Origin of the sequence: Lysinibacillus antri (assembly GCF_003977595.1) — a bacterium.
Lineage (GTDB): Bacteria > Bacillota > Bacilli > Bacillales_A > Planococcaceae > Ureibacillus > Ureibacillus antri.
On sequence record NZ_RYYR01000029.1, the window covers coordinates 1 to 50,765 of the forward strand.

Genomic DNA, 50,765 nt, shown 5'->3' on the forward strand with positions numbered 1-50,765 from the left:
TTCAATCGTATGCTTACTTCGCCCCATAAAAAATACCCCCCAACAGATAAACAGATTTTGTTTTTTCATCTGTCTACCTATTGGGGAGCATATCAAATTTGATTGCCTCGACTTTCATGCTTTTTGAGTGACAAGTACCGTAATAATATACCATACAGTTTAAAAGTTGGGTTTGAAATTAGTTATATTGAAATGGATTGCGTGAAGTTCTGCGATTTGCACGTGTTTTTTTCAAGTAGAGGGTTTTAATTTTTTTATGTAAGAGATCATCCTTTGCTGGTGTGCTTGTGATAAAATAGCTAATTTCTTTTGGTTCAATTGATCGCCCATTGATTAGGTAGTTTTGATTCAAATATTCTGCCGTTTTTTCAATATTGCCAAACAACGAATACGTAAAAACAACAACTTGTGCAAAATCTTGAGGTTGGTAGTTTTCAATGAGGTTTACGTACTCTTGAAGTTTTTGCAAATCTCGTTTTGCTTGCTCGAGTGTACGAAAAGTTTTCATAATAATTACCTCCCTTTAGTTTTCTGAATATTAAGTTAATATTTCTATTATTATTTTAAATTATCTAATGTATTTGTCTAGTATGGACTCTAGGTTTTTAGATATATCAATTAGGAAGCTAGCTCAACTCTATAAAAAAGAAAAGAAACCCTGTTAAATTAGAGTTTCTTCCCTTATTAAGCTTTAACAGTAAAATTCCAAAATGCTGATTGTAATTCTTTTATTTTACTTCTATATCAATTAAAAGATAAAAAGAATTCAACCTGCTTTCAGATAAGGAGATTGATGTTGTAAATCTCCTTAAAAAAGGATGGACTAATCAAACCATCGCTACATCATTGCAAATCTCCGTAAACATAGTAAAAAAAACTTACAAAATATTTATGAAAAATATAGCGTACAAAATAGAACACAATTAGTTTAGAAGCTTTGACAATGAATAAAGTTCAATTTCTCAACCGAGTATTGAGAAATTGAACTTTATTATTTTGGATTTCTTTATCGTTGTAAATCCGCATTTTTCTGACAGTACCTCTAATAGTATGGAGGCTTGAGACAGAAAATTAATTAGCGCATGTGAAGATCGGTGAAAACTAAAAAAAGCTTATTACAGCTACAGCAGAAGCGACTGCTATATTTGAAGAAGCAAGAAGAAACCTTGGTGGAAGTTTTAGGGCTAAGCCTATTTTGTTTATGAAATTATTATAGATATTTAATGATATACATGAGAATTTTGAGATTCCGCTCTCGTTAGAAAAGTCTGAATATTGACATTTGATGTGAATGTTTGACATTATTGAGAAAACAGGTCCATTTATTTCTGAGGGGGGCGATGTTATGTTAACTGGTGAAAAGTTAGTACAATCCATAATTAATATATTTGGAGACTTATTACAAGTAGAAGTAGCTTATTTTACCTCAAAAGGTGAAATTTTTATAGCTACAGATGAATATAGAAAACAAAAAGGGGTGCAAGTACATTTACCATTTTTCCAAAAGTATTACTCTGAGCCAATTCAATACGTGCAAAGACCTGGGAAAATGAAAACATGTTCTGGCTGTAGGTTTCAAAACAATTGTCCATCCAAAGTAGAAATACTTATGAACTTAGTCAAAGATGATCGACATTTTGGATATATAACGTTTGTAAGTTTTACAGATGAGGGAGAAAAAAATTTATCTTCTGAACAAAAAAAATATCAATATTGGTTAGCTCGTTTAGGTGAAATTATAATTAATGTACTAAATAACGAGGGAACTTATTTATTACTTGAAACTAAGAATGGAATTGACACTAAATATGTGCTGGGCGATGCGCCGTATTTTCAATTTATTAAAACCAAATTAAATAGTATTGCAAATAGTCCATCTTCAATTGTCATAACGGGAGAAACGGGGACTGGAAAAAGTCTATTAGCTAAGTATATTCACTCAAACAGTATTACTCATAAAGGTAAATTTGTGGAGTTAAACTGTGCTAGTATTCCAGAAACTTTATTTGAAAGTGAATTATTTGGTTATGAGGAAGGTGCATTTACTGGTGCTAGTAAAAAGGGAAAACAAGGGTATTTTGAGGTTGCTGATAAAGGTACCTTATTTCTTGATGAAATTACAGAATTACCATTGCACCTTCAAGCAAAGCTATTAACTGTTTTACAAGATGGCCTTATTTATAGAGTGGGAGCAATTGAACCTAGAAAGGTAAATGTAAGAGTTATTGCTGCAACCAATAAACCATTAGAAGAGATGGTGAAAAAAGGGGAGTTTCGTGCCGATTTATACTATCGATTAAATGTCATTCCTTTAACTTTACCACCATTAAAAGAAAGAAAAGAGGAGATGGAGTACTTAATTTCCACATTACTAGAAAAGATTCAACAGAAAACAGGAAAATTTATTAAGGATTTTTCAGATGAATTTTTAGAAGAATTGAAATCCTATAATTGGCCTGGTAACATCAGAGAATTAGAAAATGTTCTAGAATACAGTATGGTAATGGAAAATTCCCTGCAATTAACAAAAGAAAGTCTACCAGTTTATATCATCGAAAATAATAGAATGCAAAATTCACGCGTAAATCCAAAGTTGTTGAAAAATATGGAAATGGAAATAATACATCAAAAACTTTTAGAGTACGGAAATGATGCTGCAGGTAAGGAACGTGTTGCAGAAGAGCTAGGTATTAGTACAAGGACGCTTTATAGAAAACTAAAAAGTAATTAAAGGAAAGCTACCAATTTTTTAGGAGTTGTCCTAAAAGGGGTATTTTAGTCAAAAACGAATTGCTAGTAAAAGGCAGAAATGTTGTTAAATCAACGTTTCTGCCTTTTTAATTTCATTCCCATTTCAATAGCCTCCATCCGTCCCCCACAATAAAAAAATCATAATACCTCATATAAATTTTTCAGCTATCGTTACAATGGCGGTAATAATTGAAATTTTGTCATTGGCAATCATTTTTTTGTCAAAAGGTGAATCTGAAATGACAGATGTGACAAAAACTAATGATTTATTATCTATGAACCTCGTAAAATCAACTTTTAAAACTTGGCATGATTTTTGCTTTGTATATATTGAGAAACAAAAAGGGGGTAGATTTATTTGCTAGATTACTTTCAATTAGGTGGGAAAATCGCTGTTGTTACAGGAGGTGCTTCAGGAATTGGTCTTGCAACCGCTAAATTATTGAGTGAATTGGGGACTAAAACCATCATTCTCGATATTGATCAGCAAAAGGGAAAGGAAACAGAACAAGCACTTCAAGAAGTTGGTTTAGATATTGAGTTTGTAAAATGTGATGTGACGAATGCACAAGACTGCCAAAGTGTGGCCGAGTTAATAGCAGGGAAATATGGAAAAGTAGATGTGCTCTTTAATAATGCAGGCATTATTCGTAGAAAAACAGTGGTGGACTTAGATGAAGCTGATTGGGATGCCGTAATTAATGTCTCATTAAAAGGTGTGTATCTATTATCTAAATATTTAATTCCACTTATGAGAAACAGTGGTGGTGGCAGTATTATCAATACTGGTTCAGGATGGGGAATAAAAGGTGGAGACAAAGCTGCCTCTTACTGTGCTGCAAAGGCAGGAGTCGTAAATTTAACAAAGGCTATGGCAATTGACCATGGACCAGAAAATATTCGTGTAAATTGTATTTGCCCTGGAGATACAGATACACCGTTACTTCGAAGTGAGGCAAAACAATTGAATATAGAGGAATCAAGTTTTTTACGTAGTTCGGCGGTTGATAGACCACTGGCAAGGTTGGGAACACCTGAAGATATTGCTAAGGGGGTACTATTCCTTGCAAGTGATTTATCTGCTTGGGTTACAGGAACGACATTAACCGTTGATGGCGGCGGCTTAGCTTAAAAAATTATATAGGAGGTATTTTATATGAGCAAAAAAGTTCATCCATATATTCCAAATATGGTGTCTGAAGTAAAACAAGAGATGTTAGATGAAATTGGTGTGCATTCAATTAAGGAACTGTATTCTTGTATTCCAGAAGAATTACAGTTTGACGGTACAATGAATATCCCAAAAGCTCTGAATGAATTAGAGTTACGTCGACATATTGAAGGACTATTAAATAAAAATTCAAGTACGAATGAATACCTTAACTTTTTAGGTGCTGGTTGTTGGCAACATTTCGTACCAGCAGTATGTGATGAAGTGAATCAACGTGCAGAATTTTTAACAGCTTATGCTGGAGAACCTTACGAAGATCATGGACGTTTCCAAGCTTTATTTGAATACCAGAGTTTAATGGCAGAACTTGTGGATATGGAAGTAGTTAATGTCCCAACATTTGATTGGGCTCAGGCCGCTGCTACATCGATTCGTATGGCCAGTCGCATTACCAAACGTTCTAAGGTCTTACTTGCTAATACAGTTTCACCTGAGCGAAAAAAGATTATTACTAACTATGGTACGCCTCAGTTAACATTTGAAGATGTGAATTTTAACCTTGATACAGGGTTAATGGATTTAGCAGATTTAGAAGAAAAATTATCGAGTGATGTTGCAGCAATTTATTTTGAAAATCCATCATACCTAGGCTTTATTGAATCACAAGGCCAAGAGATTTCTAATCTTGCTAAAAAATACGGTGCAATAATGATAGTAGGAGTAGATCCAATTTCTCTTGGAGTACTTGCACCACCAAGTCAATATGGAGCTGATATTGTGTGTGGAGACCTTCAACCACTAGGCATGCACATGAATTACAGCGGAGGGCAAGCGGGATTTATTGCGACACATAATGATCCAAAATTCGTTAATGAATACCCATCCCGATTATTTGGTATTATTCCGACTGTAAAAGAAGGTGAGTATGGTTTTGGTGACATTGCGTATGATCGTACATCTTTCGCAGATCGAGAAAACGGTAAAGAATCTGTAGGTACGCAAACTGCTCTATGGGGCATTACAGCAGGTGTTTATTTATCATTAATGGGACCAAACGGTATTTACGATTTAGGTCAAGCAATTATGCAAAATAGCCAGTACGCAGTAATGCAACTTAATAAAATTAAAAATATTCGAGGTTCAAGAATTACATCGCCATTTTTCAAAGAATTTATTATCGACTTTAATGATACAGGATTAACAGTGGAAGAAATCAATTCACAATTATTAGAGCACAAAATCTTTGGAGGCAAGGATCTATCAAAAGAGTTTCCTCAATATGGTCAATCAGCACTTTATTGTGTAACTGAAGTGCATACGAAAGAAGACATCGACAAATTAGTAAGTGTTTTATCAAAAATTGTTACGAAGTAATGAGATAGAAAGGAGATTTAAACGTGAAAAAAATTCAAAGACAGACTGTAAATATAGATTTTCATCAAGCCAAATGGAATGAGCCTATTATTTTTGAGCTGCATCAACCAGGAGAAGTTGGCGTAGAAGTACCGCAAGCTTCCGAAGAAGTTGTAAGTACAGTAGGAGATGGTGTGTCAACTTTACCCCAACATATGAAGCGAGCAAGTAAACCGAACTTACCAGAAATCGGCCAAGCACGTGTTTTACGGCATTATGTACGCCTGTCTCAAGAAACATTGGGTTCTGATTTCAATGTTGAAATTGGGCAAGGGACTTGTACGATGAAGTACATTCCAAAAATTAATGAGTTATTAATTCGCAATCCGAAAATCATGGAATTACATCCACTACAAGATGTGAGTACCGTACAGGGGATGTTAGAAATCATTCATAATATGGACTTAGCGATGCGTGAGATTTCAGGTATGGATGCATTCTCTTTCCAACCAAGTGGTGGTACACAAGCATTGTTTGCGATGGCATCAATTGTACGTAAGTATTTTGAAGTTAAGGGTGAGGCAGATCAACGTAATGAAATTATTACAACAATTTTCTCACATCCATCTCAAGCAGCAACCGCAGTTGTAAAGGGATATAAAATTATTACTCTACATCCAGATGAAAATGGATTCCCTGATATTGAAAAGTTAAAAGAAGTTGTATCTGAAAGAACTGCTGGTTTTGTCGTAGCTAACCCAGAGGATACAGGAATCTACAATTCTAAAATTAAAGAGTTTACAAAAGTTGTACATGATGCAGGTGGTATTTGCTACTACGATCAAGCGAATGCCAACGGGTTATTAGGAATTACACGTGCAAAAGAAGCAGGCTTTGATATGTGTTTCTTTAATTTACACAAGACGTTCGCAGCGCCACACATGTGTGGTGGACCAGCAACTGGTGCATTAGGAGTAACAGAGGAATTAAAACCATATTTACCAGGACCGATTGTTGAAAAAAATGGTGATCAATATGTATTAAATGATCAATTAGAGCACTCAATTGGGAAAGTACGTTCTTTCCATGGAGTAGCTCAAACGGTTTTACGCTCTTATGCATGGATTCGAGCATTAGGACCAGAGGGGCTTAAAGCAGTGGCAGAAACCGCTGTGTTAAACAATAACTACTTATATAGTAAAGTATCGAAAATTCGTGGCGCAAGCGTACCTTATGTACAAGGACAGCGTCTGGAGCAGGTTCGTTATAGTTGGGAGCAGCTTGAAAGAGAAACAGGTGTCACAACGGAGGATGTACAACGTCGTATGACAGACTTTGGTCTGCATTATTGGACAAGTCATCACCCATATATTGTGCCACAACCATTTACACTGGAACCAACAGAATCCTATTCTAAAGCAGATTTAGATGAATATATCTATGCACTTGAACAGATTTCCAAGGAAGCGTATGAAACGCCAGAAGTTGTTAAAAATGCACCACAAAATAGCACAATCCATCAATTAATTGAGGCAGACTATTTAGATGATCCTACAAAGTGGTGTATTTCATGGAGAGTATATCAAGAAAAAGTAAAAGGTAAGGAAGAAATAACAAGTTATAACTGTTAGGGGATGTTTAAATGGGAACAAGACATAGCAGTTTAGAAAAGAAGAGAGTTGTCATTACAGGGGGGGCTAGTGGTATAGGATTAGCCACAGCACAGCGTTTCGTAGAAGAGGGATCAGTCGTAGCTATTTTAGATATTAATGAAGAAAGTATTGAAAAATCGATAACAGAAAACCCTGGCATTGCAAAAGGGTATGTAGTAGATGTTAGTAATCCTGAAAATGTAAATGAAGTCTTTCAAACTATTAAAGAAGAATTAGGTGGAGTGGACGTTTTTATAGCGAATGCAGGTATTAGCGTTCGCTCTAAATTCCTTGATATCACCCATGAACAATGGAATAAAGTATTAAATATTAATCTAAATGGTGTGTTCTATACTTCCCAAGCAGCCGCAAAAATTATGGATGAGCAGGGGAAAGGTGTGATCCTCATGACCGCTTCGACAAACGGCGTGACAGGACATCCATTCTATGCGGATTACAATGCTTCAAAGGCGGGGGTTAATCTTTTAGCTAGAACGATGGCATTAGAATTGGCTCCAAATATTCGAGTAAATACGATCTGTCCAGGATATGTATTAACACCAATGCAATTGGCTGAGTATACGCCTGAAATGTTAGAGGTTGTCAATGAAGGGATTCCTTTAAAACGTCATGCTGATCCAAAAGAAATAGGGGCATTATATGCGTTCCTTGCTTCAGATGATTCAGCTTATATTACAGGGCAAACTATTGCCATTGATGGCGGAGAATTAGCTTAACCAAATAAAGTCGTAAAAAAACAAGGGAGGTATCTTATGAAGAGAAGTCTATTTTATTTTTTAATGGTATTAGTAGTTTCGTTGATGGTAGCATGTTCAGGAAATGAATCAAATGAAAAGACTGAAACAGCAGCAAGTGGAGCAGAAGAAGGTAATAGCGTAACATCCGAAATGAAATTAGTGAACGATGGAAAACTAACATTTGCAATGAGTGGTTTATTAAAACCATTAAACTATAAAGAAAATGAAAAACTAGTTGGTTTCGATGTAGAAATCGGAACTGAAATCGCGAATAGAATTGGCCTTGAACCAAACCCAGTAACCAATCCATGGGAAACGATAATTCAAGGGTTACGAGGAAATAAATACGATGCCATTATTGGGAGTATGACAGCTACTGAGGAGAGAGCGAAACAAGTTGACTTCTCAGATCCATATTATATCTCTGGTGCTACAGTATTTATCTCGAGCAAAAATGAAGACATCAAAACATTGGATGATTTAAAGGGAAAAACAATCGGTGTGATGCAAGCTAGTACTTACGTAGAGGATGCAAAAAAATATACAGATAAAATTAAGGAATTCCCAAGTGAAATCTATGCATTACAAGACCTTCCTCCAGGTCGTTTAGACGCCGTTATTACAGATAAAATTGTAGGTATTTCGGCCATGAAAGAATCTGGATTAGAAATTCAAACAGTGGGAGATGAACTTAAAAGAGAAGAGATCGCAGTAGCGATTAATAAGGATAACCTAGCGTTATTAGAAGCAATTAACAAAGCAATTGCAGATATGGTTGCTGACGGAACGTATAAAGAAATCAGTACAAAATGGTTTGGTGAAGATTTATTAAAATAAACAAATTCAAGAAATGAAAAATGCCTAGTATGTTAGAAGCATACTAGGCAAAAAATAAAAGTTTGCTATTAAACTATTTTTTAGAATAAGAGGCTATCTTTAATAATCTGAAAATTCGATAAATTCTGTCTTTGTTGCAAAAAGTCAATATTATTATATCACTTTTTCAATTAAAACAGATTTTAGATGCGTTAAAATAAATGTTCTCCTTCTACACCCACATACTTAAAGAGGTTAGGTGATTTATATGGAGTTTTTAGCAAATACAGCATCGATATTCCAAAAACACGGGATGGAGTTTTTAAAAGCAACTGTTTTGACAATTGAGTTAACCATTGTTTCCCTATTAATTGCTTGTATTATTGGGCTAGTTTTTGCTTTTTTTAAAGTTTCTAATATAAAGATATTAGAGAAAATTGCTAACGCTTACATTTTTATTGTTCGTGGTATGCCACTTATAGTACAACTTATGTTCTTGTACTATGGTATTTCTAGTATTTTTATTCTATCAGATTTTGCAGCTGGAGCTATTGCACTTGGAATCCATTCAGGGGCCTATATTGCAGAAATTTTCCGAGGATCCATTCAATCTATTGATAAGGGACAAATGGAGGCCGGAAGATCTTTGGGAATGACGTATTTTAAAACAATGAGGCGAATTATTTTGCCGCAGAGTTTTAAGAGGGCTATTCCAGCATTGGCCAATCAATTCATTATTGGATTAAAAGATTCTTCTTTAGTAGCCTATATTGCAGTATCAGAATTATTTAACCATGCTTTATCAGCTCAAGCCTACAATTACATGCCTTTAGAAACATACTTCGTCGTGGGAATGTACTATCTAATTTTAGTTCTAATATTCACGCTGTTATTCAATAAACTTGAAAATCGAATGGATGTTGGAAAGGGGAAAAAACATGATAAAGTTGAAGTCGCTTTCTAAATCATTTGGTAAATTAAAGGTTTTAAAAGATATAAGCTTAGAGATAAAAAAATCTGAAGTAGTTGTTTTAATAGGAGCTAGTGGTTCAGGAAAAAGTACTTTATTACGTTGTATGAATTTTTTAGAAATATTAGATGAAGGTACTATAAGTATCAATGATGAGATTATTGATATTCAAAAAACTAACTTAAATCATGTTAGAGAAAATATGGGCATGGTATTTCAGCATTTCAATTTATTTCCTCATTTAAGTGTTTTACAAAATGTTATCGAAGCACCAATTCAGGTAAAGAAGCAAAGTAAAGAAGAAGCCACTAAAAAAGCAATGGAGTTATTAACTCGAGTTGGATTAGTCGATAAAGCAAACTATTATCCTGAGCAATTATCTGGGGGCCAAAAGCAACGGGTTGCGATTGCAAGAGCACTTGCGATGAATCCAAGTGTGATGCTGTTTGATGAACCGACATCGGCACTGGATCCTGAATTAGTTGGGGAAGTATTAGAAACAATGAAAAACCTAGCAAGAGAAGGCATGACAATGGTAATTGTAACGCATGAAATGGGCTTTGCGAGAGAAGTTGCCGATAGAGTCATTATGCTAGCCGACGGAAAAATCATTGAGGAGGGACCTCCTGCAGAAATTTTTAAAACTCCAAAGGAAGAAAGAACAGTTAGATTTTTACAACAGGTTTTATGAATTATTATGTTAAGTCAGGAGATGGTATTAGATGTTAAAAACATATGATGAGGTATTAAAGGTTACGAATGATCTTGTAAATATTGAGAGTATTGTTAATACTGAAGGCGAGATTGATATATCAACATCACTTGCTAAAACAATTTCTACCCTCCCATACTTTCAAAAAAATCCTGATTATGTGTTTACTTCACAAACAATAGATGATGAGATTGAAAGATATAACGTATTTGCGTTTGTCAGAGGTACAAAAGCAAATAGCAATAAAACGGTTGTATTAATGGGACATATGGATACGGTAGGAATAGATGATTATAACAACTTAAAGGAAAAGGCATGTTTTCCGAATGAGCTTCAGGAAGCATTAAAAAATGAGAAGGTTCCTCCATTAGTTAAAAAGCATTTGGAATCGAATGAATGGTTATTTGGCAGAGGCACATTAGATATGAAAAGCGGTGTTGCAAGCAATTATTATTTATTAAAGTATTTTTCAGAACATCCTGAAGAATTGAATGGAAATCTTGTATTCTTTGCTGAATGTGATGAGGAAGATAGCTCACATGGGGTATTATCAGGTTTAAATGATTTGAAAAGATTGAAAAAGGAATATGGATTTGAATATGAAGCATTAATTAATTCCGATTTTGTTGCTCCTCGGTATGAAGGGGATGAAAATAGATATATTTATAAAGGTACTGTCGGGAAGTTACTTCCATCCTTTTATATAACTGGCGCTGAAAGTCATGTAGGATCGAGTTTTGAGGGACTTGACCCTAACTATATTGCTGCAGAGTTAACTAGACAAATTGCATATAATCCGGAGCTATGCGATAAAGCTTTAGGTGAGACACCTATGCCACCTGTTACTTTGAAGCAAACAGATTTTAAAGAGACGTATACAGTTCAGACAGCACTTGCTTCATATGTTTACTATAATTTCTTTGTTCATTCATGGTCGCCTAAAGAAGTTCTTGAGAAGCTAAAAATACAGGCTGAAATTGCATTTAATAATGTGGTAACAAATCTAAATAATCATTATAAGAGGTATTGCGAAATCAGCGAACAGGAATATACAACATTACCGTGGAAACCGAGAGTGTTGTTTTATGAGGAATTAGAACAGTCTATTATTTCACAATCTGGTGAAAGCTACAAGGAGCATATGAAGAAATTTAAAGAAGACTTATTAGAAAATAAGGAAATAGATGTACGTATGTTTTCGGCGAGAGTGGTAGAAGAAACCTGGAAATGGGCAAAGGATAAGAGCCCTGCAATCATTATTTTTTATTCTTCGCTCTATTCACCACGTGTAGAGGTGACTGGGAAAAATGGAAAAGAAAAAAATCTATTAGCAGCTTTAGATTATGCTATTGAAAAAGTTCAACCTCATTATAATAAGCCAATCGTACAGAGAAATTATTTCCCTTACATTTGTGATATGAGCTGCGTAGCAATAAATGACGATGAAGTAAGCATCAGGTCAGTGATTACCAATAACCCTAGTTGGGGAACAAAACATTATGTAGACTATGATGCCATTAGGGAACTAAATATCCCGGCAATTAATATTGGTCCGTATGGCTATGACGCACATAACCGATATGAGAGAACTGAATTAAAATATACAATGGAAATAATGCCTAATTTAACAAAACTAGTAATAGATAAGTTACTTGAGAATTAGTTAATATCCGCAGTTTCCCCTCGTTACTGCATTAAGAAGAGGCTTTACTCTATTTTGTAGTAAAGCCTTCATTCGTTAAAATAACATATTTAAAACTTATAGCTCTACCTGTTTAGTAGCAGGTTTTATTGCATTCTGTAAATTTGGGCCGTTGCTTTTTAGGGCCTGATTTTATTCAAAATACATAACCAACCCCACGCTCTTTCTTTTGCCTAAAAGAAACTAATAGGGGTATCACCAACATTTCGTACCTTTTACTAGTATATTACAATTTACTAAATGAGTACGGAAAAAAGGTATTCTAACCATGGATTTGACAAAAAATTAGACATCTATGTTTTAAAATCAACTGCGACAACAAACTTGTTCGTTTGCTGCCGCAATCGCTTTTAACATAGATGTGCAGCTCTAAAATCCCAAGCGTGGCGGATCCCGGACGCCACCACGCCTGCGATTTAAGAGCTGTATTTTTTGTAAAATCGCGCTCTGTTATTAAGTTTGGTGCTGTATAAAGTGAAATCCACTCAATATGGGATATAGATAACATTTGAAAATGTTGTCTGTATCCCAATTATACTTTTAAGAGCTATACACCTCTTTTATTTCCCCAAACGAGTGCGTGTAGCTGCGGCAGTACTTTGACGTCCTTTAATTCTTCATCTATCATCACTCTGTCAATTAGCGCTTGATACTTCTTCAATAAATGGCTGATTAACCGTACATTGTCCATCGAAGTAATGTCATCATTTCCGACTTGGAGATAAAAAGGAATATTCGGATATCGAGTATGAACTTGCTTTGCATAAGCATAGTCCTCTTCATTAAATATAACGATTTTGAGGGATATATGCTGATTGCTGTTTCGATTCCTAAGTTTTCCTAATATATCAGAGAGCATAGAAAAATCTGTTGTCATCCCAGAACTAGGAGGCTTTGGTGAAATCGTTAGCTCATCGATGTCATACAGCCAATCTTGCCATTTGCTTCCTTGTGTCTCCACACCAATTTTTATGTTATTGTCTTTTAAAATCGCAATAAGCATATCTAAATTTCGGAGAAGGGCAGGATTCCCTCCTGAGATTGTGACGAATGAAAAGCCATTACCCCCAAGGCGTTTCAACTCAGACCAAATCTCTTCTGCTGTCATTTGTACAATGAGCTGCTTACCACTACCATCCCAGGTAAACGATGAGTCACACCAGGAACAAGAATAATCACAGCCAGCAGTGCGTACAAACATTGTCTTCTGGCCTACTACCATTCCTTCACCTTGAATCGTTGGACCAAAAATTTCTATAACGGGCACCTTACTCAATTTCCATCCATTCCCTTCTCGCTTCGGCATAGCTTGTAGGAGTTTCATAAAGCCTGACAAATTCTATACGTGCTCCGTTATATCGTTGTTCATCAAGCAAGGTTTCAGCCAACCTTTCATAAATCCAGACAACGATATTCTCTGCCGTCGTATTCATCGGCGGAAGAGTTTCATTTAAATAGCGATGATCTAAATAAACTTCTATTTTTTGCTTCCATATTTCCTTTATGTCGCCAAAATCAAGCATTATGCCCCGTTCATCTGTATAACCGCTCAATCCCAAAACAACACGATATGTATGACCATGGAGGTTTTTACATTTCCCCTCATAGTTATGTAAATGATGGGCAGCGTCAAAGGCGAACTCTTTGCTTACGAGAACACGTTTTGCATGATAGTTTAATTGACTTTTTTGAATATCTTCATCTATTTTTTGTAGCCTATCAACAATTCTAAAATCAAACATGCCTTAAGACTCCTTCCTAGAACGTAAATACTCGTCAAGACCGTTTCTCCGTAGCTTACATGCCGGACATTCACCGCAACCATCTGCAATTATACCGTTATAGCAAGTCAATGTTCTTTCACGAACAAATTCAAATGCTCCGAGCTGATCCGCAAGTTCCCATGTTTGTGCTTTGTTCAGCCACATCAGTGGTGTATCAATCACAAAAGTATCGTCCATCGATAAATTTAATGTTACGTTCAAGGATTTAATAAAAATATCTCGGCAATCAGGATATCCACTAAAATCCGTTTCACATACTCCCGTCACGATATGTTTCGCTCCTACTTGGCTCGCTAATATGCCAGCAAATGAAAGGAAGAGTAAATTACGGCCAGGTACAAAAGTAGAAGGAAGCTCTCCTTCTTGTCCGTCTTCTACCTTTATTTCCTCTCGTGTTAATGCATTTGGAGTAAGCTGATTCAAAAGCGACATATCAAGTACATGATGCCTGATACCTAGCTCCTTCGCTATCTCTATTGCACATTCAATTTCACTACGGTGCCTTTGACCATAATCAAAAGTTACTGCTTCAATCTCTTCAAAACGTTCTTTTGCCCAAAACAGACAAGTGGTGCTGTCCTGACCTCCACTAAATACAACGATTGCTTTTTTCTCTCTCATCTGCAAAAACCCCCTTATAATATTAAAGCCTTTAAACCTTCTTCAAACTTGCGAACAGACATAAAAAACCTCCCTTGTAAAATGTTTCCCACATTTCTCAAGAGAGGCGATACCAATCATTCTATTAAAACATATGAATAAAACAGAAAAAGCCACATCCTATATGGACATGGCGTATTGTCATGTTTCCATAGTTTTTTATAGAGGGTATTAGCTATGAACCTCTCCCGTTTTCTTCCGGGTATTCCTTCATAATGGTATAGTAAATAACTGAAACTTTCAAATATAATTTTATTCTTGCGCCATTCGAACAATGCTTCTCTGCAAAAATCACCTTTTGGCAACTCTACCTGTGATCATGCTTCATGTCTATCTCATAAAAGTTCTGTATGGTAAACAGTTAATTCAGCTATTTGTTCTTGACATCTATAAATGATCTAGAAATTTAATGACCTATATTATTCCATTAATGGTGAACTTAGTATATAATAGGTAGAGTTCGCGCTATATTACTAGGAGGAATATATGGTGGTAGAATATTCAATGGATTTAGAAATAGAATCTAAATTTCATCAATTACAAACAATGATGATTGATGTAGGTATGGTAAAGGGTTTAGCTCATCCAGAAACGGTTAAATATAGCCAAGAATTAGATATGCTTATAAACCACATTCAAAAAATTAGCCCGATAATTAATAATGTTACTAACAGATAACATTTACATAAAAACAGTGCATTAAAAAACAGAACCTTCTCTGTTTCTTAATGCACTTTTATTATCCCTGCAACACCTGACCACAAGCAGAGCACCGTTTCACCGCACTAGCATTACCTTTCCCACAAATACTAATAATTGCCCCAGCAAGCGCCTTCGCTATATCCTCAAAACGATTATCAAACAACATATTATCCGACGCATTTGAAATAAACCCAACTTCCAACAACACAGCAGGGGAGTAGGTTTCTCTCAAGACGTGGAAGTTTGCAGTCTTTACGCCACGATCCCTAAAACCAATCCCAACCAAAGCCTTTTGAATAGCCGTGGCAAGTGGCATGGACTTACTGTTGTTAATGGTAAATACGAATGTTTCAACACCATTTGCACTTGGGTTGGCCGCTGCGTTTCGGTGGAATGAAATGAAATAATCGTACTTTTTCTTTCGCTCCATGTTGCTCCGCTCCGTTAGTGTTAGAGCTTTATCAGTGGTTCGTGTTTCATCAACCTGAATGCCGGCAGCTCTCACAATCGAAGCCACAGATTTACCAAGCTTTAGCACATCATTAGACTCTTTTCTTTGACCATTTATAGCACCTGGATCATTACCGCCATGACCATAATCAAACATTAGTAACATCAATCATCCCCCCGTTTTGAATAATTATGCTTTCTCGTAAAAATAGAAATTTGTTAGGAAGTGACCTCTTCCTTCAAAAAGGACATCTTTAGATTACTTACATCAATCACTGCAGACTGCGTATAATGTCTTGTCATACTTACTGATTTATGACCCAGCAAGTATTGAATCTTTTCAATAGGAATCTCTTTTTCCATCAAAAGCGTCGCAAATGTATGGCGTAATACGTGACAACTAAATGGGATGCCCGTCTTCTCAGAGAACCTTGTCGCATACGTCTGTAGGGTGCGCTTACTCACTCGAAAAGCTGGCAAACTCGAAACATCTAAAGTAGATAGATAATTAAACAGCACTTCAGTAGCCTTCCTATCAACAACTGGAATGCATCGATTGCTTCCCCATTTAGCATTCTTAATATCAATAAACAATTGATCGCCCTCTACCTTAAAATCCTCGGCTAATAGGTTGGTAACTTCGCTCACACGTGCACCAGATCCCAGCATTAAATAAAAGGCAGCTCGTGCATTTGGGCGCAGGGAATCGATATAAGCGTAAAAATGAACCAATTGTCTATCTGTAAGCCGCTCTTGTTTGTAGTGGGGTACTTTAATACGAAGTAGATTCGTAATTGGATTGGTCTTTACCACCTCGTAAAGCACCAGGTAATCAAAATAGCCCTTCAAACAAGAGATAATGGCATTCACTGTGCGTTCGGATTTATTTTGCATTAGCAGACACTCTTTAAAATCCAACAGATCCATTGGTTTTAAATTTTTGAGATCATAGTTTTCGTTGTATGCCCAGGACAAAAATGCAGTTAGGTGGTATCTGTACGTTTCGACTGTATTTGTAGCCTTTCTTTCTAATCGCAAATGCCTTAAATATTCCTCGAATAAAGCCATATCTCATTCCCCCTAAAATCGAAAAATTTGGCGAAAACATCGACTTGCACTTATTTGAGAATATGTCGTATAGTAATTTCTACAAATGGCTTTTTAAAAACTTTCCGTCAGTCGGAAAGTTTATTGTTTAGACTATTGATGCTATCTGTAAGGGATTCGATTCTTTTTTCCATGCGTATCAAAAGGTAGATGGATATTAAGAACGAAAAACCGTAATCAAAATAGCTGAAAAGTTCTTCCATATTCAATTACGACCTCGTCAATTTAAATTCCGTTAGCACACTGGTCGTACTAACATCAATGTTTAAAATATCTCCAAGGTTTTGACCGCATGATTTACAAAGATCGAGGTCTCCCATAAGAAAAGTACCTGTTTTAGCATCATTAATAGATAGTTTAAAATAGATATCCTTTACGCGATTGCAACACTCACATTTTTTGTATACGGTATGAGCGAGCGTTGTCATTTGTAAAGCATTACCCATAATACAACCTCCTCATCTGATATAAAATAAGCCAGGCTAATGAAATTGCCCTTCATCGCCTGGCCTCACCCTTACTCAACTACAATGCCGAAATCACTTGAAACTGTTTCTACTGTTTTAGCCCCTTTAAGCTTTGCTGGCATATCACCATCTGGACCATTAATCTTTGTTAGTAAACGTAAGTCATTCACTAACTCCATGAATGTTTGAACTTCCTCAGCTGTTAGATCCTCGCGTGGGTCTGCTAGGCTAATTGAAACACTTTTGCCTTCATAGTTCGTAAATTCCATTTGTAAAACCGTTTTTGTATCCATCATGTCACCTCCTTAAATTCGCTAAAGCAGCGTTAATTATTGAATAACCCCTTCATACACCACACGTTCGAAGCCTGTTAAATTGTACTTAATCAAGTTGCTGATCCCGTCAATCACTTGATTTGCCTCATCTGCGGTAATATCATTTCTTACCCCAGATAGCGTTACGCGTTTTTTCTTTGGCTTTCCATTTTCCATACCCACTTCAAACTCAAAGATAAAATTCGTTTTACTCGTTAAATAAGAAGCCATACTCCCACCTCCTTCCAATATTTGAGAACATTATATAAAGGTTGATATTTTATGTCATTATCTAACTAGAAAGTTTCATAAATTAATATATTTTGCGGATTTTTATTATTTTGAAAGTAAAGAGAACTAGTTGAAAGGCGCCATTTGACAAAAAATGCAGCTCTTACATCGCAGGCGTGGTGGCGTCCGGGATCCGCCACGCTTGGGATGTTAGAGCTGCACATCTATGTTAAAAGCGATTGCGGCAGCAAACGAACAAGTTTGTTGTCGCAGTGGATTTTAAAACATAGATGTCTAATTTTTTGTCAAATCCGAGGTGAAGAGGTTAGTTAGAAGGTGAATGAGATTTCTAATGCATAGGAAGGATAATTTGGGTTCAAAAAAAAGACCTATCATAAGATAGATCTGGTTGTATAACAGTCGCGCCTGTTTGCGGAATAACCTCTTCTATGAACAGTATCGTCGTACTGTGCAGTAAATGACCTTGTTTTCTCAAAATAAGCACAGGTGTTGAAAAAAAGATTACTTAAAATGTAATTGTCTCTTAGGCCTGTCCCAGGAAGTAAGGGTAGGCCGTCTTATTAGTTAAACGTGACATTTACCGTATAATCAATACTCTTAAAAAATTCCTTTAACACTTTTTCTGCATTTTTCTCTGCAGTATCTAGTAAACCACTAGAGATGGCTCCTTGACGAATTTTCTCTTGTGCCTCAGCGACCAACTCAAACCCCTCATTCATTTTAATATCAGTACGGAGAATACCATTCTTGTCCACTGCTTGTATTTTATCCATCTGTACTGATGGTTCCTGAATAATCTCTGCATGAGGAAGGGTAATATCTATCTCTTTCTTTTCTTCATTGATATCCATGTCCTTAGAAGTAATCCCTTTCAAATCAACACCTGCAATAACTGTCGCAGGTACAACTAATAGAACTTCTCGCTTTGTTCCTGGTAAATTAATATTCAAGAAATTCTTAGTATCCTCTTGGTGTAGAACCTCTTTCACATAAGCTTCAGCTGTTGCCAATGTGGCTAGCTGTTGAACACGTTCAACAAACGTGACAGACTCTTGTTTGGAGGTACTGCCCCAAAATAGCGGTGTTACTCTTAAAGCGATGACTAAAGCTAAAGAAATAACGACAGCCATGATTAAAATATTCTTCAATCTACCAATTTTTAAGAAAGACTTAAATATTCCTTTCGGTGGAGATAAATGTCTTGAGTTATGATCTACCGCAATAGTTGCAGCACTTTGCTGTTGTGCTTCCTCTAATTCTATTAATCGTTTTTCTAACTGTGCAATTTTTCCGTCCTTTTCTTCTATAATTTCTCTATTTGTATCCATTTTTCTTCACCTTTCATTTTTAGTAAAGTAATCTTCCAGAACTTTAAGAGAAATTGATTAATACACTAGTTAATTTAATATCTATTTCTCTGTATAACAGCTTGTCAACTTTTCAGAATTTTATTACTGTAAATATTCAATATTCGACAAATTTCTATGAAAATCCTCCCGAAAAACATATTAAAAATAGCACCTATCAATGACTGTCGTTTGTAAGTGCAAACTAGGAAGAAAAGTCAAAATAATTTCTCTTCAACAATCTAGGTAATTCCAATAGTGCCTTATAACTTATTGAACTACCAATCTTTTTTGTATCCATTAAAAACAACTGTTCCTCTATCTCTATAATAATTTGATCAGTCTGGTACCCCATTTCACAATTCTCACAAATTATCGCAGGTGTTTAATAAACAGCTTTGTTACGCAGTAAGAGTCTACTACGTAATATAAGAGTTCATCCACGATATGGTCTTTAATGGTATAAGGAATAATCTCATGAAACAATAAAAATAAGTTAGGCAACGAATTGTTCATTATCTAGCTTTCTTTTACTCAATTATTGGCTAGGAGATTAAATTTTGAGAGTGATTTAATTTAAGTTATGGCTGTTAGTAGGCAGTCTTTTTTAGGGCTTTTAAGTGTCATAACTATAAAATGACTTTTTATTTTAAAAAGGGGAAGGGGGACGATTTTCAGCTGCCTGTCTTCAAGGTTTTTTTCTGACAGAAGTGATTTGTATTTTCCGATGCAAGCCAGTTGAAAATAGGATTTTTGTTGTGGCATGTTCCCCATATTAGAAGGAGATTTTCCTTTATTGAGAAGCGGTCAACGAGAGGGGACGGGTTGCAATAATAAGGTGTTATAGCAGTTATATCACTGAACCGAAATCTATAACACGTTATGGTTCCGGGTAGTTCGTCGAGATGGCTTGGGCTTAAAGAAAATAGGATGTCGATCTACCCGGAAATGGCAACGCGTCCCCTCGGTGTCAGAAGGGGTTCGGGAGGGGCAACCACGGCTGTTGGAAACTTTGTATAGAAAGCGAATTGTTAGAAGATGAACGTGCTACAGAAGCGGCCAACGAGAGGGGACGGGTTGCAATAATAAGGTGTTATAGCAGTTATAACACTGAGCCTGCATCTATAACACGTTATGGTTCCGGGTAGTTCGTCGAGTGGACTTGGGCATAAAAAAGCTAGGGTGTCGATCTACCCGAAAATTGTAACGCGTCCCCTCGGTGTCAGAAGGGTTTTGGGAGTGGCAACCACGGCTGTTAGGTCCTTTGTATAGAAAGGTAATTGTTAGAAGGTGGAATTTCTACAGAAGCGTCCCCTCGATTTGATAAGAATTTGGATTTTACGCCAAAATAAAAACCCGGAAATTACTCCGGGTTTGATTACACTTACTATTCATCCTCCATGACACACTGCCTCGCTTTTCGCATTTAATCTTAAGATCTACCTAAGAAAATTTTGCTTAGCTTACTCAGTTCGATGGTCCTTCTGAGCTAACAAAACATCCCACTCATCGGGTTAACCCTCCTAGTCACTTGGATTGGAAGTGAAATCTTAAATAGTATAGGACCATTTTGTTTTTTAATACGTATTATTTTTTGTAAAATCAGAGTTGCCAATATTAACTTGAGGATAAGATCGTACACAATTACGTCCATCATGCTTAGCTTGATATAATGCCTTATCAGCGGAGGCGATTAAGTTCATGGATGGGGTACATTTTGTTGGCATCATTGTTGTAGTACCCAAACTAATAGTGATCCATTGGCTAATTTTCGAACTAGAATGAGGGATTTCTAAGTTTTCGATTGCGATGCGAATATTTTCTGCAACCTTTCTCGCTCCCTCTTCTTCTGTTTCTGGTAGAATGATACCGAATTCTTCTCCGCCATATCGGTAGACACCATCTGATGGTCTTTGTAATACATTTTTAATGGTTTGGGCTACTAGTTTTAAGCATTCATCGCCACCTTGATGACCGTATGTATCGTTAAAGGCTTTAAAACAATCAATATCCAGCATAATCAGAGACAATGAAGTGGAGTTTTGAATCGCCCGTTGCCATTCCATTTCTAGGTTTTCATCAAACGAACGGCGATTTTTCACACCTGTTAGTCCATCAGTTGAAGAAAGATGCCTCAATAATTCATTGGCTTCATACAGTTTTTGTTCAGCCAATTTCCGTTCAGAGATATCTTCAATGATTATTTGGAAAGCAGGCTTATCCATATATTCAATAGGAGTTGCGATAACTTCTACATCAATAATAGACCCTTCGGAGCGAATATATTTTTCTTCTAATAAATTAACAGCCTCATTTGACTCCAACTTTTGAATACGGTCCTTAACAACTTCATGATAATCTGGATGAATATGTTCAATGATGTGATGACCAATGAGATCTTCTGGAGAAGAAAACTTAAGGAGCCGAACACTGGCTGGGTTTGCATAAACAATTTTCCCTTCTTGGTGAACGATAATCGCATTAGGTGAAGATTCCACTAATTCACGATAACGCTTCTCGCTTTTCTGTACGGAATGCATTTGCAACTGAATCATTTCAGCCATTTCATTAAAAGTTTCTCCGAGTTCCTGAAGTTCAATCGGATATTTAGCGTACGAAGATGGTTTTATACGATAATCATATTTGGCTTTTCCCATTCGATGTGCACCTTTTAGAACGGCATTAATTGGCTCCACAATCTGTTTGGAAAGTAAAAATGTAGCTCCTAAGCCGACCATAAGTACAATAAGTAGAATTACGGTTAATAACATCCTTAATCGATAGAAAGGATTAAAAATATCATCCTCTGAAATTTCGCCAATGATTAGCCATTTATAATCATTAACCCAGCGATAATCACCGAAAACTGTGGATCCGCTGTAATCTTGATAGCTTTGACTTACTTTTTTATTTTGCATAGCTAGGCTGAGAATATCCGTATCAATTTTTTCAATAGAACTCGATTCCATATCTTGCTTAATTGACTGAGGAAATCTCAGGTCGGTTAATAACTGCCCATCCCGATTTACGAGGTAAGTTTGTCCCGTTTCACTAAAACGAAATTTCTTCATTACTTCATTAATCGTATCCATTCGAACTGCTCCAAAAACTAAACCCTGAAATTGTTGATTGTTATCTAAGACAGGGGAAGAAAAAATGATAATGGCTTGATTGGATTGCCTTCCGATCAAAACATCACTGACATAAGGTTTCCCTTTTTTTGCCTCTTTGAAATATTGGCGATCAGATAAATCAATGCCTATAGGTCCTGAAGTATCAATTTCACTTATACCAGACTTATTAACAAAAACAACACCATTAAATTCATCATGATTATGATCAAAGCTCTCGAATGCTTCCTTCATTTTTTCTTTATCCATTTCTTTCACTGCAGGAAGTTGAGAAGCTGTCTGTATGTATGTGGCCTTTTCATTAAACCAATTTTCAATAAATAATTGCTGCAGGTTAATCATTTGTTCAATATTATTTTGCGCCTCATTTTCCCGAAATTCTTTTACATAAATGGTAAATGGTATATAACAAAAAAACATGAATAATAAAATTACACATATTAACCAAAATCGTATTATTCTTTTTAAACTGTAAAGGTGGAGAAAGTTATAGAACTTTTGTAACACTTATTTCACTACTTTCCAAAAATTAAGGAATAATGAAGATTTTAACATTACTTTAGTAATAGGTAAATGCTAATTAATTTGAAAATTATGAGGAAAATCATTGTAATGAGTTTTCTGTTCTTTATTCCAATTTTTTCTTAAAAATAATACTTAAAAATAATTTATTGAAAGGATATTTTTTTCCGTACTCATTTCTTTATGGAAATTAGAATTTTTTTACGCTAGTGTTACACTTGATTTTTACATCATAAATTCCACAAATAACAAGCTGATTCGTAAGATATTGGTTAGTAATATATTGTTGAAGCTGCGTTGTACGTACGAATATTAAGTTTTAACCTTTATGCTGTAAAAGGGAGTTTTAGATCGAAGGTGGAATGGCGAGCGTCACTTGTGTGCATGACGATATACAGGAAATCTTTTGCGAACACCCACTTTGAGGAGTGGTGGTTTAAAACTTTCTATAATAACTACGACAAGGCGGCTTCGCGTTTCATAGTGAACTTCCAAAGCACTCTCTTTTCGGGGGTGCTTTTTTTATTGCCTAGTCTAATGAAGTACGTAACGAATAATGCTTATTTTTTAAAAATAAAATTGTGTATTGATAATGGAACCAATAGAATGAAAGTTCTTATAAAACTAGCTACTTACATGAAAATTTGGATCTTAATAGAGAAGGGTTAAGGAAGCTATAGCATGAGGGATGATTGATATAACAAATATAGTAAGTTATGGATATCGTAATGGGGATATTTGTTATATGGTATAATGTAACAAAATTGTAGGGATATTGGCGGTGATTAAATGTACTTAAATATAACAGATTATTATGATTTAAAACAAAAACCTAAGGCGGAAATTGTGTCTAGTAAAACTGAAATAACGACTGATACGTTCTTTGATGAATTGAAGAACTATAATATACATTTGAATTTGCCACAACAAGAAGCTGTGTTAACTGTTAATGGACCAGTTTTAATTGTGGCAGGTGCAGGAAGTGGGAAAACCACGACCTTAACTAGTCGAATTAGTTATATGATAACGAAAAAGCAAATTGATCCAAGGCGTATTTTATTAGTTACGTTTACTAAAAAAGCGAGCACGGAAATGAAAGAACGGCTAAATAATTTACCAAATGGCCGGCTATGTTCCTCTATAAATGTAGGTACGTATCATGCCATATGCTTACAAATTTTAAGAGAAGAAGGCAGGAAATTTGAGGTTCTTTCATCTGATTATCGACGTCACATAATGTTTAAGACCATCTTAAAAAAGTTAAAAGCTAGTGATGATTACACTCCAGAGGGCGTTATGCATGTCATATCAAGTTGGAAAAATCAGTTGATTAGACCGGTCGATGTTAAAGAAATTATGAAAAATCCTGATTTAAGCACAAGTGAAAAAGAAATGTACGAGCTGCTTTATCAGGCTTATAGACTTTATGAAGAACAGAAAGAAAAAGCGAATTTATATGATTTCGATGATTTCTTATTAGAGACATATTATCTATTTAAATATGATGAAGCGGCGTTAAAAAGATACCAAAATCGCTATGAATATGTTCTTTGTGATGAATTTCAAGATGTTTCATTCATTCAATATGAGATTACACGTATGTTAGCGGCTCCTCACAATAATCTATGTGTAGTGGGAGATGATGGGCAGACTATTTATTCGTGGCGCACAGCATCGAGTAAATACATGATTGAATTTAATCAACAATATCAAAATTGTAAACGAATCATCTTGGACATTAATTATCGTTCAACTGCTGACATTGTGGGATTCGGTAACAATATCATTAGACATAATACTAAGCAAATCAAAAAACAATTAAAATCTACTAAACAAGAAAGAAAAGACATTCAATTTAAGATTGCTAAAACACCTGAAGAAGAAGCGGAATTAGTTGTAAAAGAAATCTCTAGGTTAATGGTACAGGGGAAGCGTTATAAGGATATAGCTATACTTTACCGCACGCATACATATTCACGATCAATTTTTGAGGAGCTTGTATTAGCGGACATACCATTCATTCATCATGTGAAAAGTACGGAGAGTTTTTATGACTCACCAAACGTAAAGTTATTTTTAGCAGCAATGCGATTGGCGCTGAATCCTTTCGATTTTGATGCTATCGTCGAAGTAGGACCTTTATTGTATGTTAGTAAAAAAGAAATTCAGGAGACATTACCGATTGCAATAGCGATGCAAACGACTTCTGATCAAAGTTTATTCGAAATTGTCATGAGTTTAATTGCTAATAGAAAAGGTGAATTTCAAAAAGGACAAATATTGATGAAAGTTAGCGAGATTCTATCTTTTAAAACTATGGCACCAAAGGATATTATCCATAGAATCCGAAAAGGGACGATCAATTACGAAAAGCAGCTAGAAGTAGATGCTGCAAAAACAATGACAATACATAAGGATATGATTTTAGAGACACTAGATGAATTTTTAGTATCAGCTTCCCGTTTTAAGACAATTAAAGAATTACTAGATTTTATTGAAAAATTAAAAGCCAAACAAGAAGAGATGGAAAGACTTCGACTGGATCCTAACTTGGATGCATTAGATTTAATGTCAATTCACACTTCTAAAGGCCTTGAGTATGAAGTAGTTTTTGCAATAGGTTGGTTTGAGGATATGATCCCACATATTACAGCAATTGAAGGGTCTAAAAATTCATTGGCCGATTCGAATTTAAAAGGTGAAGAGGCACTATTTGAGGAAAGACGCATTGCCTATGTTTGTGCGACTCGAGCCAAGAAGTTACTGTATTTATCTGTACCCAAACTCTATCACAGCAAAGAAAAGAGTCCGTCGAGGTTTATATTAGAAGGGTTAAAGGGTGAAGAAATAAAGGAAATAGAAAAAGTAGAAACGGAAAAGGCTGAGATATCAAATCAAATCTTCAAGGGTCTTCAAAAGGTAATGAAGGCTTATTTTAAAACGAATTAGGATGCATTCTAATTTTTTAGAATGGAGCATTGCAGGTAAATAAGTTATTTAAACTAGGAAACTAGCATTACGATTGGGAGATATTGTATGAATTTCTTTAAAAAGCTTTTCGCTAAATTTAAGGGTGAAAAAAATGATTCTAATAAAGAAGAGTTAGAAACGAAAAAACAAACGGAACAGAATGTTAAAGCAGAGGCTGAGCAGAGAGCTAGTAGAGTACCCGAACGAAGAGTACGAGAAGAGGCTGAACAAAAACTGAGGGAAATACTTGAACAAAGAGAAAGAAAACAAAGAGCAAAAGAACGAGCCGAACAGCAGGCTAAGGAAGAAGCCGAACGAAAAGCGAGAGAGCAAGCAGAGCAGCAAGTAAGAGAAGAAGCCGAACGAAAAGCCAGAGAACGAGCCGAACAGCAAGCCAAAGAAGCAGCTGAACGAAAAGCGAGAGAGCAAGCAGAGCAGCAAGTAAGAGAAGAAGCCGAACGAAAAGCCAGAGAACGAGCCGAACAGCAGACAAGGGAAGCAGCTGAACGAAGAGCCAGAGAACGAGCAGAGCAACAAGCAAGAGAAGAAGCCGAGCGAAAAGCCAGAGAGCAAGCAGAGCAGCAAGTAAGAGAAGAAGCCGAACGAAAAGTCAGAGAGCAAGAAAGAGAAGAGATTGGACGAAAATTAAAAGAGTTAGAAGAACAAAAAGTAAGGGAATTAGATAACCAGAAAGTAAGTTCATTAATCTCTAATAATGTGAAGCAATCTTATTTAGGACAAATAGTTCAGTACGGACAACACCGCCAGCGTAGAAGCTTTGCGCGTATTAAAGAGGTGCTGGAGCTTCCGAATTTAATTGAAATTCAAACAACCTCTTACGAGTGGTTTCTTGAAGAAGGATTATACGAGATGTTCCGCGATATTTCCCCCATTGAAGATTTTATAGGGAATCTTGCACTAGAATTTATGGATTATACATTGGGTAATCCGAAGTATGATGTAGATGAATGTAAAGAGCGTGGCGTGACATATGCAGCACCATTACGTGTAAAAGTACGTCTTCACAACAAAGAAACAGACGAAGTAAAAGAACAAGATGTCTTCATGGGTGATTTCCCACTAATGACTGAAACTGGCACGTTCGTTATTAATGGTGCCGAGCGCGTTATCGTTTCCCAATTAGTTCGTTCACCTGGTGTATACTATCATGATAAAACTTATAAAAGTGGTAAAAAAGGTTTTGGTGCAACAGTTATTCCGAACCGTGGCGCTTGGTTAGAGTATGAAACAGATATAGAGGATACTGTTTATGTGCGAATTGATCGTACGCGTAAACTTCCGGTTACAGTATTATTACGTGCATTAGGTTTTGGTACAGATGCTGAGATTATCGATATTTTAGGTGATAACGAATATTTACGTAATACACTTGAAAAAGATAATACGGATTGCACTGAAAAGGCACTTTTAGAAATCTATGAGCGTCTTCGTCCGGGTGAACCACCAACTGTAGAAAGTGCAAAAAGTCTATTATATTCACGTTTCTTCGATGCTAAACGCCATGATTTAGCGAATGTAGGACGTTATAAAATGAATAAAAAACTACATATTAAAAATCGTCTGTTCAATCGTACGATTGCAGAAACTCTTGTTGACCCATATACAGGAGAAATTTTAGTTGAAAAAGGTATGGTATTAGATCGTCGTACACTTGATAGAATTATTCCGTATTTAGAAAATGGTATCGGCTTCCGCACATTATCACAAGTTGGTGGCGTGTTAGAAGAAGACGTAACAATTCAATCGATTAAAATCTATGCTCCAAATGATGAAGCGCAAAAAGAAATTAATATTATTTCAAATGCTTATATCGATGAAGAGATAAAAAATATTACACCTGCTGATGTGATTGCTTCAATATCTTATTTCTTTAACTTATTATATGGCGTTGGAAATACAGACGATATCGATCATTTAGGTAACCGTCGTTTACGTTCTGTAGGTGAATTGTTACAAAATCAATTCCGTATTGGATTATCTCATATGGAACGTGTTGTACGTGAACGTATGTCAATCAATGACACTGCGTCTATTGTACCGCAGCAATTAATTAATATTCGTCCAGTTATTGCATCAATTAAAGAGTTCTTTGGTAGCTCGCAATTATCGCAATTCATGGACCAAACAAACCCATTAGCAGAATTAACGCACAAACGTCGTCTTTCTGCATTAGGTCCTGGTGGTTTAACTCGTGAACGTGCTGGTATGGAAGTACGTGACGTTCACTATTCTCACTATGGTCGTATGTGTCCAATTGAGACTCCAGAGGGTCCAAACATTGGATTAATTAACTCATTGTCTTCTTATGCAAAAATAAATAAATTCGGTTTCATTGAAACACCATACCGTAAAGTGGACCCTGAAACGGGTCAAGTAACAGGACAAATTGATTACTTAACTGCAGATGAGGAAGATAACTACATCGTGGCTCAAGCAAACTCGCCATTAAACCCTGATGGTACATTTGCAAATGAAGAAGTTTTAGGTCGTTTCTGTGGAGATAACACAATGTTCAAAAAAGACCGTGTTGACTATATGGACGTATCACCAAAACAAGTCGTATCAGCTGCCACTGCTTGTATACCATTTTTGGAATATGATAATGCAAATAGAGCTTTGATGGGTGCCAATATGCAACGTCAGGCGGTTCCTTTATTAAATCCAGAAGCACCGTTTGTGGGTACTGGTATGGAACATACAAATGCACTCAACTCAGGTGCTGCACTTGTAGCAAAATACTACGGTATTGTGGAACATGTTGAAGGCCGTTCAATTCATGTTCGTCGCATTGAAGAAATTGATGGTAAAGAAGTGAAGGGTGAACTAACGAAATACAAACTTCGAAAATTCATTCGTTCAAACCACGGTACTTCTATTAACCAACGTCCAATCGTAAAAGTCGGCGACCGTGTTAAACCAAAAGACATTTTAGCTGATGGTCCTTCTATGGAGAAAGGTGAACTTGCGTTAGGTCGTAACATGTTAGTTGCCTTTATGGCATGGGAAGGGTTTAACTTTGAGGATGCTGTAATCATGAACGAACGTCTTGTTAAAGATGATGTTTATACTTCATTGCATATTGAAGAATATGAATCAGAATCTCGTGATACAAAACTAGGTCCTGAAGAAATTACGCGTGATATCCCTAACGTTGGGGAAGATGTAATTCGCAACTTAGATGATCGCGGTATTATTCGTGTAGGAGCAGAAGTTAGAGCGGGTGACATTATAGTAGGTAAAGTCACCCCTAAAGCGATTCCTGAGTTAACTGCTGAAGAACGGCTATTACATGCAATCTTCGGAGAGAAAGCTCGAGAAGTTCGGGATACATCTTTACGTGTTCCTAATGGAGCTGATGGCCTCGTTCTTGATGTAAAAGTATTTAACCGTGAAGATGGAGATGAATTACCACCAGGTGTTAACCAATTAATTCGCGTTTATATTGTTCAAAAACGTAAAATTCGTGTTGGGGACAAAATGACCGGACGACATGGTAACAAAGGGGTAATCTCACTCATTTTACCAGAAGAGGATATGCCTTTTATGCCAGATGGCACTCCTATTGATATTATTTTAAATCCGCTAGGGATACCTTCACGTATGAACCTTGGTCAAATATTTGAACTTCATTTAGGAATGGCTGCACGTTATTTAGGGGTTCATATGGCTACACCTGTATTTGACGGTGCAAATGATGAAGATGTTTGGGGAACAATGGAAGAGGCGGGTATGGATCGTGAAGGAAAAATGATTCTTTATGATGGTCGTTCTGGGGAACCATTTGATAACCGAGTATCTGTAGGTATCATGTACATGATCAAAATAGCACACATGGTTGACGATAAACTTCACGCTCGTTCAACAGGTCCTTACTCACTTGTTACGCAACAACCACTTGGAGGAAAAGCTCAGTTCGGTGGTCAACGTTTTGGTGAGATGGAAGTTTGGGCACTTCAAGCATATGGTGCTGCATATACACTACAAGAAATTTTAACAATTAAATCTGATGATGTTGTTGGTCGTGTAAAAACATATGAATCAATTGTTAAAGGTGAAAATATACCAACGCCAGGTGTTCCAGAATCATTTAAAGTATTAATTAAAGAGCTTCAATCATTAGGTTTAGACGTAAAGATGTTAACAATCAATGACGAAGAAGTAGAACTTCCTGATCTTGATGACGAAGATGAACTTCAACCAACTGATGCATTAAATATCTTACCTAAAGAAGAAGATGCAATAGAAATGATTGAATAATTATGTCAGTAAGATGAATGAAACGAGAAGGCAAGTTTTACTATAGACGTATAAACGAAACAGGTAGCCTAAATCAATTTGATCTCAGCTACCTGTTTTTTAATGTGAAAAACCTTATTTCCTCGGCGGTTCACAAGCCCATCCATCGCCATCTCCATCATGCTTTTTAGCGTATGCTGGGTGGTCGGAGTTAACTCCATTTGGATAGTCCTTGCGTAATTCCGTACAATTTTTATACGATTTTACTTCTTCCACTGGTTTTGTTGGAGTTGGTTGTGGCTTTGATTCTGGTTCTGGCTCAGGTGTTGGAGCAGGTTTTTCTGGTGAAGTTGTAGTTTCAACTTTAAACTCTTTTGCATCAACATTAAAAATTGAACCATTTGTCGTTACGGTAATTGTACCGTCTTGAGCTGTTGAGTAGATTTTTGAACCAACTGCTTTTAAATTACTTACGACTTCATCATGAGGATGGCCGTATGAGTTGTCTTTTTCATAGCTTATAATTGTTGCTTGTGGTTTTACTTTTTGTAAAAAGCTAAGGGAGTTACTTGTTGAGGAACCATGATGTGCTGCTTTTAAAATTGTAGAACCTACATTAAACTTAGCGGCAATTACAGATTCAACCTGTGAACCAACATCGCCAGTAAGCAAGAATGACACGTTATTATAAGTAACTTTTAATACGATAGAAGCATCGTTGTTTTCTTCAGCGTTTGGATCTACATGTAACACTTGTACTTTTAATGAAGAGTCTAAGTTGATTGAGTCACCGATTTTCGGTTGGATATATTTTGATCCCTCATTTTTCACCGCCGTTAGTAACTCTCCGTATGTTGCGGTAGTATGCACTTTCCCACTGTTTACGAAGTTATTTACCTGATAAGCAGCAAACACGTCGATTAGTCCCCCGATATGATCTGCATCAGGATGTGTTGCAATTACATAATCAAGTTCACTTACTTTTTCTGATTTTAAATAAGCAACGAGGTCATCTCCCGCTTCTTTTACACCGCCATCGACTAACATTGTTTCTCCATTTGGTGATTCAATTAGAATGGCATCACCTTGGCCAACATCGATGAAATGAACTTGCATTTCTTTTGTTGTTGGGGCTGATGGTGTTGGTGGTGTAGTTGGTTCACCACCTGCATATTTCATTGAACGTGCTAGGAATGCAGAAATGTGGGCGCGTGTTAAATTGTTTCCAGGTTTAAACGTTCCATCTTCATAACCACTTGTGATACCAGCTGCTACTAATTGTCGTACTGCATCATAAGCGAAATGCCCTTTTGGTACGTCTTTGAAGCTAGTATTTCCATTCGGTAAATCATAAGCTCTCGCAATAAATGCAGCCATTTGACCACGTGTTACTTTTTGATTAGGAGCAAATGTTGTATCGCTAGTACCATAAATGATTCCAGCATCGACCGCAGACTGTATGTATCCACTATTTTTATTGCTTTCAGGAACATCGCTAAACTTTGTTGTTCGAGGTGTACCATCTAGCCTGATCGCTTTCGCAACCATTACCGCTACTTCTTCACGAGTAACAATATCGTTTACACCAAAATTCTTTGATACAGATGATATAACGCCTGTATCAAGCAAATACATGATGTCGCCGTATTGACTGTGGCTCGTAGGAACATCATTAAATACTACTTCTGCCTGTGTGTTACTTGGTAGGTAAAGCGAAAATGCTAGTAGAAATGTGAGTAATAACGCAAAATACCTTTTCATCTATTTCATCCTCCTTATTATGTTGAGTATAGAGTAAATGTAATAATTTAACAATTTGAAATTTGGTATTTGGAACGCTTATTATTTTCAATTTGATAGGTGTTTATTATAAAATTACGATTTCCAAATTGCTGAAGCTGCAAGCACTCGAATATGCTCTTCTTCACTATCTAAAGCCTTCACTAGAATATCCCAAGCTTTTTCATAAATTTCACCTTTAGGAACAGTAGGCGATGGGTTTGATTTATTTCCTAGTAGATAAGGTTCTATTTCTGCCATCTGAAATGGATATTTAAATTTAGTAATGGTTGCTCTGTTTTTAAGGTGTTCTCGCACCTGTTCGTTTAAATAGCTTCGTTCGACTGTTGCTAACCATTCAACTGGACGACGATGACACATTCCTTCATCATTATCATAAGCTGGGTCATAAAAATATTCGCCAACCTGCCCAATATGAACATAGTCACCTTCTGTAATCATAACAATATCTGAGGATTGCATAGTGTTAACAAAAGCATTGACCATTCCTTTATGATAAGCCATTGTTTGTCCTTTATATTTCTCGTATGTTGAAGCTAGACGTCGTTCAATTTCATCTGCATCAACATTTGTTAAATCGCCAATTCCTGGCCAACCAATTGCAATGAACTTTTCCTCTAAAAAAAGAGGAAGTCGTTCAGTACCATGTGGTTTTGATTTTAGTTGGAATAAATTCATCCTATTCGCCCCTTCTATTTGTGAGTGTAAAGTGATGTAATTTCTAAATCTTCAACAGTATAGGTAGAACCTGTTACAATACCTGGTGATCTGACTACAGTTTGAACAACCTCATTGTAGTTCGATAAAAGCTCATCTGTTTCAATCCATTTAATGGTACGTTGATGACAAAAGCCATCATGATCGTTGTCTAATGAGGCGAGATATTGATAAGGACCAATGATGCCAATACTGACTTTCTTTTTATTACGCACAAGTAGAACATTTCCAGTTTTCATCGTGTCTATGAAGCACCAAATCGCACCTAACGCATTCCCCAATTGTCCGCCTTTTAATCCGTATACTTCTTGCAATGCCTTTTTTATTTCGCTTTTCGTTTGTACTTCTAAATTTCCAATCATAGGCCAACCAATTCCAACTTTATCGTTCTCAATAAATTCTTTGTAGCGATTAATTCCATGTGGTCGATACTTCATTTGAAACACTTTACCCATCCTCAACACTCCTTTGGATTCCATAAGGATATTTTATAATTAGATAATAATTCCAATAGATAGAAAAGTCAACCCTTAACGTTCATTTGGATTCATTAGGAATTAGAGTGGTTTGTTATGCATTTTCAACTTTTAAAACATACGTTAATTATATTGGAATTACCGAAAAGCTTATATTAAGTTAAACAATAAAAAAATGCTCAGACGAATCGTGATGGAGGGATTACCCAACATCTTGATTCATCTGAGCACTTTTTAAATGGGGTTTCTTCTATAATTCATACTGGATATAACGATAAAGTGCATGCTTCTAATACGCAATTTGACAAAAACGACATCCAGTATGTTTTAAAACAACTTACGAAAGCAAGGCTGTGCCTCGCTTTCGCTCGCTGTTTTAACATACTGGTGCAGCTCTAAGCTTATGGCGTGGTGGAAACCTGCACCACCACACCACAAGCCAAGAGCTGATTTTTGTCAAATCGCTTAGAATTACTGCGTTAAATATTATCACATTATACTTGATAGAAATCTTTGTATTAGCAGTTCCTCGACTTCTGTTTTTAGTGCTTGATTGGCATAGCGAAGGGCAATATCTTCACCAGATGTCGCAATCAGTACATCGCTGAAATACATATCAATTTTTCGCCAACGAACGATTCGAATTTGCTTCTGTGCGAGCTGTCTTTTTTGTGCAGTATAGATAGGGTACAGATGCTTCAGTAGTAGCTCAGTCCATGTGGTATAAAGTTTTTGCATTTTGAGTGTTTCCAATTGAACATAATCATGTTGTAAGGAACGAACGGCTAATTCCAGGACAACGAGTTTATGTAGTGAATGACGATCTAGAAGATTAATCATCGCATTCAGCTGCTTGTATGGCTGTAAAGGAAATAGCTTTTACAATTGTATCTGTCTCAAGTAGTAAGTGCTGCTTGTTTAAATCAATGGCTGTGATGATGCCGGTTATTGTTTGCCAGGTGTCTTGTTTGTAAAGTGTGAAGGTGATGGGCATTTTGAGTTGGTATGCTTGTTGAATAGTTTTGTGTAGTTCCTCTAGTTCCCAATCAGCCTTTTCTTTAGGTGGCATATGATGTAACTTATTTTCCCATGCTCGCAAGCGTTGAATATGCTCTGGTAGCATGAGCGATGTCCACTTGATGGTACCCCTGTCTTTATTCATTGTGTTCACTTCCTTTTATGCTAGATGTCCGCCTACTAGGTCATTTCGTTCAAGAGCTGTGCCTGCTGCTGTATAAGAAGCAGCACGCAAGATTGCGGTTGCGCCGAATTTATCACGAATTGTATCGACTGTGTGTGCGAGCATTTGGCGCTTTTCCTTGTTTGTATCAAATAAATCTAACTGGATACTATGTGCCTGCTCTACATTTGATAAGCGAACGGATAGCTGCCGGGCCGGTTCGCCAACGAAATGAGTATCAAGTAATTCTTTACAGACGGCATAAATCGTCATGGTTTCATTGGTAGGATCACCGATAGTTTTAGAGCGATAAAATCCCTTGGTCATCGCTGCTTGGCTGTATGACAAACCGAGTGAAATCGTACGTCCGACATAGCCAGCTGAACGTGCTCGTTTGGCTACATCCTCACACATTTCGAGTAAGACAACGCATATGTCTGAACGCTTATGATAGTCGCGCATGAGCATTTGTCCCTTACCGAAACTCACTTGCCCTTGAACTAGTGGCTCACCAAATGTGGAGTAGTCAATACCCCATGCATGATAGTACAGTTGATTGCCCATAATCCCAAATTGCTTTTCTAAAGAGGGCAGATCTGCATGCGCTAAATCACCGACGCTAAAAATGCCCATATTGTTTAGTCGTATCTCCATTTGCTTCCCGATGCCCCACATAGCTGATAGAGGGCGAACTGGCCAAAGTTTTGTTGGAACATCGTCATAAGTCCACTTCGCAAAGCCTGATTTTTTCGCGTCCAAATCGAGTGCTAATTTCGCCATCAACATATTGGGTCCCATCCCAACAGCAGAGGGGATACGAAATTGGTTGTAGATTGCTTGTTGTATGGCTTTAGCAGTTTCTACGGGAGACCCCCATAATTGTTCAGTGCCTGTTAGATCGATAAAGCTCTCATCAACGCTGTATACGTGAATCGCCTCTCTTGGAACGAATTGTGCTATGAGCTTTGTGATGGCTACCGACATATCAAGAAAAAAGGACATTTTCGGTTCAAATAGCCGAATATCAGGGTGCTTAGGGATCTCGAAGCGTCGACTCCCTGTTTTAATATGAAATCGTTCTTTCATTGGTGGCGATGCAGCGAGCACAACGCTTCCAGGTTGCCGAAAGTTGGCAATAACGGCAATAGGCACTTTCATCACATCTAATCCTTCCAGCATTGCAATGCAGCTTGCATAGAAGCATTTCATATCGATACATATGATGGAACGGTTGGGTAAAGATTTTGTCATGGAGAGCACCTCACAGAAAAGAACGTTTGTTCCTTTAATTTTAGGAACAAACGTTCTAATTTGCAAGGGGTATGGGGATTATTTATAGTATTTTCTAACTGTACTATCTGAGATTTGAAATATAATAATCTGTACCATCGTATATTACGGTATACGTCAAGTTATATTTTACTAACATCTTGTTTTACAATCTTAATTTGTTTATATGAGTCTACTTTAAATGAGCTGTCTTATATCTAGTATTTAAGTACCTAATGCTTAATCTATAAAGATTTTGCCTATAATCCTACGTTTACAGAATTTATATTAAATAAAAAGTATCTGTTGGTTATATATGGTATATAATTGATTTTTATTGAACTTTAAATAGGGGTGATTGCAATTTTTTTACGTGATATTCAACCAACTGTGCAAAGTATAGCAGAGGCGATAGCAACAGTATTAAAGCTTGAAGTAGAAATTGCAGATGCAGATTATGTAAGGATTGCATGTACAGGAAAGTTACAAATCGATATTTTAAAAAAGTTGGAAGGTAACTTAGTATATAAAACGGTAATGGAAACAAAACAACCGATTATTATTCGTAATCCTGGTTATGAAGAAGTTTGTAAACAATGCCCATTTTACCAAAATTGCATTGAGATGGGGGAAATTAGCGCACCTATTATTTCTAATAATAATGTAATAGGTTTTATTGGTTTAATGGCTATAAATAACACACAGAGACAAAGATTATTTAAAGATGTAGACGGAATTTTATCTTTTCTAAATAAAATGGCAGATTTATTGGCAAGTAAGCTTCAGCAAAGTGCAAATCTACATCAGCTAAAGGCACATTCTGAAAAAATGGATTTAGTTATTAATCTAGTTGATTATGGTGTGCTCATTATTGATGATAAAGGTCAAATTATTCAAAAAAATAAACATGCTCATCGGTTATTAAATCTAGATACTATTTCATTAAATTCAGATGTTATTTCTAAATGGGTGAAGAATTTATTAACTGATGATGAGTATGAAAATAGAACATTTACTTTACAAACACGACCTGTAGATATTCAAACTATCGTTACAAAGAAATTGTTAAGTGATAGTGGGAATCGAAAAGAATACTTAATCATTTTACAAGATGTTAACTATATTCAAACGATTGCAGATAAAACTAAACTAGAAGCAATACGTAAGCTAGATAGTATTATTGGTAAAAGTGAACAGATTCAGCAACTTCGCGAGCATACTCTTATTGTTTCTAGAACGGCTTCCTCAATTTTATTACAAGGTGAAAGTGGGACAGGCAAAGAAGTATTCGCGAAATCGATACATGCTGTTGGAGAACGTAGCAAGAGGGCTTTTATAACGGTGAATTGTGGTGCAATCCCAGAGCATTTGCTTGAAAGTGAATTATTTGGTTACGAGAAGGGGGCGTTTACTGGGGCAAATACACAAGGCAAGGTAGGGAAATTTGAGTTAGCTAACGGTGGAACGATCTTTTTAGATGAGATTGGTGAAATGCCATTACATTTACAAGTAAAGTTGTTACGTGTACTTCAAGAAAATGAAATTGAAAGAGTTGGTGGCACGAAGGTTATTCCGATTGATGTTCGTGTTATAGCAGCTACTAATAAGGATTTGCAATCTTCAGTGAAGGAAGGTGTATTTAGAGAGGACTTATTTTATAGATTAAATGTTGTACCTATTTTTATCCCGCCGTTACGTAGCCGAAAAGAGGATATCCCTGAGTTATGTGATTATTTCATTAGCGAGTACAATGAAATTTTTGGGAAAAATGTGATGGGTTTCGATAGTGAAATGTTGCAAATATTGATGAACTACAGATGGCCAGGTAATGTTCGTGAACTAAAAAACTTTATAGAATATTTGTTTAACTTTATATCTGAGGGATATATTACGCTTAATAATTCTAAAGAGCTTATTGATAAAAAGCTTAAACTAGATTTAATAGAGGAAGAGGAAATGATCTTCTCATTAAAGAGAAATGAGATGGAGCTTATCAAAAAGGCTCTTGAATATGTGAAACAACATAATATGAACGTTGAGGATGCAACCAAATTACTTGGTATTAGTAGAGCGACTTTATTCCGTAAATTAAAAGAGTATCAAAATGTGACTTAATCTCATTTTGATACTTTTTTAGTTTTTAAGGATTCTTTAGCTCTTTTCATTAAAGAATATAGTTTTCTAGTATCAAATTGAGATTTTTATAGTCTGAATAATATGAAAATTATTGGCATCATTCTTGCTTAAAAGATAGTATAAGGTATTTTAGGAGGGGATTATGTGAAAATTGTTGGTTCGGATAAGGCACCGGCAGCAGTTGGTCCATATTCGCAAGGTATAGAAGTAAATGGATTGTTATTTTTATCAGGAATGTTACCGATTAATCCAGATAACGGCGAAATAGAGGTAACGGATGTAAAGAATCAAACAAAACAGGTACTCGATAACATTGTCGCGTTACTAGGAAGTCAGGGATTATCTTTAAATGATGTAGTAAAAGCAACAATCTTTTTACAATCAATGGATGATTTCACAGATGTTAATAATGTATATGCTACTTACTTTAACGAACATAAACCTGCAAGAAGCTGCGTTGCTGTGAAAGAAATACCAAAGAAAGCATTAGTAGAGATTGAAGTTATAGCTAGGACTGTAGGAGGTGCTTAGTGTGGAAAATAATACATTAGTAAAAATTGAAAAACCCGTAAAGTGGGTAAAGAATCGATTCAAAAAGGACGTTTTGGAAGAATCTATTCTTGCAGATTTCAATGTAGATGAAATTGCAGACGTCTACAATTTTCAAAAAACACATAGTTCATTCACACGTACACCATTAAATAAATTAGATGCATTGGCGGAGTACTTACAAGTAAAAGAAATCTTTGTAAAGGATGAATCGTTACGCTTTGGTCTCAATGCATTTAAAGTGTTGGGTGGAATATATGCGATTGCTAAGTATATTGCAAATAAGATTAACATCCCTATTTCAGAGCTATCATTCGATAAGCTTAAATCAGAGGAAGTCAAATCACAGTTAGGGGATTTAACTTTTATTTCTGCAACAGATGGAAATCATGGTAGAGGTGTAGCTTGGGCAGCAAGAGAGCTAGGTTATAAATCTGTTATTTATATGCCTAAAGGATCGTCAGAACAGCGTTTACAAGCCATTCGTAATGAAGGAGCTGTAGCTGAAATTCAAGATGTGAATTACGACGAAACAGTTCGCATTTGTGCACAATTAGCGGAGCAAAATGGATGGGTAATGGTGCAAGATACTGCTTGGGAGGGCTATGAAGAAATTCCTTTATGGATTATGCAAGGCTATTCAGGGATGGCACAGGAAATTGTTGAGCAGCTTAAATCGTACAAATCAACGCCAACACATTTGTTTTTACAAGCAGGTGTAGGTTCATTTGCAGCAGGTATTGCTGGTTACTTCTTACAGGTATATGGAGAAAAGGCTCCTAAAATTGTAGTTGTTGAGCCAAATCAAGCAGATTGCTATTATCAATCATTTAGTTCTCTAGAAGGTACACGTGAATTTGTAACAGGAGATATGGCAACTGAAATGGCTGGTTTAGCTTGTGGTGAACCTAATACCAAGGCTTTTGAATTGTTACGTGCTTACGCAATTGGTTCATTTTCATGCGATGACTTAATAACAGGCTTAGGAATGCGTGTTTATGGTAATCCACTTGGCAACGATGCACGTGTTATTTCAGGTGAATCTGGGGCTGTTACGTTAGGACTTGTTTATTACTTAAAAAAATTCAATCCAGATAAACAAATCATTGATGAATTAGGGTTAGATGAAAACTCAAGTATCGTTTTAATAAGTACTGAGGGAGATACGGATGAAAAGAATTATAGAAAAATAGTCTGGGATGGCGCTTTATCATACACAGAATAGGAGTGAAGTTAATTGAATTTAAATGAAGTACGACAACAAGAAGTAATTGAATTATGTAAAAACCTCGTAAAAATTCCTAGTTTATCAGGACAAGAAAAAGAAGTAGCAGCTTATATTGAGATGTTTGCAAAGGATAACGGTTTCGATGAAAGTAATATCGATTCATTAGGGAACGTGACGCTTGTTATGAACGGCAAAGAAGAGGGGCCGGTCATTGTAATGGATGGTCATATTGATACAGTACCGGTTATAGAAGCTAACTGGACAGTCGATCCATATAGTGGTCTTGAAAAAGATGGGAAAATTTACGGACGTGGCTCTACAGATATGAAGGGTGCAGTAGCATCTATGATTTTAGCTGCAAAATATTTTGCTGAAGATACAGATAAAAACTTCAAAGGAAAAATCGTAGTTTCATGTAGCGTACATGAAGAATGTTTTGAAGGTGTAGCAACGCGTGAAGTAAGTGCTCAATATAAACCTGACTATGTAGTAATTGGTGAGGCAACTAATTTAAAACTGAATAACGGACAACGTGGGCGTGCTGAAGTTGTGGTTGAAACATTCGGAAAATCTGCCCACTCATCAAATCCAGATGCAGGGATTAACGCAGTAAATAAAATGGTGAAGTTGATTCAAGCAATTAATGAATTAGAAGTTAATACACATCCGATTTTAGGAAAAGGAATTTTGGAATTAACGGATATTGTTTCTTCACCATATCCAGGGGCATCTGTTGTACCATCTAATGCCCGTGTAACATTCGATCGCCGTTTACTAGTGAACGAAACAAAGGAAAGTGTATTAGCGCCGATTCAAGACATTATTAATCGCTTAAAACAAGAAGATGAGCAGTTTGATGCAGCAGTCTACTATTCTAGCGGTAAAGAGCTATGTTACACAGGAGCAACTATCGAGGCAGAACGTTTCTTCCCAGCTTGGCTGTATGACGAGGAAGAGGAATTTGTATCACAAACTTTGAAAAATCTGCAAGGCATTTTACCAGAGACGACATTATCACATTATTCATTCTGTACAAATGGTAGCCATTTTGCAGGTGAGGCTGGCATTCCAACAATTGGTTTCGGTCCATCATTTGAGCATCTAGCCCATATTGATGATGAGTATATTGAAAAAGATCAGCTATTAAAAGCAACGGCGGGTTACATTTCAATTTTAAATACTTTATCTAATTTAAAAGGAGGTAAGGTACATGTTTGATTTAATCATTAAAAACGGAAAGATTATTGATGGTACAGGATCACCTTGGTATTACGGTGATATCGCTATAAAAGATGGAAAAATAGAAAAAATCGGCCTCCTTGATAATTATGGAGCTAAAAAAATTATTGATGTTAACCATCAAGTGGTTTCGCCAGGATTTATTGACATGCATACACATTCGGATTTAGTAATTTTGGAAGAACCATTAATTGAAGCAAAGGTTCGTCAAGGAATTACAACAGATTTACTAGGACAAGATGGTATTGCAGCTGCTCCATTACCAAGTGAATACATTTCTACATGGCAAAAGAATTTAGCCGGTTTAGATGGTAAACCAAATATTGAATGGGATTGGAAAACAGTTGGCGAATATATCGAAAAAATTGAACGAAATAATCCAAGCTATAACTTAGCTGTTTTAGCTCCCCATGGAAATATTCGTATGGAAGTTATGGGTTTAGACAATCGACCTGCAACAGATGAAGAAATTAAACAGATGCAACAAATTTTACGTCGTTCTTTAGACGAAGGAGCTGTGGGGCTATCAACAGGATTAATTTACCTCCCATGCTGCTTTGCTGAAATGAAAGAATTAGAGGCTCTTTGCCAAGTAATTGCTGAGTATGGTGTTCCACTTGTAATTCATCAACGTAGTGAAGGAGATGAGATTCTTGAATCTATGGATGAGCTAATAGAAATGATGAAACGCTGCAAAGCACATCTACATTTCTCACATTTAAAAAACTGCGGTAAAGATAATTGGTACAAAACAGTTGAAGTTTTAAAGAAAATTGATCAAGCACGTGCAGACGGATTAGAAGTTACATTTGATCAATATCCGTATATTGCAGGCAGTACAATGCTTAGCGCAATTTTACCGCCGTGGGCACATTCTGGCGGTACAGAAGAAATGTTGAAGCGTCTTGAAAATGAAGAGCTACGTCAACGTATAAAAGATGAAATGGCATCGGCACTAAAGGGATGGGATAGTATTGCTAAATGGTCCGGATGGGATGGCATCATCATAACTTCTGTAGAAAGTGAAGCTAATCAATATTGTGTTGGTAAGACTATCGAAGAAATTGCTAAAATTGATCAAAAAAATGAGGCTGATGTAGCGTTGGATCTTATTTTGAATGAAAAAAACGGCATTGGAATGATTGATTTTGTTATGAACGAAGAATCGGTAAAAATGATTTTAGCGCATCCGGCAGGAACTATTGGTTCAGACGGTCTTTTAGGTGGAGAACCTCATCCACGTGCATATGGCTCATTCCCAAGAATTTTAGGCAAATATGTACGCGAAGAAAAAGTGACTTCGTTAGAGGAAATGATCCGTCGTATGACATCGCAACCAGCACGTATTATCGGCTTACAAGATCGTGGAATTATTCGAGAAGGATTGGCAGCTGATATTGTTGTTTTCAATCCAGATGAAATTATTGATCAAGCGACGTTTGAAAAACCACGACAATTTAATAAAGGCATTGAATATGTAATCGTTAATGGTGAGATTGTTATTGAAGGTGAAAATGCATATAGAAAGCCAGTAGGTAAAGTGTTTAAACGTAAGTATAGTTCCACGCCAGTTAGAGCTTAAAAATTAGGAGGGGTGTAGATGGGGATAATTTGGACAATTATAATTGTCTATATGTTGGCTATGATTGGTATTGGGTTTTATGCTAAAACACAAGTTAAAAGTAGTGAAGATTACCATTTAGCAGGGCGACGTTTAGGACCAATAATGTTAGCGGGTACGTTGGCAGCTACTGAAATTGGCGGGGGCAGTTCGGTAGGGGTTGCATCGAAAGCATATGGTGAATGGGGATTATCTGCAGGATGGTATGTAGTATCGGCAGGTATTGCAATTATCTTAGTATCTTTTGTTGCGCCATTTATGCGTCGTGCATTAGCTACGACGGTGCCAGAGATTATTGGGCGCCGTTATGGTAAACCGAGTCAGCTTATCTCTAGTATTTTATCTATTGTTGCGTCGTCAGCGTTAACAGCTGTACAAATTACAGCTACCGCGTCCATTGTTCATGTTTTAACAGGATTTAGTTTAACATTGGCTATACTTATTTCAGGTGGGGTTGTTGTATTCTATACATTCCTAGGTGGTATGTGGAGTGTAACTTTAACAGACTTTGTACAATTCTTTATTATAGTATTTGGATTTGCTATCGCTGTTCCATTCGCATTTTCAAATGCAGGTGGTTTTGATTATGTAATAAATAATATTCCTAAAGAACAACTAGGCTTTACGAAAATCGGATGGCCAACTATTCTAGGGTTTATTGTTCTATACTTCATGACCTTTTCTACCGGACAAGAAGCTGTACAACGTTATTATTCTGCAAAAGATGAAAAAACAGCTGTTTGGGGATCAGTGCTTTGTGGTGTGTTAATGTCATTTTATGCATTTATTCCAGCTGTTTTAGGGTTAATCGCATTAGCTGTATTCCCGGATATCACTGAAAATAGTGCATTAGCAACTGTAGCAGTTGAGCTACTTCCAGCAGGTATTGCAGGGATTTTATTATCTGGTGTAATTTCAGCAACATTATCAAGTGCATCAGGTAACTTATTAGCAGTTGCTTCAGTGTATATGAAAGATGTACATGGTCACATTTTCAATAAAAAAGTAACAGATGCAGGTGAATTAAAAGCTTCCCGACTTATTATTGTAATCGTGGGTGTATTAGCGATTTTAATTTCACTATATAGCCAACAAATTATTCCATTACTAGTATTTGCATTCACTATCCGTTCAACAGGACCATTCGCAGCGTTTATCATTGGTCTTTTATTCGAAAAAGTTACAAAGAATGCAGGTTTGGCTTCAATTATCGTCGGTACAATTGTAGGTGTTGTTTGGGAAGTTCTAAAAAATCCATATGGCATCATGGCAGTTATTGCAGGTAGTTTAGCAAGCTTAATCACGTTCTTAATAGTGAACAAAATAGAACTTAGCCGTGGAGCGCCAGTAGCTCCGTCCGCCTACGTTAATAATGAATCGACTGAATCAACCTGATTTTTATTAACTACCTTTCTAATTATAGAAAGGTAGTTTTATTATTTGTATTTGAGAGAGAATACATTCATATGAGTTATCATTTAACTCAAAACGTAGCTTTAAAAAATTAATTAACTTGAACATCAACAATGAACCAATCATTAGTTATTTGTAAGTAGGAGTTCTTGAGGAAAACTCATTTTTTCAACCTTAAAAAACTATCGTTATCTAAGGTTGAAAATGGTAGAATTGAAGAAACATTTGTTCTTATAAATGCGCATTAAAACCAACTAATTTAATTGGTAATAAGGGGGTGATTACATGGAGGAAAATTTGTTTTCGCTAGAGCAATTTAAAATGAAGCAAGAGAAGGATCAAACACTTCACTTGATGAAAGCGAAAAAATTAGAGATGTATGAACCGAATTTTAAAGCGTTCGCTACATTTTGTGATCAACACTTTTTACCAGTTGATTTTAACTCGTTGGAATTGTATCTCCATGAATCCATTATAAAAGAGCGCGTACGGTTATCGACGTTTAATCGGCGACTCGCTGGAATAAAGTATTGGCTCATGAACGAGTATGGGTTAATGATGACTGCAGACCAGGCTAATCAAATTAAATTATTACGCCAACTATATAATGAAGAAGAATTTTTACGTCTGAAGCCAATGAAGGGAAAACGAGCTGAACAACAAAGCGATGTGCTGCGGTTAATTGATCGGTATGATACGAACAATAAAAGCGATATCCGGAAACGAGCCATTTGTTTAGTGAACCTGATTACGGCGAATCGCCCTTCCGAAATGGTCCGTTTGAAGGTAAGTGACTTTGATCTTGAGAATCGTACGGTCAATGTCATGATGAAGAAACAAGGAGAAATGAAAGAAAAACGCTTAACGCTTGAATGTGTACAAGTTGTAAAGAAGTATATTCAAGAATGCGAACTGCAAGCGGATGATTATTTTGTGGGAGCAGCTGATAAGTGGGGAAATCATACAAGTCGGCAAATCAATGAAATTAGTTATAACCAGGCAATTCAAAGTTGGTTAGGATTTGCACCGTACACTTTCCGAAAAACACAAATCACCTCAATGTACCAAAAAGGAGCCGACATTCCAACCATCGCCAAACAATCTGGCCACAAATCCCATCAAACGATTATGCAGCATTATATTAACTTACGGACCGATGATGTGGATGAGTTTTTGTAGTGGTTAAAAAATACACTATATAATAGAAGAAACTCGTGTTTTTATGCTAAAAAAAGCCAAGGTATTGATTGCTTTGCCTCGGCTAAATGCATCTGTTTATTAGTGTAAGTAAAAAAACGTAAGTCGCTTTGAATTGAACCTTAGATATGACACCAATTAATGTCTTAATTTATGAAACTATTGGATATAAAAAAGAGCCGGATTAAATCCGGCGTAATGTCCATTGAGGGGGATGGATTGCAGAATAATGAATAGTTAATTTTTAATTAAGCAGATTTGAATGATTTATAAGTGATTATAAAAATTAAGAAATAGTGGGATTTAATAACTAACAATGTTAAATGTTTTTGAATTCATATTTCTATACCTTCGTTAATATTTTGATAATCTTCTAGAGCTAATTGTGCAACATTATCTAGAGTTAAGATCTCATGTTGTGCTGGACTATACTCAAATTTCTTATTGACTACTATTGCTTCATAAGCTTGTACTTCCGATAATCCTTCAGGAATCATTGGAAATTCAAAATCATAATTTTCGATTAAAATTTCTTGTAACTCATAAAAATAATATATTCCTGTTTCTGTAATTCGGTATTCACCTTTGTTTACTCGCTTTATATAATTTTTACTATAAAGTTCAGCTAATGTACCATCAACAAAAGCTCTTTCATCACTTACTTTACGACTTTTAAGATTCACCCAAAGATTCAGATTCTTTGTTAATTTTTTTTCTATATCCCCATTTGTCACAACAGTTCTACCCGCATCAGGTGAATTTTTAATAAGATTGAGAAATAGATAATACTTTTGGATTTCGATGTGTATTTTATTACTCACTCTCAGTACCCTCCTAATTTTTATTTACTAGGATTTACTCCTGTTAACATGATTATATGTCAAATAAAACTATGAAATAATGGAAAAATATCAGGATATATTTCCATGTTTTTTTCCATTATTTAACCAAATAGATATGAGATAATGAATTTATTAAGGAGGAGTTCTAAATGAAAAGTAGTTTAATACAAAATGTTCAACTTTCTAATATACATGAAATTTTTGAAGAAATATTTAGCTGTTTTACATTCTCGAAAAACTCAGAAATCAAGTCTAATAATGTAAACATATTTGCTAAATTGTTAGTGATAGCTGGTGATTTTACGGGGGAGAAAGTAAATCTTTCATTCACAGTGAAACCTATCAAGAAAAGTATAATTAAAGCTGAAGATATTAAAGAAATGAAAGATCGGCTTACCGTAGTTTCAGAAAATGGCGGTTTACGTAAAAATATAAATAAGCTACTCGGAAGGCAAAGCTATGGAGTAAAACATATTGCTCTTTTAAAAGAGTGGATTCCATTAATCAAATCCTATATTAACAATAGCGAAATAAATAAATTTGCAGAAAAAGTTTTAAATGTTTCAATAAATATCGAAAGCGAAAAGTTAGAAAGCTTAATAAAGTCATTAATATATATACTTAATAGTGAAGAAGAGGTAATGGTTATGCCTACATCACCAAACAAAACAATAAACATTATTACACAGGAGGATTTGCTAGACCTTATATATATAAAAATGCCATCATATCTTAAAGAACATATAGATTTCAATTCTATTTGTGCTTTATTTCCAGATTTTATAATTTTAAAAGGTGATGTGGAGGTACTTGCCTTTTATGATGAAGATGAAATTGAAGTTGAATTATTAGTCATAATTATGGAAACTTCTAGTGAAAGTGGTTTCGAATATTCAATAGGAATAACAGAGTGGGAAGAGGAGTCAAATCTTTATTCAACGGAGTTTATAAAAGTTTCTATAATTGGTTTAGCAAAATTTATCGAAGATTTGCTCCGAGAGAAAAATATTGATTTTATTCACTACTCTGTAATTAAAAGATTACAAAATATCCTAAATTATAACGAACAAAAATTAACGAACAAATATTTGTAAATTTATCTTCTGAGGATAATACCTAACTCTAAATTAAAAAGTAAGCAACTGGAGTAAATTTCTTTTTAATTGCATCTTTTATCTTTGTACTAGGGGCAACATAGAGACTAGAGATACCTTTCTTGAGTCGCCTGAGCACACTTTTAAATAAAAATGTATTCCTAGTATTTACAGACCTCTGTAAATACTAGGAATACAGGAATACAGGAATACAGGAATACAGGAATACAGGAATACAGGAATACAGGTTAGCCTAATTTCTAATCTATATGGACATTTTTATTAGCGGAAGTACCTCGCAATCTGTCTCTATAATGAAAATAAGCGCTTTCTACTTGAGAAAAGCGCTCCTATAGGTTGGAACAGTTGATTAAGGAATAATACTAATCTGTAAACTGAAATGGGTTTTAATTCTTACTTAAATCGTTTAATAGCAAAAAGGTCTATATTTTCATTTGTTCGTCTGTCTATTATTAATTCACTTAAAATCTTCCCTATTACACTGCTAAATTTAAAACCATGTCCTGAAAATCCTGCTGCTATTGCAATATTCGGATGTTTTGGATGTAAATCTACAATAAAGTTCTCATCAGGTGTTAGTGTGTATGTACATGTTTTTCCATATAATAATTGCCCAGTAGAAGGAATAAAGTTTGTTAAGAAATGTATCAAGTCTTCTTGATCTCCTATTTCCTCACCAAATGTTGTGATTGTTTCATCTGGATTTATCGTCGTTCCTCCATCGTGTCTACCTACTTTCAATCCCGCTTTTTGAATGCTAGGGAATCCATAGTAGTCGCCAATTGGTGTATCAAACGCGAAAGCTGGAAAAACATTTTCCCCATAAAGTTCCTCGTCCACATCAAACCATGCAAAGGTCTTTCTTACGGGATTAAGAGGTAGCTCCAAGTCAAGCATGGATAATAATTGATTTGACCATGCACCAGCAGTCAAAATTAAAGAGTGAGCTGTAAAGGAATTTGAATCTGTTGATACCTTGACACTTCCTGCTTTAGCAGTAATAGATGTAACTCTACTGTTTGTTAAAATCGTGACTCCATTTACTATAGCTAATTCGCGATATGCATCAATACATTCTTCGCATCGAAGTACACCAGAAGTTGGTTCATAGCAACCAATGTAATCACTTGGCACTTTAATACCTGGCCAACGTTCTTTAATATCTTCTGCACTCATTATTTCAATTGGAAGAGAAAAGCGTTTAGAGCTAGAAATTATATTTTTAATAAAACTAGAAGATTCTTTCCCTACATTTAAAACCCCTGTTTTTAAAAAGAACTGTTTTCCTGTTTCTTTCTCTAACTCATACCACAACTCTTGTGCCTTAAGTGCTAAAGGTACATACTCTTCGCCTTCTCCATAAGCATGTCTGATAATTCTTGTTTCCCCATGATGACTGCCCTTATCATGAGGAGGATTATGCGAATCTAATAAAAGTACCTTTTTCCCCGTTAAAGATAAATAATATCCTGCCGCCATTCCCATAGAACCAGCACCAACTACTATAACATCATAATTTAACATTCGTTTCTACCTCTCTAAAAGCCTATTATTAAGTATTTTCTCGCTTGTTTAGTTGCAAAAAGCATACATTTTTGTTAAGTGTCATGTCAAACCATTTTAAGATTCGTGTATCTTTTAACACATTCCCCAACGATATGAACCGAGTGCGAAATAGAAGATGTTTCATAAGGATCAAGTTATGACGTTAATTAGGTATGAAAAAAGCCGAATTAAATTCGACTTTTTACACTGCATTAACTTCAGTTGTTTTTGTACAGATACCGGTTCGCAAAATGTTCTTTCGTTCATTTATTTTGCCTCGAAGTTCTAGATGTTTACTCACCTACCATACCGTCATTATCATTATCGCGCATATAAGGATATAACCAATGATCACGCGTTATTGGCATACTGAAACCTGCATCTTTTGCTTCTTTAATCGTCACCTGTCCATTACCGTTTGTATCAACACTAGAAATATCGCCTTTTGTATTTGAACTAGTTGAATTGGAAGGCTCACTACCTGTTAAACCGAGTGATGCGTTTACTTCATCTGGGTTCACGTTGTCAAATGTATCGACAATCTTGTTGCCCTTTATAGTATAGGTATACTGATAACTTGAAGGAATCTGCGTTTTCGTATTTGGATATGTGATAAGCGCTTCGAAATTAGTGGCTCCACCAGCTTTACGAATCGCATCTTCCATATAAGCTTGGTCACCATGTCGGTTGAGCGTACTATCTTGTGGGGTAATATTATAAGCATTTGACACCCCTCCAAGAGAATCAGCAATGATATGTCCTTCATCTAAAACGGCACTTTCGACACCAGGAACTTTGGCCTCATCAGCGTAGTATCTGCCAGACGATAATACCGGTTCGTTACGGTCATCTTGTAGAATGATTTTGTCAGCAATAACACGTACTAGTTGCCCGTATTCATTAGTAAATGCCCAATATTCACGGTCCCCATAACCAATATCAACGACGACCTTAGATTCACGATATCCAGACAAATCACCACCATCAACTTCGATAAGTTTGTATCCTGAGAACAGCTCATTATTTGGTTGGGTTGGTGTTTCCTCTACTACTGGTTCATTAACAGCCGTAGTGATAGTTTCTTCTTCACTATTTTTATTTGTATCAACTGTAGTTACTTCTTGTGGATCTGTTTCTCCATCTGTAATCGATGCATCTTCTACGTCGGTACAACCAACCATAAAGATGGTCGTTAAAAGTAAGATTAAATAGTTCGTTTTCTTTTTCATTTTAGGACTCTCCTATAATAGGTTCATATTGTTCATTCTAAAAATCTTGGAATGTTAACCTATTAATAATAGCACAAGATATTTACTCTTTTCGTAATTTCAATAGTTTAAACTGATAAGAAAGGTATGGCAGACCCGGGAATATGAGGATGGCTAGGGAAATCAAACCTAGCACTTGAAAAAGGTTTGTGATGCTTTCTGATGCCCATCCCGGATTGCTAAAGATACCAAGTAGCCAAAATACAACGGTAGAAATGAAGAACGGAAGAGCAGATTTCCCCATCTGTTTCTTTTCTCTTTCATATTTTTCAATAGTAGTTGGTCTGTCCGTATAGATTGGCTTGGTTCCTGTGGATGCACTAAATATATGAATTTCATTTCCTACAGAACATACATGTGACCATCCAGCAGCTTCAAAGAGAGCAAAGTACTCATCATCTACTTCTTTTTGATAATCCAATGAATACTCAATGTCCTTACGTTCCCCTTTTCTTAACTTGTATCCTAACCCTGCAATTTTTTCTAAAATCCATCCCTCTTTTGCATATTCGGCAAGCTTTTTCATCTCTTTCTCTTCAAAAAAAGCTAAACCACCGCTAGGAATATATTTAACTTGTTTCATGTTAACTGCTCCCCTTTTCTTTTAAATATTTCTTCTGCATGTAATACCATTTCCCGTCTTCGCTTTACTTCTTCTTTTAAAAGTTCAATGCCTTTTTCTGTTGCAATATAGCTTTTTCTTTTCGGATCATGATCATCAAACAGTTGAATTAATTCAGCAGCTAACAATTTCTTAATTGTTGTGTACATAGAAGCAGGCCCAATTGAAAATCGCTGGTTGGTCATTTCTTCAATCGTTTGCATAATGAGATAACCATGCTTTGCATCCATTAAAGACAATAAAATATAGTAAGCTGTGTCCGTCAGTTCGCCCATTTCTAATGAGACATTTCTTCCCATGATCTCCCTCCTTTGTATCATTTAATGATATATCGTTAAATGTAATATATCGTTTAATGATATATAAGTCAATAAAAAACCAGATAATCCTCCTTTCATTAAAAATTCTTTTAGTTGAGATAGTATCATTGTGTAATTACGATTCTAAGGATTTTTAAAACAAAAGCTTGGAGGACTTGTCTTACTCGATTCGTCTGAGCGCTCTTTAAAATCAAACTGCATTTACAGAACTAAGTTTGCAAATCCCCGTATTTGTAATTAAACTTAAATACAGGAATACAGGAATACAGGAATACAGGAATACAGGAATACAGGAATACAGGAATACAGGAATACAGGAATACAGGAATACAGGAATACAGGAATACAGGAATACAGGAATACAGGAATACAGGAATACAG

44 protein-coding genes, 1 other RNA gene, 1 pseudogene and 1 riboswitch are annotated in these 50,765 nt (G+C 35.9%); of the genes and pseudogenes, 22 read left to right on the forward strand and 24 right to left on the reverse strand.

Going from position 1 to position 50,765, the window contains the following annotated elements; all coding sequences use genetic code 11:
* Positions 1 to 178: 178 nt before the first annotated feature.
* Positions 179 to 508: a hypothetical protein gene (locus EK386_RS16195; RefSeq protein WP_126660224.1), complete on the reverse strand. Its 330-nt coding sequence runs from the start codon at positions 506 to 508 to the stop codon at positions 179 to 181.
* Positions 509 to 771: 263 nt separating this feature from the next.
* On the opposite strand from EK386_RS16195, the gene EK386_RS20660 reads away from it, so the two are divergent.
* From EK386_RS20660 to EK386_RS16245, 10 genes are all read left to right on the forward strand, one after another.
* The gene (locus tag EK386_RS20660) at positions 772 to 927 is read left to right on the forward strand and encodes a LuxR C-terminal-related transcriptional regulator (RefSeq protein ID WP_369333526.1); all 156 of its coding nucleotides are present in this window, start codon (positions 772 to 774) and stop codon (positions 925 to 927) included.
* Between the two features lie 418 nt (positions 928 to 1,345).
* The gene (locus EK386_RS16205) at positions 1,346 to 2,731 is read left to right on the forward strand and encodes a sigma-54 interaction domain-containing protein (protein ID WP_126660225.1); all 1,386 of its coding nucleotides are present in this window, start codon (positions 1,346 to 1,348) and stop codon (positions 2,729 to 2,731) included.
* Between the two features lie 378 nt (positions 2,732 to 3,109).
* Entirely contained in the window at positions 3,110 to 3,883 is a 774-nt protein-coding gene (locus tag EK386_RS16210; RefSeq protein WP_126660226.1) for an SDR family NAD(P)-dependent oxidoreductase, read from the forward strand.
* Positions 3,884 to 3,907: 24 nt separating this feature from the next.
* Positions 3,908 to 5,296: an aminomethyl-transferring glycine dehydrogenase subunit GcvPA gene (gcvPA, locus tag EK386_RS16215; protein ID WP_126660227.1), complete on the forward strand. Its 1,389-nt coding sequence runs from the start codon at positions 3,908 to 3,910 to the stop codon at positions 5,294 to 5,296.
* 23 nt (positions 5,297 to 5,319) lie between these two features.
* A complete protein-coding gene (gene gcvPB, locus EK386_RS16220) occupies positions 5,320 to 6,906 on the forward strand; it encodes an aminomethyl-transferring glycine dehydrogenase subunit GcvPB (RefSeq protein ID WP_126660228.1) in 1,587 nt (528 codons plus the stop codon).
* Positions 6,907 to 6,917: 11 nt separating this feature from the next.
* Positions 6,918 to 7,664, forward strand: coding sequence for an SDR family NAD(P)-dependent oxidoreductase (locus EK386_RS16225; RefSeq protein WP_126660229.1), 747 nt, complete (start codon positions 6,918 to 6,920; stop codon positions 7,662 to 7,664).
* 36 nt (positions 7,665 to 7,700) lie between these two features.
* Entirely contained in the window at positions 7,701 to 8,522 is an 822-nt protein-coding gene (locus tag EK386_RS16230; RefSeq protein ID WP_126660230.1) for a transporter substrate-binding domain-containing protein, read from the forward strand.
* A gap of 247 nt (positions 8,523 to 8,769) precedes the next feature.
* Positions 8,770 to 9,465 carry an amino acid ABC transporter permease gene (locus tag EK386_RS16235; RefSeq protein ID WP_126660231.1) on the forward strand — a complete coding sequence of 232 codons (696 nt, stop codon included), beginning with the start codon at positions 8,770 to 8,772 and terminating at the stop codon, positions 9,463 to 9,465.
* Entirely contained in the window at positions 9,440 to 10,162 is a 723-nt protein-coding gene (locus tag EK386_RS16240; RefSeq protein WP_126660232.1) for an amino acid ABC transporter ATP-binding protein, read from the forward strand. Before EK386_RS16235 ends, EK386_RS16240 begins: the two co-directional genes overlap by 26 nt.
* A 31-nt stretch (positions 10,163 to 10,193) precedes the next feature.
* Complete coding sequence (locus EK386_RS16245; RefSeq protein WP_126660233.1) at positions 10,194 to 11,846, forward strand: M20/M25/M40 family metallo-hydrolase; 1,653 nt, start codon at positions 10,194 to 10,196, stop codon at positions 11,844 to 11,846.
* Positions 11,847 to 12,432: 586 nt separating this feature from the next.
* Here the strand turns inward: EK386_RS16245 and queE are convergent.
* The 3 genes from queE to queC are packed head-to-tail and all read right to left on the reverse strand — an operon-like array spanning position 12,433 to position 14,290.
* The gene (gene queE, locus EK386_RS16250) at positions 12,433 to 13,161 is read right to left on the reverse strand and encodes a 7-carboxy-7-deazaguanine synthase QueE (RefSeq protein WP_126660234.1); all 729 of its coding nucleotides are present in this window, start codon (positions 13,159 to 13,161) and stop codon (positions 12,433 to 12,435) included.
* Positions 13,154 to 13,627 carry a 6-carboxytetrahydropterin synthase QueD gene (gene queD / locus EK386_RS16255; protein ID WP_126660235.1) on the reverse strand — a complete coding sequence of 158 codons (474 nt, stop codon included), beginning with the start codon at positions 13,625 to 13,627 and terminating at the stop codon, positions 13,154 to 13,156. Before queD ends, queE begins: the two co-directional genes overlap by 8 nt.
* A 3-nt stretch (positions 13,628 to 13,630) precedes the next feature.
* Positions 13,631 to 14,290, reverse strand: coding sequence for a 7-cyano-7-deazaguanine synthase QueC (queC, locus tag EK386_RS16260; protein ID WP_126660236.1), 660 nt, complete (start codon positions 14,288 to 14,290; stop codon positions 13,631 to 13,633).
* Positions 14,291 to 14,474: 184 nt separating this feature from the next.
* Positions 14,475 to 14,521: riboswitch (PreQ1 riboswitch) on the reverse strand.
* A gap of 294 nt (positions 14,522 to 14,815) precedes the next feature.
* Here queC and EK386_RS16265 point away from each other — a divergent pair.
* Positions 14,816 to 15,007 (forward strand): aspartyl-phosphate phosphatase Spo0E family protein, encoded by a 192-nt coding sequence (locus EK386_RS16265; RefSeq protein ID WP_126660237.1) that lies wholly within the window; start codon positions 14,816 to 14,818, stop codon positions 15,005 to 15,007.
* A 61-nt stretch (positions 15,008 to 15,068) separates the two neighbouring features.
* Here EK386_RS16265 and EK386_RS16270 read toward each other — a convergent pair whose 3' ends face one another.
* The 9 genes and pseudogenes from EK386_RS16270 to EK386_RS16310 all read right to left on the reverse strand — a co-directional run bounded on the left by EK386_RS16270 (position 15,069) and on the right by EK386_RS16310 (position 22,518).
* On the reverse strand, positions 15,069 to 15,647 hold the full coding sequence (locus tag EK386_RS16270; protein WP_126660238.1) for an N-acetylmuramoyl-L-alanine amidase family protein: 579 nt from the start codon (positions 15,645 to 15,647) through the stop codon (positions 15,069 to 15,071).
* 53 nt (positions 15,648 to 15,700) lie between these two features.
* Entirely contained in the window at positions 15,701 to 16,549 is an 849-nt protein-coding gene (locus tag EK386_RS16275) for a tyrosine-type recombinase/integrase (RefSeq protein WP_126660239.1), read from the reverse strand.
* A 107-nt stretch (positions 16,550 to 16,656) separates the two neighbouring features.
* On the reverse strand, positions 16,657 to 16,791 hold the full coding sequence (locus tag EK386_RS20625; RefSeq protein ID WP_179966051.1) for a YvrJ family protein: 135 nt from the start codon (positions 16,789 to 16,791) through the stop codon (positions 16,657 to 16,659).
* 6 nt (positions 16,792 to 16,797) lie between these two features.
* Complete coding sequence (locus EK386_RS20245) at positions 16,798 to 17,034, reverse strand: hypothetical protein (RefSeq protein WP_126660241.1); 237 nt, start codon at positions 17,032 to 17,034, stop codon at positions 16,798 to 16,800.
* A 71-nt stretch (positions 17,035 to 17,105) separates the two neighbouring features.
* A complete protein-coding gene (locus tag EK386_RS16290) occupies positions 17,106 to 17,348 on the reverse strand; it encodes a DUF2922 domain-containing protein (protein WP_158674452.1) in 243 nt (80 codons plus the stop codon).
* A gap of 36 nt (positions 17,349 to 17,384) precedes the next feature.
* A complete protein-coding gene (locus tag EK386_RS16295; protein WP_126660243.1) occupies positions 17,385 to 17,600 on the reverse strand; it encodes a DUF1659 domain-containing protein in 216 nt (71 codons plus the stop codon).
* 581 nt (positions 17,601 to 18,181) lie between these two features.
* Positions 18,182 to 18,949 (reverse strand): DUF4230 domain-containing protein, encoded by a 768-nt coding sequence (locus EK386_RS16300; RefSeq protein ID WP_126660244.1) that lies wholly within the window; start codon positions 18,947 to 18,949, stop codon positions 18,182 to 18,184.
* Between the two features lie 223 nt (positions 18,950 to 19,172).
* A pseudogene (locus EK386_RS16305) lies at positions 19,173 to 19,352 on the reverse strand (YokU family protein); the annotation flags it as partial.
* A gap of 1,192 nt (positions 19,353 to 20,544) precedes the next feature.
* Positions 20,545 to 22,518: a diguanylate cyclase domain-containing protein gene (locus EK386_RS16310; RefSeq protein ID WP_126660246.1), complete on the reverse strand. Its 1,974-nt coding sequence runs from the start codon at positions 22,516 to 22,518 to the stop codon at positions 20,545 to 20,547.
* Positions 22,519 to 22,906: 388 nt separating this feature from the next.
* On the opposite strand from EK386_RS16310, the gene ssrS reads away from it, so the two are divergent.
* The 3 genes from ssrS to rpoB all read left to right on the forward strand — a co-directional run bounded on the left by ssrS (position 22,907) and on the right by rpoB (position 29,868).
* Positions 22,907 to 23,096: non-coding RNA, 6S RNA (gene ssrS, locus EK386_RS16315), on the forward strand.
* A 313-nt stretch (positions 23,097 to 23,409) separates the two neighbouring features.
* Entirely contained in the window at positions 23,410 to 25,569 is a 2,160-nt protein-coding gene (locus EK386_RS16320) for an ATP-dependent helicase (RefSeq protein WP_126660247.1), read from the forward strand.
* Positions 25,570 to 25,656: 87 nt separating this feature from the next.
* Positions 25,657 to 29,868, forward strand: a complete 4,212-nt coding sequence (gene rpoB, locus EK386_RS16325) for a DNA-directed RNA polymerase subunit beta (protein WP_246027699.1) — start codon at positions 25,657 to 25,659, stop codon at positions 29,866 to 29,868.
* Positions 29,869 to 29,982: 114 nt separating this feature from the next.
* On the opposite strand, the gene EK386_RS16330 is transcribed toward rpoB, so the two are convergent.
* From EK386_RS16330 to EK386_RS16355, 6 genes are all read right to left on the reverse strand, one after another.
* Positions 29,983 to 31,608 (reverse strand): S-layer homology domain-containing protein, encoded by a 1,626-nt coding sequence (locus EK386_RS16330; RefSeq protein ID WP_126660248.1) that lies wholly within the window; start codon positions 31,606 to 31,608, stop codon positions 29,983 to 29,985.
* 114 nt (positions 31,609 to 31,722) lie between these two features.
* Entirely contained in the window at positions 31,723 to 32,325 is a 603-nt protein-coding gene (locus tag EK386_RS16335; RefSeq protein WP_126660249.1) for a DUF8426 domain-containing protein, read from the reverse strand.
* A gap of 14 nt (positions 32,326 to 32,339) precedes the next feature.
* On the reverse strand, positions 32,340 to 32,819 hold the full coding sequence (locus tag EK386_RS16340; RefSeq protein ID WP_126660250.1) for a DUF8426 domain-containing protein: 480 nt from the start codon (positions 32,817 to 32,819) through the stop codon (positions 32,340 to 32,342).
* Positions 32,820 to 33,329: 510 nt separating this feature from the next.
* A complete protein-coding gene (locus EK386_RS16345) occupies positions 33,330 to 33,680 on the reverse strand; it encodes a YhjD family protein (RefSeq protein WP_126660251.1) in 351 nt (116 codons plus the stop codon).
* The gene (locus EK386_RS16350; protein ID WP_126660252.1) at positions 33,673 to 34,002 is read right to left on the reverse strand and encodes a YolD-like family protein; all 330 of its coding nucleotides are present in this window, start codon (positions 34,000 to 34,002) and stop codon (positions 33,673 to 33,675) included. The genes EK386_RS16345 and EK386_RS16350 overlap by 8 nt, the downstream gene beginning before the upstream one ends.
* Before the next feature lie 15 nt (positions 34,003 to 34,017).
* Positions 34,018 to 35,271 (reverse strand): Y-family DNA polymerase, encoded by a 1,254-nt coding sequence (locus tag EK386_RS16355; RefSeq protein WP_126660253.1) that lies wholly within the window; start codon positions 35,269 to 35,271, stop codon positions 34,018 to 34,020.
* Between the two features lie 372 nt (positions 35,272 to 35,643).
* Between EK386_RS16355 and EK386_RS16360 the strand changes: the two genes are divergently transcribed.
* From EK386_RS16360 to EK386_RS16390, 7 genes are all read left to right on the forward strand, one after another.
* Positions 35,644 to 37,404, forward strand: a complete 1,761-nt coding sequence (locus EK386_RS16360; protein WP_126660254.1) for a sigma-54-dependent Fis family transcriptional regulator — start codon at positions 35,644 to 35,646, stop codon at positions 37,402 to 37,404.
* Between the two features lie 165 nt (positions 37,405 to 37,569).
* Positions 37,570 to 37,956 (forward strand): RidA family protein, encoded by a 387-nt coding sequence (locus EK386_RS16365; RefSeq protein WP_126660255.1) that lies wholly within the window; start codon positions 37,570 to 37,572, stop codon positions 37,954 to 37,956.
* A gap of 1 nt (position 37,957) precedes the next feature.
* Positions 37,958 to 39,199: a diaminopropionate ammonia-lyase gene (gene dpaL / locus EK386_RS16370; protein WP_246027700.1), complete on the forward strand. Its 1,242-nt coding sequence runs from the start codon at positions 37,958 to 37,960 to the stop codon at positions 39,197 to 39,199.
* A 12-nt stretch (positions 39,200 to 39,211) separates the two neighbouring features.
* Complete coding sequence (locus EK386_RS16375; RefSeq protein ID WP_126660256.1) at positions 39,212 to 40,420, forward strand: YgeY family selenium metabolism-linked hydrolase; 1,209 nt, start codon at positions 39,212 to 39,214, stop codon at positions 40,418 to 40,420.
* Positions 40,413 to 42,023, forward strand: coding sequence for an N-acyl-D-amino-acid deacylase family protein (locus tag EK386_RS16380; protein ID WP_126660257.1), 1,611 nt, complete (start codon positions 40,413 to 40,415; stop codon positions 42,021 to 42,023). The genes EK386_RS16375 and EK386_RS16380 overlap by 8 nt, the downstream gene beginning before the upstream one ends.
* An 18-nt stretch (positions 42,024 to 42,041) precedes the next feature.
* On the forward strand, positions 42,042 to 43,457 hold the full coding sequence (locus EK386_RS16385; RefSeq protein WP_126660258.1) for a sodium:solute symporter family transporter: 1,416 nt from the start codon (positions 42,042 to 42,044) through the stop codon (positions 43,455 to 43,457).
* Positions 43,458 to 43,760: 303 nt separating this feature from the next.
* Positions 43,761 to 44,654, forward strand: a complete 894-nt coding sequence (locus EK386_RS16390; protein WP_126660259.1) for a tyrosine-type recombinase/integrase — start codon at positions 43,761 to 43,763, stop codon at positions 44,652 to 44,654.
* Between the two features lie 353 nt (positions 44,655 to 45,007).
* Here the strand turns inward: EK386_RS16390 and EK386_RS16395 are convergent, their stop codons facing one another.
* Positions 45,008 to 45,493: a hypothetical protein gene (locus EK386_RS16395; protein ID WP_126660260.1), complete on the reverse strand. Its 486-nt coding sequence runs from the start codon at positions 45,491 to 45,493 to the stop codon at positions 45,008 to 45,010.
* Between the two features lie 170 nt (positions 45,494 to 45,663).
* On the opposite strand from EK386_RS16395, the gene EK386_RS16400 reads away from it, so the two are divergent.
* Complete coding sequence (locus EK386_RS16400; RefSeq protein ID WP_126660261.1) at positions 45,664 to 46,608, forward strand: hypothetical protein; 945 nt, start codon at positions 45,664 to 45,666, stop codon at positions 46,606 to 46,608.
* A gap of 414 nt (positions 46,609 to 47,022) precedes the next feature.
* Here the strand turns inward: EK386_RS16400 and solA are convergent, their stop codons facing one another.
* From solA to EK386_RS16420, 4 genes are all read right to left on the reverse strand, one after another.
* Positions 47,023 to 48,153 (reverse strand): N-methyl-L-tryptophan oxidase, encoded by a 1,131-nt coding sequence (gene solA, locus EK386_RS16405; RefSeq protein ID WP_126660262.1) that lies wholly within the window; start codon positions 48,151 to 48,153, stop codon positions 47,023 to 47,025.
* 314 nt (positions 48,154 to 48,467) lie between these two features.
* The gene (locus EK386_RS16410; protein WP_126660263.1) at positions 48,468 to 49,403 is read right to left on the reverse strand and encodes a DNA/RNA non-specific endonuclease; all 936 of its coding nucleotides are present in this window, start codon (positions 49,401 to 49,403) and stop codon (positions 48,468 to 48,470) included.
* An 82-nt stretch (positions 49,404 to 49,485) separates the two neighbouring features.
* Entirely contained in the window at positions 49,486 to 50,025 is a 540-nt protein-coding gene (locus tag EK386_RS16415; RefSeq protein WP_126660264.1) for a DUF2812 domain-containing protein, read from the reverse strand.
* On the reverse strand, positions 50,022 to 50,363 hold the full coding sequence (locus EK386_RS16420; RefSeq protein ID WP_126660265.1) for a PadR family transcriptional regulator: 342 nt from the start codon (positions 50,361 to 50,363) through the stop codon (positions 50,022 to 50,024). Before EK386_RS16420 ends, EK386_RS16415 begins: the two co-directional genes overlap by 4 nt.
* Positions 50,364 to 50,765 lie beyond the last annotated feature (402 nt).

Coding starts and splice junctions, on each gene's coding strand:
- EK386_RS16410 (WP_126660263.1), bottom strand. CDS start 49,403: ATGAAAAAGAAAACGAACTATTTAATCTTACTTTTAACGACCATCTTT.
- EK386_RS16420 (WP_126660265.1), bottom strand. CDS start 50,363: ATGGGAAGAAATGTCTCATTAGAAATGGGCGAACTGACGGACACAGCT.
- EK386_RS20245 (WP_126660241.1), bottom strand. CDS start 17,034: ATGGGTAATGCTTTACAAATGACAACGCTCGCTCATACCGTATACAAA.
- EK386_RS16310 (WP_126660246.1), bottom strand. CDS start 22,518: ATGTTTTTTTGTTATATACCATTTACCATTTATGTAAAAGAATTTCGG.
- EK386_RS16385 (WP_126660258.1), top strand. CDS start 42,042: ATGGGGATAATTTGGACAATTATAATTGTCTATATGTTGGCTATGATT.
- EK386_RS16350 (WP_126660252.1), bottom strand. CDS start 34,002: ATGAATAAAGACAGGGGTACCATCAAGTGGACATCGCTCATGCTACCA.
- EK386_RS16330 (WP_126660248.1), bottom strand. CDS start 31,608: ATGAAAAGGTATTTTGCGTTATTACTCACATTTCTACTAGCATTTTCG.
- solA (WP_126660262.1), bottom strand. CDS start 48,153: ATGTTAAATTATGATGTTATAGTAGTTGGTGCTGGTTCTATGGGAATG.
- EK386_RS16265 (WP_126660237.1), top strand. CDS start 14,816: ATGGTGGTAGAATATTCAATGGATTTAGAAATAGAATCTAAATTTCAT.
- EK386_RS16275 (WP_126660239.1), bottom strand. CDS start 16,549: ATGGCTTTATTCGAGGAATATTTAAGGCATTTGCGATTAGAAAGAAAG.
- EK386_RS16235 (WP_126660231.1), top strand. CDS start 8,770: ATGGAGTTTTTAGCAAATACAGCATCGATATTCCAAAAACACGGGATG.
- EK386_RS16230 (WP_126660230.1), top strand. CDS start 7,701: ATGAAGAGAAGTCTATTTTATTTTTTAATGGTATTAGTAGTTTCGTTG.
- EK386_RS16300 (WP_126660244.1), bottom strand. CDS start 18,949: ATGGATACAAATAGAGAAATTATAGAAGAAAAGGACGGAAAAATTGCA.
- EK386_RS16270 (WP_126660238.1), bottom strand. CDS start 15,647: ATGTTACTAATGTTTGATTATGGTCATGGCGGTAATGATCCAGGTGCT.
- EK386_RS16195 (WP_126660224.1), bottom strand. CDS start 508: ATGAAAACTTTTCGTACACTCGAGCAAGCAAAACGAGATTTGCAAAAA.
- EK386_RS16415 (WP_126660264.1), bottom strand. CDS start 50,025: ATGAAACAAGTTAAATATATTCCTAGCGGTGGTTTAGCTTTTTTTGAA.
- queC (WP_126660236.1), bottom strand. CDS start 14,290: ATGAGAGAGAAAAAAGCAATCGTTGTATTTAGTGGAGGTCAGGACAGC.
- EK386_RS16345 (WP_126660251.1), bottom strand. CDS start 33,680: ATGATTAATCTTCTAGATCGTCATTCACTACATAAACTCGTTGTCCTG.
- queD (WP_126660235.1), bottom strand. CDS start 13,627: ATGTTTGATTTTAGAATTGTTGATAGGCTACAAAAAATAGATGAAGAT.
- EK386_RS16245 (WP_126660233.1), top strand. CDS start 10,194: ATGTTAAAAACATATGATGAGGTATTAAAGGTTACGAATGATCTTGTA.
- EK386_RS16225 (WP_126660229.1), top strand. CDS start 6,918: ATGGGAACAAGACATAGCAGTTTAGAAAAGAAGAGAGTTGTCATTACA.
- rpoB (WP_246027699.1), top strand. CDS start 25,657: ATGAATTTCTTTAAAAAGCTTTTCGCTAAATTTAAGGGTGAAAAAAAT.
- EK386_RS16240 (WP_126660232.1), top strand. CDS start 9,440: ATGATAAAGTTGAAGTCGCTTTCTAAATCATTTGGTAAATTAAAGGTT.
- EK386_RS16380 (WP_126660257.1), top strand. CDS start 40,413: ATGTTTGATTTAATCATTAAAAACGGAAAGATTATTGATGGTACAGGA.
- EK386_RS20625 (WP_179966051.1), bottom strand. CDS start 16,791: ATGGAAGAACTTTTCAGCTATTTTGATTACGGTTTTTCGTTCTTAATA.
- EK386_RS16290 (WP_158674452.1), bottom strand. CDS start 17,348: ATGGATACAAAAACGGTTTTACAAATGGAATTTACGAACTATGAAGGC.
- EK386_RS16205 (WP_126660225.1), top strand. CDS start 1,346: ATGTTAACTGGTGAAAAGTTAGTACAATCCATAATTAATATATTTGGA.
- gcvPA (WP_126660227.1), top strand. CDS start 3,908: ATGAGCAAAAAAGTTCATCCATATATTCCAAATATGGTGTCTGAAGTA.
- EK386_RS16355 (WP_126660253.1), bottom strand. CDS start 35,271: ATGACAAAATCTTTACCCAACCGTTCCATCATATGTATCGATATGAAA.
- EK386_RS16335 (WP_126660249.1), bottom strand. CDS start 32,325: ATGAATTTATTCCAACTAAAATCAAAACCACATGGTACTGAACGACTT.
- EK386_RS16320 (WP_126660247.1), top strand. CDS start 23,410: ATGTACTTAAATATAACAGATTATTATGATTTAAAACAAAAACCTAAG.
- EK386_RS16400 (WP_126660261.1), top strand. CDS start 45,664: ATGAAAAGTAGTTTAATACAAAATGTTCAACTTTCTAATATACATGAA.
- EK386_RS16340 (WP_126660250.1), bottom strand. CDS start 32,819: ATGGGTAAAGTGTTTCAAATGAAGTATCGACCACATGGAATTAATCGC.
- EK386_RS16390 (WP_126660259.1), top strand. CDS start 43,761: ATGGAGGAAAATTTGTTTTCGCTAGAGCAATTTAAAATGAAGCAAGAG.
- EK386_RS16295 (WP_126660243.1), bottom strand. CDS start 17,600: ATGGCTTCTTATTTAACGAGTAAAACGAATTTTATCTTTGAGTTTGAA.